The sequence below is a fragment of the Perspicuibacillus lycopersici genome (assembly GCF_025660475.1).
Taxonomy (GTDB): Bacteria; Bacillota; Bacilli; order Bacillales; family Caldibacillaceae; genus Perspicuibacillus; species Perspicuibacillus lycopersici.
The window spans coordinates 461374-519044 of the sequence record NZ_JAOUSF010000002.1; the positions used below are offsets into that span (position 1 = coordinate 461374).

At 37.3% G+C, this 57671-nt stretch carries 54 protein-coding genes, 2 riboswitches and 1 other annotated feature (1 of these 57 running past the window's edge); of the genes, 5 read left to right on the forward strand and 49 right to left on the reverse strand.

Going from position 1 to position 57671, the window contains the following annotated elements:
• Positions 1 to 23 precede the first annotated feature (23 nt).
• The 11 genes from OEV98_RS06335 to OEV98_RS06385 form a co-directional block, all read right to left on the reverse strand.
• Entirely contained in the window at positions 24 to 2369 is a 2346-nt protein-coding gene (locus tag OEV98_RS06335; RefSeq protein WP_263072380.1) for a glycoside hydrolase family 65 protein, read from the reverse strand.
• 162 nt (positions 2370 to 2531) lie between these two features.
• Positions 2532 to 3548, reverse strand: coding sequence for a LacI family DNA-binding transcriptional regulator (locus OEV98_RS06340; RefSeq protein ID WP_263072381.1), 1017 nt, complete (start codon positions 3546 to 3548; stop codon positions 2532 to 2534).
• A gap of 84 nt (positions 3549 to 3632) precedes the next feature.
• Positions 3633 to 5510, reverse strand: a complete 1878-nt coding sequence (locus OEV98_RS06345) for an alpha-galactosidase (RefSeq protein WP_263072382.1) — start codon at positions 5508 to 5510, stop codon at positions 3633 to 3635.
• A gap of 49 nt (positions 5511 to 5559) precedes the next feature.
• The gene (locus tag OEV98_RS06350; protein WP_263072383.1) at positions 5560 to 6213 is read right to left on the reverse strand and encodes a YesL family protein; all 654 of its coding nucleotides are present in this window, start codon (positions 6211 to 6213) and stop codon (positions 5560 to 5562) included.
• A gap of 8 nt (positions 6214 to 6221) precedes the next feature.
• Entirely contained in the window at positions 6222 to 8423 is a 2202-nt protein-coding gene (locus OEV98_RS06355; protein ID WP_263072384.1) for an alpha-L-rhamnosidase-related protein, read from the reverse strand.
• Between the two features lie 11 nt (positions 8424 to 8434).
• The gene (locus OEV98_RS06360) at positions 8435 to 9277 is read right to left on the reverse strand and encodes a carbohydrate ABC transporter permease (protein ID WP_263072385.1); all 843 of its coding nucleotides are present in this window, start codon (positions 9275 to 9277) and stop codon (positions 8435 to 8437) included.
• Between the two features lie 6 nt (positions 9278 to 9283).
• The gene (locus tag OEV98_RS06365) at positions 9284 to 10186 is read right to left on the reverse strand and encodes a carbohydrate ABC transporter permease (protein ID WP_263072386.1); all 903 of its coding nucleotides are present in this window, start codon (positions 10184 to 10186) and stop codon (positions 9284 to 9286) included.
• Between the two features lie 83 nt (positions 10187 to 10269).
• On the reverse strand, positions 10270 to 11568 hold the full coding sequence (locus tag OEV98_RS06370; protein ID WP_263072387.1) for an ABC transporter substrate-binding protein: 1299 nt from the start codon (positions 11566 to 11568) through the stop codon (positions 10270 to 10272).
• A 721-nt stretch (positions 11569 to 12289) separates the two neighbouring features.
• Positions 12290 to 12871, reverse strand: a complete 582-nt coding sequence (locus OEV98_RS06375) for a DUF4352 domain-containing protein (protein WP_263072388.1) — start codon at positions 12869 to 12871, stop codon at positions 12290 to 12292.
• Positions 12872 to 12961: 90 nt separating this feature from the next.
• Positions 12962 to 13387: a helix-turn-helix domain-containing protein gene (locus OEV98_RS06380; RefSeq protein WP_263072389.1), complete on the reverse strand. Its 426-nt coding sequence runs from the start codon at positions 13385 to 13387 to the stop codon at positions 12962 to 12964.
• Between the two features lie 681 nt (positions 13388 to 14068).
• The gene (locus tag OEV98_RS06385; protein ID WP_263072390.1) at positions 14069 to 14623 is read right to left on the reverse strand and encodes a hypothetical protein; all 555 of its coding nucleotides are present in this window, start codon (positions 14621 to 14623) and stop codon (positions 14069 to 14071) included.
• A 293-nt stretch (positions 14624 to 14916) separates the two neighbouring features.
• Positions 14917 to 15001, forward strand: a riboswitch (cyclic di-GMP riboswitch).
• 67 nt (positions 15002 to 15068) lie between these two features.
• On the opposite strand from OEV98_RS06385, the gene OEV98_RS06390 reads away from it, so the two are divergent.
• Entirely contained in the window at positions 15069 to 15425 is a 357-nt protein-coding gene (locus OEV98_RS06390) for a response regulator (RefSeq protein WP_263072391.1), read from the forward strand.
• Between the two features lie 401 nt (positions 15426 to 15826).
• Here the strand turns inward: OEV98_RS06390 and OEV98_RS06395 are convergent, their stop codons facing one another.
• The 23 genes from OEV98_RS06395 to OEV98_RS06505 all read right to left on the reverse strand — a co-directional run bounded on the left by OEV98_RS06395 (position 15827) and on the right by OEV98_RS06505 (position 39037).
• Positions 15827 to 16051, reverse strand: coding sequence for a hypothetical protein (locus OEV98_RS06395; protein ID WP_263072392.1), 225 nt, complete (start codon positions 16049 to 16051; stop codon positions 15827 to 15829).
• A 193-nt stretch (positions 16052 to 16244) separates the two neighbouring features.
• A complete protein-coding gene (locus OEV98_RS06400; RefSeq protein ID WP_263072393.1) occupies positions 16245 to 16715 on the reverse strand; it encodes a YkyB family protein in 471 nt (156 codons plus the stop codon).
• A 554-nt stretch (positions 16716 to 17269) separates the two neighbouring features.
• Positions 17270 to 18436: a nucleotide sugar dehydrogenase gene (locus tag OEV98_RS06405; protein WP_263072394.1), complete on the reverse strand. Its 1167-nt coding sequence runs from the start codon at positions 18434 to 18436 to the stop codon at positions 17270 to 17272.
• Positions 18437 to 18536: 100 nt separating this feature from the next.
• Positions 18537 to 19556 carry a dTDP-glucose 4,6-dehydratase gene (gene rfbB, locus OEV98_RS06410; protein ID WP_263072395.1) on the reverse strand — a complete coding sequence of 340 codons (1020 nt, stop codon included), beginning with the start codon at positions 19554 to 19556 and terminating at the stop codon, positions 18537 to 18539.
• Positions 19557 to 20411 carry a dTDP-4-dehydrorhamnose reductase gene (gene rfbD / locus OEV98_RS06415; RefSeq protein ID WP_263072396.1) on the reverse strand — a complete coding sequence of 285 codons (855 nt, stop codon included), beginning with the start codon at positions 20409 to 20411 and terminating at the stop codon, positions 19557 to 19559.
• A 4-nt stretch (positions 20412 to 20415) separates the two neighbouring features.
• Complete coding sequence (rfbC, locus tag OEV98_RS06420) at positions 20416 to 20976, reverse strand: dTDP-4-dehydrorhamnose 3,5-epimerase (RefSeq protein WP_263072397.1); 561 nt, start codon at positions 20974 to 20976, stop codon at positions 20416 to 20418.
• A gap of 19 nt (positions 20977 to 20995) precedes the next feature.
• Positions 20996 to 21874, reverse strand: a complete 879-nt coding sequence (gene rfbA, locus OEV98_RS06425) for a glucose-1-phosphate thymidylyltransferase RfbA (RefSeq protein ID WP_263072398.1) — start codon at positions 21872 to 21874, stop codon at positions 20996 to 20998.
• Positions 21875 to 22317: 443 nt separating this feature from the next.
• Positions 22318 to 23784, reverse strand: a complete 1467-nt coding sequence (locus OEV98_RS06430; protein WP_263072399.1) for a flippase — start codon at positions 23782 to 23784, stop codon at positions 22318 to 22320.
• A gap of 24 nt (positions 23785 to 23808) precedes the next feature.
• Positions 23809 to 25017, reverse strand: coding sequence for an O-antigen ligase family protein (locus OEV98_RS06435; RefSeq protein WP_263072400.1), 1209 nt, complete (start codon positions 25015 to 25017; stop codon positions 23809 to 23811).
• 52 nt (positions 25018 to 25069) lie between these two features.
• A complete protein-coding gene (locus OEV98_RS06440; RefSeq protein ID WP_263072401.1) occupies positions 25070 to 26032 on the reverse strand; it encodes a glycosyltransferase family 92 protein in 963 nt (320 codons plus the stop codon).
• A 2-nt stretch (positions 26033 to 26034) separates the two neighbouring features.
• Complete coding sequence (locus OEV98_RS06445; protein ID WP_263072402.1) at positions 26035 to 26970, reverse strand: hypothetical protein; 936 nt, start codon at positions 26968 to 26970, stop codon at positions 26035 to 26037.
• Between the two features lie 51 nt (positions 26971 to 27021).
• Positions 27022 to 27594 (reverse strand): acyltransferase, encoded by a 573-nt coding sequence (locus OEV98_RS17775; protein ID WP_317633791.1) that lies wholly within the window; start codon positions 27592 to 27594, stop codon positions 27022 to 27024.
• Between the two features lie 18 nt (positions 27595 to 27612).
• Positions 27613 to 28737, reverse strand: coding sequence for a glycosyltransferase WbsX family protein (locus tag OEV98_RS06455; protein ID WP_263072403.1), 1125 nt, complete (start codon positions 28735 to 28737; stop codon positions 27613 to 27615).
• Between the two features lie 60 nt (positions 28738 to 28797).
• Positions 28798 to 29886 carry a glycosyltransferase family 4 protein gene (locus OEV98_RS06460; protein WP_263072404.1) on the reverse strand — a complete coding sequence of 363 codons (1089 nt, stop codon included), beginning with the start codon at positions 29884 to 29886 and terminating at the stop codon, positions 28798 to 28800.
• Positions 29887 to 29901: 15 nt separating this feature from the next.
• Complete coding sequence (locus OEV98_RS06465) at positions 29902 to 30405, reverse strand: glycosyltransferase (protein ID WP_263072405.1); 504 nt, start codon at positions 30403 to 30405, stop codon at positions 29902 to 29904.
• Positions 30406 to 30416: 11 nt separating this feature from the next.
• Entirely contained in the window at positions 30417 to 30866 is a 450-nt protein-coding gene (pssD, locus tag OEV98_RS06470) for a PssD/Cps14F family polysaccharide biosynthesis glycosyltransferase (protein WP_263072406.1), read from the reverse strand.
• Between the two features lie 372 nt (positions 30867 to 31238).
• On the reverse strand, positions 31239 to 32561 hold the full coding sequence (locus OEV98_RS06475; RefSeq protein WP_263072407.1) for a sugar phosphate nucleotidyltransferase: 1323 nt from the start codon (positions 32559 to 32561) through the stop codon (positions 31239 to 31241).
• Positions 32562 to 33485: 924 nt separating this feature from the next.
• A complete protein-coding gene (locus tag OEV98_RS06480; protein ID WP_263072408.1) occupies positions 33486 to 34424 on the reverse strand; it encodes an NAD-dependent epimerase/dehydratase family protein in 939 nt (312 codons plus the stop codon).
• Positions 34425 to 34564: 140 nt separating this feature from the next.
• Positions 34565 to 35257 carry a sugar transferase gene (locus OEV98_RS06485; RefSeq protein WP_263072409.1) on the reverse strand — a complete coding sequence of 231 codons (693 nt, stop codon included), beginning with the start codon at positions 35255 to 35257 and terminating at the stop codon, positions 34565 to 34567.
• A 65-nt stretch (positions 35258 to 35322) separates the two neighbouring features.
• A complete protein-coding gene (gene galU, locus OEV98_RS06490) occupies positions 35323 to 36213 on the reverse strand; it encodes a UTP--glucose-1-phosphate uridylyltransferase GalU (protein WP_263072410.1) in 891 nt (296 codons plus the stop codon).
• A 483-nt stretch (positions 36214 to 36696) separates the two neighbouring features.
• The gene (locus tag OEV98_RS06495) at positions 36697 to 37461 is read right to left on the reverse strand and encodes a tyrosine-protein phosphatase (RefSeq protein ID WP_263072411.1); all 765 of its coding nucleotides are present in this window, start codon (positions 37459 to 37461) and stop codon (positions 36697 to 36699) included.
• Between the two features lie 143 nt (positions 37462 to 37604).
• Positions 37605 to 38303: a CpsD/CapB family tyrosine-protein kinase gene (locus OEV98_RS06500; protein ID WP_263072412.1), complete on the reverse strand. Its 699-nt coding sequence runs from the start codon at positions 38301 to 38303 to the stop codon at positions 37605 to 37607.
• A gap of 5 nt (positions 38304 to 38308) precedes the next feature.
• On the reverse strand, positions 38309 to 39037 hold the full coding sequence (locus tag OEV98_RS06505) for a YveK family protein (RefSeq protein ID WP_263072413.1): 729 nt from the start codon (positions 39035 to 39037) through the stop codon (positions 38309 to 38311).
• A gap of 564 nt (positions 39038 to 39601) precedes the next feature.
• On the opposite strand from OEV98_RS06505, the gene OEV98_RS06510 reads away from it, so the two are divergent.
• Entirely contained in the window at positions 39602 to 40414 is an 813-nt protein-coding gene (locus tag OEV98_RS06510) for an SGNH/GDSL hydrolase family protein (protein ID WP_263072414.1), read from the forward strand.
• A gap of 303 nt (positions 40415 to 40717) precedes the next feature.
• Here the strand turns inward: OEV98_RS06510 and wecB are convergent, their stop codons facing one another.
• Positions 40718 to 41866 carry a non-hydrolyzing UDP-N-acetylglucosamine 2-epimerase gene (gene wecB / locus OEV98_RS06515; protein WP_263072415.1) on the reverse strand — a complete coding sequence of 383 codons (1149 nt, stop codon included), beginning with the start codon at positions 41864 to 41866 and terminating at the stop codon, positions 40718 to 40720.
• Positions 41867 to 42014: 148 nt separating this feature from the next.
• Positions 42015 to 43274, reverse strand: a complete 1260-nt coding sequence (locus OEV98_RS06520; protein ID WP_263072416.1) for a glycosyltransferase family 2 protein — start codon at positions 43272 to 43274, stop codon at positions 42015 to 42017.
• A 595-nt stretch (positions 43275 to 43869) separates the two neighbouring features.
• Here OEV98_RS06520 and OEV98_RS06525 point away from each other — a divergent pair.
• The 3 genes from OEV98_RS06525 to OEV98_RS06535 all read left to right on the forward strand — a co-directional run bounded on the left by OEV98_RS06525 (position 43870) and on the right by OEV98_RS06535 (position 48182).
• The gene (locus tag OEV98_RS06525) at positions 43870 to 44958 is read left to right on the forward strand and encodes an LCP family protein (RefSeq protein WP_263072417.1); all 1089 of its coding nucleotides are present in this window, start codon (positions 43870 to 43872) and stop codon (positions 44956 to 44958) included.
• A gap of 939 nt (positions 44959 to 45897) precedes the next feature.
• Positions 45898 to 46632 carry a WecB/TagA/CpsF family glycosyltransferase gene (locus tag OEV98_RS06530; protein ID WP_263072418.1) on the forward strand — a complete coding sequence of 245 codons (735 nt, stop codon included), beginning with the start codon at positions 45898 to 45900 and terminating at the stop codon, positions 46630 to 46632.
• A complete protein-coding gene (locus tag OEV98_RS06535) occupies positions 46629 to 48182 on the forward strand; it encodes a putative polysaccharide biosynthesis protein (RefSeq protein WP_263072419.1) in 1554 nt (517 codons plus the stop codon). Before OEV98_RS06530 ends, OEV98_RS06535 begins: the two co-directional genes overlap by 4 nt.
• Positions 48183 to 48228: 46 nt before the next feature.
• On the opposite strand, the gene OEV98_RS06540 is transcribed toward OEV98_RS06535, so the two are convergent.
• The 13 genes from OEV98_RS06540 to OEV98_RS06600 all read right to left on the reverse strand — a co-directional run.
• Positions 48229 to 48651 carry a GNAT family N-acetyltransferase gene (locus OEV98_RS06540; protein WP_263072420.1) on the reverse strand — a complete coding sequence of 141 codons (423 nt, stop codon included), beginning with the start codon at positions 48649 to 48651 and terminating at the stop codon, positions 48229 to 48231.
• A 76-nt stretch (positions 48652 to 48727) separates the two neighbouring features.
• A complete protein-coding gene (locus OEV98_RS06545) occupies positions 48728 to 48862 on the reverse strand; it encodes a hypothetical protein (RefSeq protein WP_263072421.1) in 135 nt (44 codons plus the stop codon).
• Between the two features lie 504 nt (positions 48863 to 49366).
• Entirely contained in the window at positions 49367 to 50068 is a 702-nt protein-coding gene (locus OEV98_RS06550; protein ID WP_263072422.1) for an AIM24 family protein, read from the reverse strand.
• A 111-nt stretch (positions 50069 to 50179) separates the two neighbouring features.
• On the reverse strand, positions 50180 to 50725 hold the full coding sequence (locus OEV98_RS06555) for a nucleotidyltransferase domain-containing protein (protein WP_263072423.1): 546 nt from the start codon (positions 50723 to 50725) through the stop codon (positions 50180 to 50182).
• Between the two features lie 91 nt (positions 50726 to 50816).
• Entirely contained in the window at positions 50817 to 50945 is a 129-nt protein-coding gene (locus tag OEV98_RS06560) for a hypothetical protein (protein ID WP_263072424.1), read from the reverse strand.
• Positions 50932 to 51201, reverse strand: a complete 270-nt coding sequence (locus tag OEV98_RS06565; protein WP_263072425.1) for a hypothetical protein — start codon at positions 51199 to 51201, stop codon at positions 50932 to 50934. Before OEV98_RS06565 ends, OEV98_RS06560 begins: the two co-directional genes overlap by 14 nt.
• A 138-nt stretch (positions 51202 to 51339) precedes the next feature.
• Positions 51340 to 53145: a rhomboid family protein gene (locus tag OEV98_RS06570; RefSeq protein WP_263072426.1), complete on the reverse strand. Its 1806-nt coding sequence runs from the start codon at positions 53143 to 53145 to the stop codon at positions 51340 to 51342.
• A gap of 137 nt (positions 53146 to 53282) precedes the next feature.
• Positions 53283 to 53798, reverse strand: a complete 516-nt coding sequence (locus OEV98_RS06575; protein ID WP_263072427.1) for a GrpB family protein — start codon at positions 53796 to 53798, stop codon at positions 53283 to 53285.
• 68 nt (positions 53799 to 53866) lie between these two features.
• Positions 53867 to 54181, reverse strand: coding sequence for a DMT family transporter (locus OEV98_RS06580; RefSeq protein ID WP_263072428.1), 315 nt, complete (start codon positions 54179 to 54181; stop codon positions 53867 to 53869).
• Positions 54181 to 54522 carry a DMT family transporter gene (locus OEV98_RS06585; protein ID WP_317633792.1) on the reverse strand — a complete coding sequence of 114 codons (342 nt, stop codon included), beginning with the start codon at positions 54520 to 54522 and terminating at the stop codon, positions 54181 to 54183. Before OEV98_RS06585 ends, OEV98_RS06580 begins: the two co-directional genes overlap by 1 nt.
• A 51-nt stretch (positions 54523 to 54573) precedes the next feature.
• Positions 54574 to 54670: riboswitch (guanidine-I (ykkC/yxkD leader) on the reverse strand.
• 63 nt (positions 54671 to 54733) lie between these two features.
• Positions 54734 to 55984: an MFS transporter gene (locus OEV98_RS06590; protein WP_263072429.1), complete on the reverse strand. Its 1251-nt coding sequence runs from the start codon at positions 55982 to 55984 to the stop codon at positions 54734 to 54736.
• 55 nt (positions 55985 to 56039) lie between these two features.
• Positions 56040 to 56276: a binding site (T-box leader), on the reverse strand.
• Positions 56277 to 56307: 31 nt separating this feature from the next.
• Positions 56308 to 56796 (reverse strand): ribosomal eL19 family protein, encoded by a 489-nt coding sequence (locus OEV98_RS06595; RefSeq protein ID WP_263072430.1) that lies wholly within the window; start codon positions 56794 to 56796, stop codon positions 56308 to 56310.
• Positions 56797 to 56873: 77 nt separating this feature from the next.
• Positions 56874 to 57671 carry the 3' portion of a serine hydrolase domain-containing protein gene (locus tag OEV98_RS06600; RefSeq protein WP_263072431.1) on the reverse strand. 228 nt of this gene lie beyond the right edge of the window, so only the last 798 of its 1026 coding nucleotides appear in the window; the start codon falls outside the window, past its right edge; the stop codon is at positions 56874 to 56876.

Here is a 57671-nt window from a genome sequence, read left to right on the forward strand (position 1 = left end):
TTCAAATAACGGGTGCCTCTCTATTAAACTAGTGAAAATGTCGTTTCTAGTTTCGGCTCAATAACCACTTCATTTTCTGTGACAAAAAGTGATACTGCCTTATTTGATTCATTACGTATTTTTACATCCTTTTGCGTAGCAACGATAGAAAGCTCACTACCCTTCCAGAATATTTTGAAGGAAAGTTTTTCCCAGCTTTCTGGTATATTTGGACGAATGCGGAGACTACCATCCACCATTCGGACGCCACCAAAACCAAAGACGATTGATTGCCAAATACCACCGAGCGATGCTGCATGGATACCTGCATCACTAGACTTTAAAGCTGGCCCTAAATCAATTCGGATCGCTTCTTCAAACATTTGATAAGCTATTTCCTTTTCTCCAAGATCAGCTGCGAGAATGCAATGAGTGGATCTGCTCAAGGATGAGTCATGCAATGTTTTCGGCTCGTAATAATCCCAATTCGCACGCTTAATATCATTCGAATATAAGTCTTCTAATAAATAAAGGAGAATTAAAACATCAGCCTGTTTAGTAATTTGCATGTCATTCACTTGTTCGAGATTGTATTTCAGAAATAGTGTTCCTACCTCTTCCGCATTTTTATATTCTGTTAAATCAATAATTTCCTTTTGTAAATACGTATCATCTTGCGGAATAATCCCCTGCTCATTTGGCTGTGGCAAATATAGCTTGGCGGATTTTTCTTCCCATAGTTTTCGGTAGTGTGCAAGATTCCACTTCTCTTCTAACGGTTGCAATACCGCTGGGTTATTTTTTACTAAACGATCATAGTATTCAATTGCCTTTTGGATATTCCAATTTGCCATATGATTAGTGAAAGCGTTGTTATTGACATGCTCCTTGTATTCATCTGGCCCTACTACATCATTGATTTCATATCGTTGCTTCTGTTCATTCCATTCCAAGCGGGATTGCCAGAAGATTGCCGTGCTAAAAATAAGCTCATAACCGTAACGATTCATAAAATCGTCGTCACCAGTATATTGATAATACTGCCAAGTCGCGTAAGCAATATCTGCGCTTATGTGCTGTTCAATAAAACCGGACCAAATAATCGTTGATTCTCCTGTAACAATATCAGCTGCTCCATAAACGGGGGTTACTTCACCTTCATCTAGCCATGCAGATTCCCAAGGGAACATTGCCCCGTCATAGTTATTTTCCTTCGCCTTCTTTATCGCACCATCTAATGTTAACCAGCGGTACTCTAAAAGCTTGCGAGCAACCTCTGGTTGGCTAAGTATAAAAAATGGCACAATAAATATTTCATTATCCCAGAATGCATGGCCTTTATAGCCCTCTCCTGATAAGCCTTTTGCACCAATACTCATTCGATTATCATGTGCAGGTGTCATCCCAATCAAATGGTAAATTGCAAACCGGATCGCTAGCTGATGGAAGTCATTCCCTTCAATGACAATCGGAAATTTTTCCCATACTTCTACTTCCCAAGCATTTTTATGTTCAGTAAATAATGTTTGATAATCCCCCGCTTGTTCAAATGCCTCTAGCGTTTCTTCTTTCCAAGCTTCTCCATTCTCGATGTCCCTGCTTGTATAAACTCCGGAGATTTTTTCAAGTGTGATCGATTCATTTTTCAAAACTTCGATATGCTTATACTCCATGAAAATTCGACGTCTTTCCATGAAAATTATGTTCTCAGGTTGAATCACTTCGTTATGCTGCAAAAATTGGTGTCTGCAGTAATGGACGAATTCAATATGGGAGGTAGTTGTTTCTTGTTCCATTTTCAATGTATGTTGATGATAGAGTCTCTTTTCTCCCTCTTTAAAATGCTGTGTACCACTATTGGTAACCTGCCCATTAATACCGGAGCGAATGTTAATTACTGCGCTATTTGTTAATGGTGTAATCGTAATTCTTTGTGCCAGCAAATGTTTATTAGCTAAAGAGACAAAACGTCGAAATTCCAGCTGATAGCGATTACCATCCGGAGATTCCCATTCTACTAATCTTATTAATTCCGCATTTTTTAAATGGAGTGTTTTCTCATAGGATAGTATTTTCCCGTCCGTTAATTGAAATCGTTTACCATTTAAGAAAATATCCACCTCTAGCATATCTGCAGCATTAGGTAATTCACTTACTTCCTGATCACCTGGGAATTTATTAAACGTACCGGAAACAAATAGCCCACGTTTTTCATTTGGATATTTTTCTTCGGATGCTGCACGTTGACCCATATAACCATTTCCTAACGTGAAAATAGCCTCTGTCTTTCCTAAATATTCAGGTAAAAAGGTTGTTTCTGTAATTAGCCAATTTTTCTCTTCCTTCTTGCCGATTTCATAATTTAAAATAGAAGCCGATTGTTTTACCATGACATATCCTTTCTTCTATACATATTTTCACCAAATGTAAAGCGCTTTCTTTTAATCTTAGATTATACGAAACGTTTCGGATTGTCAACAGTAAAAAGGTCACTATATTTAGTAACAATAGTGACCCGTAACGTTTTGATTATATACATTCGATTAATCGTTTTACCCACCTGGTTGTGCGGTCGATTCCCGTAAAATTAGTTCATTTTGAATAATAATATGCCTTTGCGTGGAGCTATTTTGAATGATTTCCAACAATAGCTCGGTGCCTCTTTTTCCAAGCTCAAATGGTTTTTGCCCAATTGTACTTAATGTTGGACTTGTATATTGTGTTAACAAAATATTATCAAAACCAATGATGGATAAATCCTTTGGTACATCGAGCTTTAGTTCTTTCGCCGCCTTTAATACACCAAGCGCCATAATGTCACTGGCACAGAAAAATGCGGTTACCTCAGGGTTACTAAGTAAAAAATCCAATGATGCGCGATAAGCCTTTTCTTCTTCATAATCACCGTAGCACACTAAATTCTCATCCACTTCTAGTCCCGCTTCCGAAAGACCTTCCTTGTACGATTGGTATCTAATTTCACTAACATATGCATGCTTATGGCCATTCATATACGCAATGTTTCTATGCCCTAATCGCGCCAAGTATTTAATGGCTTTCTTTACACTATCATGTTGATTACTTGTTACATAACCGGTCGTTTCATTTTCAATGGGAATATCCACTAAAACCGTTGGAACCGATCCTTTAATCGCTTCCTGTAAATAAGGGTCCTCCTTCTTCAAGCCTTGGATAATAATCCCCTCTAAATTCCGTTCACTAACAATTTGGCGAAAGGTTTTATTTTTTTGCTTAGAGGAGGAAGTACTTAATAGAATCATTTCATAGCCTGCCTCTGTCACGAACTCGCTGATTCCACAAAGCACTTCAAAGGTAAAGTTATCTTTTGCACTTTCCCTTTTTAAATCGGACACAAGAAATCCAATGGTTTTCGATCGCTTTGTGACAAGACTTTGTGCATTGATATTCGGAGTGTATTCCAGTTTTTCAGCTGCAGCAAGAATAATATCACGGGTTTCCTTATTCACATCATCGTATCCGTTAAGTGCCCGCGATACCGTTGTGACGGAATAGCCGGTAATTCGTGCCAAATCTTTTAATGTTACCAAGGTGTTTCATCCTCTCACTATTAACCACATTCATTATCTTTAGCATACATTGTGAATCCAATAATTAACAAATCGTATGCATTATTAACATTCTGATATATATAATAAACTTGATGCACTCGTTAAAAAAGATACATCTAGCTGTTCTAGCTCATATCCAGCTCGAATGAAGGTGACATTATTGTCGATATCTTTCACTCGATAGGTTTTCTGATCATTTATACCGGATAGCCTTATGCTTGGAAATTCCTTTGTTGGATCGAAGCGAAATAAGAAAATAAGCATGTCATTTCCGGAAATAAATTGATATGCTTCATTTCCATTTCCTGCCCGATTGCCTTGTGCAGTTAACCGATACATATCCGATTGGATGATTAACGGAAAAATAGTTTCTTTATACTCTGTTAGCCCTTTTCGTACGATGCTCTTTACTTGTTGATTCCAATCCTTTATTGGATGGGAGAATCCGTACCGGTGCATCCCCGCAATTCTTAGAAACGCAAGAATATCCGCTTCCGAGCATTCATTATAGTTTTTCCAAGGGAATGGCGGCTGAATATTTTCTTCTGTTACCGTCTGTGACCAAGTAAAATGCAAACAGCGTACAGGTGGGATAATTAAGCTCGCTGCCCAGAAAACTTGTAATTGGTGTGAGGCATAGTCCGGATCACTTAGAAAATTGATATGGGTGTTTCTCATCATTCCCCAATCCGTTCGTAAGCCACCAGAGGAACAATTCTCAATAACTAAATGAGGAAACCTTCCCCTTAGTTTTGTTAAAACCTCGTATAAGCCCTGATAATGTTCGTACAGCCCGTCACCGCTGGAATGATCATGGTCTAGCCGATTACAGCCTTCCCCAGGATCTAAATTAAAGTCCAGTTTCAGCCAATCACATTCCAAATCCGCTAGCAGATCCGTCAATGTTTTCAGCGCCCATTCTCGAACAGGCTTGTGCCCAAAGCACACATAGCCTAAATCCTCCCCATCTCTATCTGCTGCAAAGTGTGGATGCGACTGCCGAAGTTCCGCTTTTTTCCCTAATGCCTCAATTTCACACCATATGCCGAAGTGGAGCCCTAATTTTTTTGCCTCTTCACTTAATTTCTTTAATCCAGAGGGGAATCGTGCACGATTGACTATCGACCAATCTCCTCGAACTTCTGTCCAATCTTCCCCTTCACCAAACCAACCAGCATCAAGGACAACGGTTTCTATCCCTAGTGTAGCTGCTTCCCTCATATTTTCTAATACGATATTCTCGTCTATAAATTTATCCTCATATGTCCACCAATGATTCCAGCTTACTAAAGACCTTTTCAACAGTGGGGTATTGGGAAACACACATGCTTCTCCATATGCCACCATATGCTGCGAGGCAATATTTAAATCGGCACCGCTAGCATGCACCACATGAATACTCTCCCAGCTGTTTTTTGGTGGGACATAGGTAGAAAATGATTGCTCAAGCCCTACCTGAAGCCGTAATTTTTCATTTTCGGGTTCAAAGGCAATTCTCCAGTTGCCGCTCCATGCGATATTTAGTAGATTGGTTTGATTGTTTGCTTCCCAATAAATAAAAGGATGATACGCGGCGGATGAGCGTCCTTTGTTATTTTCTATTTCCCAGCTATCCTTCACCAAAACATGTTCTGGCTGATATTCCGCTCCCCAGGAACTTTTAAAATAATGGACCTCTAGACAGGAGGTATCTAGTAAACGATCGAAAGGGTGAACCGCTTCTATTTTCAAATCCTCTGAGGTGTCATTATGAAGTACAAACCAATATTCTGCTTGCTGCTCACCTTGTGACCGTTGGAAAAAATGAATGGTAGCTGAGACTTGATCCAATACATATATCGTTTCTGTTTCGATAACATTCGTTTCTTTATGTTCGGTTTGTTTTACAATTGTCTGCTCGCTTGCGTGATACTTTATACCATTAACGATTATGCTAAACATAGGAACTCTCCTTTAAAAGTCATCGCTTTTGTTTCAAAACTAATGCTAGTTACCATTGCTCCGAAGGTTTATCAGAAGAAACACTCTCCCTATTCCCCCATTTTTTCTGTAGCTTAAGGATTTTTCTTTTAAATAATTGTGTATTGAACATACACCAAAAAACCGATAAACTACCGACAAAAAACAACATAATCCCTGGAACAAGTAATATTGCTAAGTAAATAACGAGTAGACCAACGAAAACCAATACATAAATATGCGGCTGCGAAAGACTAAAAATAAATAGCTTTACTGTTTCCTTCCAATTCATCCGTTCGTCGATAATAAGCGGATGAATAAGAAAGCTCCCAATTGAAAGAAAGAAGAACATAAAGTACCACGCATATTTTAATACGACAGAAAAGGTAACGTCCATGTTGCCCCAAAACATGATGTTACTGAATGCGACAACCATAAGAAAAAGTGCAACATAGCCATACTTTTCCGCGATCCAGAAATTTTGCCGATAGGAACTCCAAAATGTTTTCCAGATGGAGGTAGTTGATTTCTCTAGCCATACTTTACTAACCTTACTTGCTGCATGGATCGAAGGGAAAATCCCGAAAACTACTGCTCCCACAATGATCCCTAAAACCATTAATAGATTTAAATAGACAAAGAGCATTACCCAGTAACACGCATTCATCAATTTTGAGGCAACCATTTTATCACCTACCTGTTTATTTCATTTACTTCTCTTTGCAAAAGCTCTACACCATCTGCACCTGCAAATATCCAGCCTTGTTCATTTGATGTCACTTCGACTTGGTAGCCGTTCACTACACGAGTAACTTTTACATCAACTAAGTTGTTGCCAATTTTTATTTGTTTTGCCTCCATTTGATCCCATGCATCCGGTAATTGTGGGGCAAATACTACCTTTTTCTGTCCTGCATTTGGCTTCATACCGATAAAACCTGTAATAAATGGGGCAATCATCCCATAGGAGGTCCATGCCTGCACGAAGCATCCATAATCAGGAGACATCTCCGAAATGGAACCTGGCAGGTACATATTAAAGGTTTTCTTGATTTTTTGAATTAAAGCTAATGCCGAATCCGTCTGGTTGTATTGTAAATTGGCGTTAATTTGTACGCCAGTGGATATCGTCATCATTCTTCTTCCAGACGTTCCACCTATTCCGGAAAGATACATGCCGTAGTCACCAATGAATTCATCGGAGTTCATCCTACGTAGGGCAATTTCCGCTTGCTCCTCACTAGCTAAACCGGTTTCTACTGGTGTATTAATTACCCAGTTTTTAAAGCACCATGTTTGTTCTGCTTTATCTTGGTGAAGTCCCGTCCTCTCCAAGTCCTCTTTCACCATTTGGTAGTAGGAAATGGTTTCGTAATCATTCCCGAGACTAGCCTGTGTAATAAAATCGTCTAACTTGGAATAAATATCATTTCCAGATATTCGGATATCTCCAAATAACCCTTCCTCTTCTAGCCACATTTCCGTTTGGATTTTTTGGGCTAATTGTTTGGCAAGCTCTTCATAATGATTGGCCGTTTCCACATCAGTAAACATCCTGCCCATTTCCGCAGCATATGTCAGAGCCTTCCATGTATAGACAGCCGTATCAATAAGCTCTGCATTTAAACCTAAAATTTCAATGATTCCATATCCCTCTGGATATAAATCATGGTCTTGATCCATATCCTCTAAAATCCATCGTAAGCCTGCTTTTACTTCAGGATAATGGTTACGAAGCCATTGTGTATTACCAGACCATAGATACGTTTCAAATAACGCAATAATGAAGTGTGCCGTTTCCTGGGTATTCCCTGGATTTCCGACAATCCCAAACGTATTTGCTTCGTGAATGATTCTACCATTTTTATTATGTTCCTTCGATAATCTACCAACAAGGTCTAATGTATTCTCCGATAGCTGATGAAAGCCAGCTGGAAGGCATCCCATCAAGGCATATGCACTATCGGTACCAAACCACCACGAATATTCAGGAATCCCTGCTGCCAATCCTTTCCCAACAGTTGGTACATCAATGGTGAGCCAATCGATATGACATTTCACCCATGCATATACCTTTTCCAATTCTTTATCTGGAATATTAATATCCGCCATATTGAGAATTTCTTGGTAGCGTTGTCTTTTCTGTTGAAAAAGATGTTCTCCATCGATAAGTGCCGTTAACACGGATTGTATTTCTGCTTCCGACTCCATGGAGCCAGCAATTCTTACCGTAAATGCTTTTTTTGCCCCCGGAGGAAGTGTCATCGTAAATTCCCAAGCCATTCCACAGCCAGATCCATGAATGCCATCATATGCAGTTAAATCCTTTTCAATCGTGATTTTGGCGTTTTCCACGTCAACGCAAATGCCTGCAAACCATTGATGCTGACTATCTTTGACAATGACCGTACCCTCTTTCATAAACGCATGATCTTCCCCCGGAAGTATCCCTTTTGTTTCCGAATACCATACCGGTCGTAAATCACTCCGTGCAAGCCAATTAGCTGTAAATTCCAATTCCTCAGCTGTCGTGTTTTCTAATTCATATTTTACTAGAAAACCAGGAATATCATCAGGGGCAAAATGTGTTCTTTTTACAGAAATCGTATCCATTTGATAAATATTTTCATTGTAAAAAGGATAGTTGATAAACTCTGTCGCATTTTTTAACCATTGAGTTTCTGCTGCAGCCTTTTCTTTTAATCCGAACCAAAATCCATCGAGTATTTTTATCGGATGCATCCATAGTCCGCCCATTTCATCTTCCACATGATGGCCAAAGGCAGGAAAGCTACCATTTTGCGACCCAATTAAATGCATGCGATTTCCCGGTGTGACAAAATGTCGTTCATCAGGGGAGACAATCCGTTCCTTTAAATCTTGGATATTTACCATATCGTAATCACCTATCCTTTTATTCCCGAAGATAAATTAATACCTTGGATAAAGTATTTTTGCCCAAAGAAGAAAATGAGGAGTGATGGCAGCATGGATATTACAGACGCTGACATAAGATAATTCCACTGTACTTGGTTATTTTCTCCTTTAAAGAAGTTAATTCCTAATGCTAATGTAAAATCATCGGGATCACTTAAATAAATTAATGGCCCCATAAAATCGTTCCAAGCCCCATTAAATTGGAAGATAGCAACGGTAGTTAATGCCGGTAGCGTCATTGGTAAAATAATTCGGCCTAATATCCCCATCGTTCCTAATCCATCCATTTTCGCTGCATCCTCCAATTCGGTTGGAATGGTCATGAAAAATTGCCTTAATAAAAATATAAAAGTAGCATTACCGAAGAAAGATGGAACGATTAACGGATAAAATGTATTAATCCAGTCTAATTCCCGAAAAATTACAAATTGCGGAATCATCGTAACTGTACTAGGTAGCATCATCGTGGATAATAAAATGATAAATAATGTCTTATTCCCTCTCACATTGAATCTCGCAAATCCGTATGCAACAACGGTACAGGAAAGCAGTGTCCCAATAATCGTAAAGACGGTAATAAAGATCGTATTCATCGTCCATTCACCAAATGGCAATGTAGTAAAGGCTTCGACGAAATTACTCCATTTCGGATCCTCTGGCCACCAAACCATATCAAATTGCATAACCTCTGCATTTGATTTTAATGCGGTAGATAACATCCAAAATAGCGGTACGAGCGTAATAATGGTTCCTATTATTAATACTATCCAAACAAATGTCTTCCATAGTATTTTAGTAGTTTTATAGTTCATGGATGATTACTTCCTTTCACTTTCATAGTAAACCCACGAAGAAGAGGACTTAAAGATAATTAATGTAAGAATAATAATGATAATAAATAGAATCCACGCCATTGCAGATGCATAGCCCATCTCAAAATTATCAAAGGCATTTACCCATAAATAGTAGTTATAAAATAACGTACTATTATTTGGTCCGCCATCGGTCATAATATATGCCTGATTAAATGTTTGTAATGCGCCAATGACACCCATTATCAAATTGTAAAAGAGTGTTGGGGACAATGCAGGTAATGTAACAAATCGGAATAATTGCCATTTATTTGCCCCGTCCAATGTAGCAGATTCATATAGATCTTTCGAAACTCCTGCTAAACCAGCTAACCAAATGACGACCGTTCCACCAATATTCCACAAGCTCATCACAACAAGCGAGGTCATCGCCCAGTCCTCATCAAATATCCATCCCGGACCTTTAATTCCAACCATCTTTAACACTTGGTTGATTAAGCCAATTTCCGGATTAAAAATATACGACCATAACACCATTACCGCAACACCAGATACGATAACAGGGATGTAATAAATCGTCCGAAATACTTTAACTCCCCAATTGATTTGATTCAGTAGCATTGCCACTGCTAAAGATAAAATTAATTGCAGTGGTACCGAGAAGATGGAATAAACAAAGGTTACTTTAAGAGATTGATAGAATAAAGAATCGCCAAACATCTTCGTGTAATTATCAAACCCAATCCATTTAGGGTCTGTTAATAAATCCCACTTCGTAAAGCTCATGAATAGCGAAATAATCATTGGACCAAGTACAAATGCCAGAAACCCAATGATCCATGGGGATATAAGCAGATAAAAAGTGATTGTTTTTCGTTTACTCTCTGTGAGATATATTTTTTTCTTCATACAGCTTTCCCTTCCTATCCTTAAAAGCCGATTTGTATTTAAATATCAAGAGGGGTATACCTACCCCTCCTAACCTACCGTTATTATTCTTCCATTTCACTTTCCATTGCTTCTTGACCTTTCGCTGCAGCATCATCTAGTAATCCAGGAATATCTAGACTAGCATTCTTTTCATTTCCAACGATTTGAGTCAAGACATTTACAAATTCCGTACCAGCTGTTTTGTTGAAGGCAGGATTTAATCGTTCAGGGAACATATTAATTAAATCCACACTTTTTACAAATGTACCTCTATGTGGGTCATCTGCTTGACCTGCTGCCTCTGCTGCAGGTACATATGCAGAAAGCGCATGTTCAGCTAATATTTCTTGACCGACTGTAGATAAATATTTCAAATAATCCCATGCAGCTTCTGTTTGCTCTGATTTAGAATAAATTCCATAACCAGAATAATAAATGGTTGATTTCTGTGCAGCAGGACCTCCAGGAACTTCAACAACACCAAAGTCCATTCCAGCATTCACATAATCAGCAGTTGGCCAAATTCCAGTTGGGTTCATGGCTACTTTTTCCGAAAGGAAGAGATCCGCACCTTGGAATGCCTCAGATTGTGTTGGAGTAGGTGAAATTCCGGAACGTAGCATTTCGTTAAAGAATTCAAGCGCATCCTTTGTACCGTCACTGTTCATAAAACCTTCCACTGTTTGACCATCTGGGCTGATGACATCGCCACCGAATCCATACAGCATTGGTAGCACATCACGAGTACTTGCACCTGGTAAATTGGTTCCCCATTGCACCGTTTCCCCATCTTCTTCAACCGTTAATTTTTGTGCAATTTCAAAAAAATCATCCCATGTCCAATCACTAGTAGGATACTCGATACCAGCAGCATCAAATAATTTTTTATTATAGTAAACGGCATATGTCGAATAGTCCTTCGGAAGGGTAAAATATTTACCGTCAATATTTCCAACATCTAATACTGGCTTATAAAAATCATCAATGTTTAAACCATTATCTCCTTCAATAAATGGCGTTAAATCTTCCAATGCGCCTCTTGATTGGAACATACTGATATCGCCATCACCAATTTGAAATATATCAGGAGCATCTCCACCAGCAATTTGTGTTAAAATTTTTGTTCCATAATTATCTGGAACACTTTCCACTTTAATTTCTACATTTGGATGGTCATCCATGTAGTTCTGTGCAATTTCTTGTTGCATTTTATGCCCGTCTCCACCTTCCCAGGTAGCAACACGGATAACAACCTTATCTCCATCGCCTTTACCAGAACTACCTTCATTATTACTACATCCTGCAAGTGTTAGAAGCAATAACAGACTTAATGCAACGATCCATTTCATCGTTCTTTTCATATTTTTATCCCCCTCAGTAGTTTTTTGAAAACGGCCTTCACAATTAAAGCGTTACCTTTTTTGTGAGAACACCTCCATCGAATAGATTAAGAGAATTTGGAGACACTGCATTTCAATAAATTGCTTTCAAAACGTTTTGGTGATAATGACGTAACAAATCTCTTATAGGCAAAATCAAAGGTGTTCTCCATCAATAAAACTAGAGAATTTACTATAAATCCATGATAATTTTATAGTTTTCATGCAGATAATAAAAAAGAAAGCGCCTCCATTTACAGTCAGTATAATCCAAAACGTTTCGGTAGTCAATTATTTTTTCGAAGCGTTTTCATTTTATTTTATTGTATATGCCCTGCTGATTGTGAGGAAGCAATAGGCATTTGGATGTACGATAAAGTGGATGGCAGATGTGATGAAGTGTAGTATCCATTTTGATCAATTTCCAATGATAACACGCTGGAATTAGCAAAGATATCTATGGGAGAAAGCTTGAATTGATCTTGTAAGCGTAACGAATATTCCTATAAATTATCTCATTAGGTGTTGATTAATATAGTATGTATACTTATTTAAGATTCCTGTACTGGACCTTATAAACATTCCTTTACATCCCATTCATTTACATTTGAGACTTTATTTTTCCATATAAAAACACCCCGCAGGTTAGATTTTCATCGCTAACCTGCGGGGTGCGGTACCTATTGGCTCTTTCTTGATTGTACTATTGTGGAACAACTTCGAAAGTTGCCGTTTCGTCTTCCCATGTAAAAGTAGGTTTATAGACTAGTTCGTATTTAGTGTCTTCTGGAACATCATAATATATTGTACCCATTATTTTCTTACCAGCACTAATATTTTCATTCATGAAACCATCATCATGTCCGAAGTAAGATTCATGTTGTACGCCATCAGTAGTAGAGATGGAAAGTTCTTCTGAACCGAAGTATAGAGAATCATCACTGTTATTTAGAACTTCAAATTCAATAGCTAAAACTTTTCCTTTTTCTGCTTCTATGTATTCAGCTGGTTCAACAAATTTGGCGCTCTTCAATGTTATTTGAGTATCCCCAAGTTCCACAACATCCCCAACTTTAAAAATGGATGGAGTCGTTTCTTCCTCTTTTTGAGCTGCTTCATCGCTAGTTTTACTAGAATCATCTGCAGCAGAATTTGCTGTATCTACTTTCTTAGGGCCAGCTTCTTCTTCTCCACCGCTAGTTGCAATCGCAATTACAACTATGATAATTACAACCCAGAACCACCATTTCTTAAAAAATGGTTTTTTTGCTTTTACTTCACTCATAAATTCATTTCCCTTTCTATATTTTCATAGATTATTTTTATATATATGTAATACAGGTCCAATGGCCTATAATTACCTTACATAATGTCGTTAATAGTTATATCCTTTAGTAGATTTCCTTTTGGCTATTTGTTTAGCAATTCGGATCGATGTTTCTAATGATGACTTTAATAATTCTATGTCCTCGTCTTTTTCAGACCACTGGCCGTCATAATGGGCACGTCTATCTTTACAATCTAAACTTTTTAATATACTTTCTAATTCTATAGCTATATCTCGTTCATCTTGTACATTTAGTTTCGGTAAATCATGGATTCCATTATCTCGACCGTGTAAATAGTCAGTAGAACAAATTAAAGCTACTGCTAATCGCGCGACATCATCATGGCTTGGTTCTGTATAACCACGTTCCCAGTTAGACACAACCTGAGTAGAAACATTTACTCGTTCAGCTAGTTCCGCCTGTATAAGTCTAAGTTCTTTTCTTCTTTTTCTAATTCTATCCCCAATACTCATTTCCAGTACTCTCCAAAAAACACCTTATTACCAAATAATAGAATAGCATAATTAACAAAATTAGATATAAAACTAACGGAATTTGAGAATTATATGTAAATAGCAATAACACTAACGAAAATCGTTAGTGCTACAAACACTATTAGCACAGATTAGTACTTCCCAAAGGCGATGTCAGCTATTTTCCAACCACTTGGATAATTATTGTTTTTTACTCAGACACTATAATCTTCTTCGGTTTTAAATTATACCAATATAATATAATACGTATAGAAATTTTTCCAACTAAATGATTTACTAACAGGAGTAGCTTATTGCGAAGTTTTCTGATGGCCGTTGCAGTTAAACGGAATTTATGGAGACGTGGTATCCATGATTTCCACCTTTTCTTGAAGGAAGCGGGTAATATCTTCTTTATCATAGGAATATTGGAGAAAGTGAATAGGACAATCATAATGGCTATGTTCCCTGAGTAAAATCCAAATGGATCGATTTTCATTACTTGCCACTCACTTTCTTCCAACATATGGTTGCTGCTCCATTCGTATGTATTTTTATGTCGTTTAAACTCTCCGATCAATACAGACGTTACATTATGGATGCATCCATTCTTTTTCTGTAGTTTTATCCTGCGTAATACCAATAAAAAATTCCCATCTATAAATCCTTGAATCTCTAGTTTTAATACCGATTAATCGTCGAGTCATTTGTTCGATCGTTAAAGTCTTTCATTTCTCTTCTTAGCTCATCTCGCATATCATCTATCTCATCAAGTACTTCCTGATGCTTGATTTCATCGTGTAAGCGTAAGGCGCATTCCTTCAAGTTATCTGCAAGATGATGATTTAAATAATATGTAAACTTATTGAGAATTTCTGTATTACAATATGTATCGGGAAGATTTGTTGTTTTCTCGAAGGTTTGTAACACTTCCTTCAATTCGCTAAGGAGTTGCCTTTGTTTTGTAAAGAAGAAAATTTTCCCTACTAATTTAAGATATCCAGCATACACCAAGTTCAAAATCGGAACCGCAAATAACACTCTAAATACGATTGCATAAATAAAACCAACCAACATTCGATTCTCACTACTAATAAGTGCCAATAGAATAAACAAAATAATAAACGAAATGAATTCCGGCTTATTGGCAGATCCATACTTCCGATCCAGTTTCTCATATTGTTGAGCAAGCGGCATCCCTTGAGCAATCGCCTCTTGTAATTGTGCTTTATCCATCATTTCCTCCTAAAATAGGTATAATTTTACAACATTTTAATCATACCAAAGTCGGTATATCTATAGAACTAAAATTTTCCCTGTTATTAACATATTTTCGGTGAAAATAGGAATATATCGGAAATCTAATAAAAAGAGAGTGTTTCACTTCCTCTATATAAAAAAATCCCTAGAAAAGGGACCTCTCAGGAACTTGTTACGTATGGGTAAACGATAGTCTTATCGATGTACATCACTTTTTTACAAGGAAAATTTTATAACTCGATTTACCGACAATATTCGACATGATAGAATAAGTGAATAGGCAAATTTTACGAAAGTAGAAGACGCAAAGCCACGGGCCTAAAACATTCGTGTCATGGTAGCCGGGTTGCCAGAATAATTTCTGTAATTATTTATTATTGCCTTTCCTATTTGCCTAAATATAGAGACAAGGTACTTGAATATGAAAAAAATATTATTAGCCGATGATTCGCACTTCATGAGATCTTGGTTAAAAAGAATTCTGAACGAGAATAATAAAAACCTTATCTTTTTTGAAGCCGAAAATGGATGTAGTGCTGTGCAAATGTATAAACAGCATGCACCTAATGTAGTACTATTGGATATTACGATGCCGGTTATAAATGGTTTGGAAGCACTAACAGAAATTATTCGTTTTGATCAAAAAGCAAAGATTGTCATGTGCTCTTCTCTTGGACAAGAAGCGTTAATTTTGGATTCCATAAAAATGGGGGCTAAAGATTTTGTTATTAAGCCTAATTTTCATAATTTAGTATCAATCGTTAATAAATACCTCTAGCGGGATTGGGGAAGTTTTCATTTTTCAAAATGGGAATTATACTTAATCAGTCTTAAAAACTATAGGCGGTTTATGATAAGTTTCTTCCTTTAATAACTATCAAGCATTCCAGACATGTAGACAGATAATCCTGTGAATAGGAGAAATAAACAAACGAGCAATTAACTACTTCCAGTGCTTATTTAAATATATTATGGATTGAGATATGAACTTCCATAATTGGATTTGTCGAATTTTATTGTTCCTTATTTTTCCAAATGCTGTCTTTACAAGGATGAAAGAAGTTTCAAACAAACGTTTGTTTGAAAAATTCTGTTGAAAAATGCGAGGAATGGTTTGAGTGGTAATATCTAGGCTGTTCGATTAGCTCGCTACCCAATTTATTGTCTGCTATCGAAAGGTTAGTTCAGCTGGCGATACAAATCTTGAATGGCAAGGTCAATCGCCTCTTGCTTATCTTTACTCTCGCCTTGACCAGCAAGCTCTACTTCGTCTTCCTGTTCAAATCTCGTAAATGCGACAAAGGATTGATCCTCCATTGTAAAAACTTCCACACAGATGGATACGTTTTTCTCATTAACAAAAGTAAAAGTCTCTAATTCCGATGGTTTTGGATTCATATACATTATCAATTACCTCCTGAATATATAATCATTAAAGTTAATTAATTCTCTCTTGGAAAAATAAGGAACTTTGCTTGTGAGGAGAAATTTATGTTTTGTAATTTAATGAAAAACACGAATTAAAGTAGTAGAGAAATACATATATGGTTTTGGAAAAATCAGATGACAACCAATGGTAGACTAGGTTTCCATTTGATTAGTATCGATGTGCAAGCCATTCTGTCGAATGGTATTTACTATTATTCAAATATTGAACTCGTGTGCTGTTAACATAGTCGGAAACCGTAGCTGTGTTTATTACTATGTTGCTTTCTTTCATATCAAGATAATGGAATAGTACGCTTTTAGCATTTTGTAAGCTTATATAGCATTTAGGATTCCGATAGTTTTCATCTCTATCCCCTAACAAAGGAAGGTTCTTATAATCTTCTGGGGTGGCGGGGATATGGAAATAATAATCTTCTATTTTAACTAGTACATGTTTTTTGTTTGGAAATCTTGGATTCATGGAATTATGTAATCCAATCTTTGTAGCTAAACCTTCATTCAATAGTTTCTTAATCACCCTATATTTTAATGTATAAAGATTGTTCGGATCAGTTGCAGCTTTTGCATTCGAGTTGATCTTATAAATAGCACATGCAAGTTCTCTAATTTTTGAGTCCATTAACGAAACTACACACTCCTTACGATTAAAAAGTATAGAATAGTCATTTACTCATTACATTCACTTGGCGGATGCTTGTATTCTCAAGTGCTAAATGTACTTTTAAACAATCCTTTGTTATTAAAAAAAGGTCGAACAGAATAAATAAGGCAAAAGGAAATGGAATTTGCTTTCTTACGAGAAATAAGGAACCATTGATTTTCGGAATATCATTGTTTAGGGAAAGGTAAATACGGGACGAAATCATCGCAATTCAAAGAGATTGCAACGGGGGTAAGCGATGAAACAAGGCAATCTATCTTGTATCACATGTTGTATTTTACCATAATTATAATATTTTTACAATTGTTTTATATGGAATTTTTTATTATTTATAGAAAAATTAGTTATATTTAATTAGCCATGCGAGAATGAACTATTCATTACATACTCTCTACTTAGCTAAAAAAATAGATTGCAGATAAGGTTGTTCAATGCTACCTTATTTTGTAGCCGCTTATCCACAATCTATTATAAGATTCTACTATTCTTGACAGAACATGAACTTTTTTTACTTAATCTCTACTAAAAATATCTCTAGTATATACTTTGTCTTCTACTTCTTTTAATTCTTCAGACAATCTATTCGCAACAATAACATCCGAAACTTTCTTAAATTCTTCAAAATCATTAATTACACGAGAATTAAAGAAGGTTTCCTCTGAAAGTGCTGGTTCATAGACTACTACTTCAATTCCTTTTGCTTTAATACGTTTCATCACGCCTTGAATAGAAGACTGTCTGAAGTTATCCGAATCCATTTTCATAGTTAATCTAAAGATACCTACTACTTTTGGTTGACGTTTTATGATCATATCTGCCACATGGTCTTTTCTAGTACGGTTAGCATCAACAATTGCTGCCATGATGTTATTAGGTACGTCTTCATAGTTTGCTAGTAATTGTTTAGTATCTTTAGGTAGACAATAACCACCATAGCCAAAGGAAGGATTGTTATAATGTGTTCCGATTCTAGGATCGAGTCCAACACCGTCGATAATTTGTTTCGTATCTAGTCCTCTTATTTCAGCATACGTATCTAATTCATTAAAGTAGGCAACACGCAGTGCTAAATAAGTATTGGCAAATAGTTTAATAGCTTCCGCTTCCGTTGGATTAGTAAATAATACAGGAATATCCTCTTTAATCGCTCCTTGAACTAAAAGGTCGGCAAATACTTTCGCTCTCTCGGACTGTTCCCCAACTACGATTCTAGAAGGATATAAATTATCATACAATGCTTTACCTTCTCGTAAAAACTCTGGGGAAAAGATAATATTGTCTGTTTCAAATTTCTCTTTAATCTTCTCCGTATAACCAACTGGTACTGTTGATTTAATAACCATTACTGCATCTGGATTGATAGATAGTACATTCGCAATAACTGCTTCTACTGTTCTCGTATTAAAGTAGTTTTTCTCTGGATCATAGTTAGTAGGAGTGGAGATTATTACATATTCTGCGTCTTTGTATGCTAGAAAATTATCTGTTGTTGCTGTTAAATTTAAATCCTTTGAGGAAAGATATTCCTCAATTTCATTGTCAATGATAGGGGATCTTTTGTTATTGATCATATCTACTTTGTCTTTTATTATATCAAGCGCAATAACATCGTTGTGTTGGGCTAATAAAATCGCATTTGATAGTCCTACATAACCTGTTCCTGCAATTGTAATTTTCATTTTTGTTCATCCTTCTTTCAAAGAAAGCATTTAATAGTTTGCTGTTAAAAATGAATTGTAAATATCCCACTAATGAACTAATTATATTCATTACAGAAACTTAAACATTATATTGTTTTTGAAAATAATTCTGATACTCTCCTGTAATAATTTGCTCCCACCATTCTTTATTATCTTGATACCATTGAATAGTTTGGGCAATACCTGTTTCAAATGTGTAAGTTGGTTTCCATCCTAATTGTTCTAATTTAGTTGGATCAATAGCATAACGTTTATCATGTCCCAAACGATCTTGGACAAATTCAATTAGATCCTCAGATTTACCAAGGGTACTTATTATTGTTTTTACTACTGCTAAGTTTGTCCTTTCATTATGTCCACCAACATTATATACCTCACCATTTGTACCTTTATGCAAGACTAAGTCAATAGCAGCACAGTGGTCAAAAACATGTAACCAATCACGAATATTCCTACCATCACCATAAACCGGAACCTTCTGATTGTTTAATACCCGAGATATGGTTAATGGAATTAACTTTTCAGGAAAATGGTATGGACCATAGTTATTTGAGCAGCGTGTTATGTTAATAGGTAAACCATATGTTTCATGATATGCACGTACTAATAAGTCAGATGATGCCTTACTGGCACTATACGGACTATTGGGTTGTAGTGGAGTTTCTTCAGTAAAAAATGTTTTAGGATCGAAATCCAATTCTCCATATACCTCATCCGTCGAAACATGGACAAACTTGGTTACATTTACTAGTTTCGCTGCTTCTAATAATACTTGAGTTCCTAATACATTCGTACGAACAAATATCTCTGGTTCTGTAATAGAACGATCCACATGGCTCTCTGCCGCAAAATGTACTACATAATCAAACTTTTCTTTTTCAAAAAGAGAAAGGATTGTTTCACGGTCTGCAATGTCAGCTTTAACAAAATAATAATTATCCTTTTTTTCAATATTACGATGTTTTGTTAGGTCTCCTGCATAGGTTAATAAATCTAAATTGTAAATATCATAACCAGGATATTTATTAACCATATACTGTACGAAGTTTCCTCCGATAAATCCTGCACCACCAGTTACTAATACTTTCTTCTTTGCCACTTATTTCACCTCTTGTTTTAAATCCTTCAAGTATCTACCAACAGCATCCTGCCAAGTTGGTAATGGAGTAAAGCCACAATCCTGGAGCTTTTGCTTGTCCATTTTTGAATTTTTTGGACGTAACGCACGAGTTGGGTATTCTTCTGTATGGATGGTATTTACTTTAGCATTAACTCTTGCCTGTCTAAAAATTTCCTTGGCAAATTCTGCCCAACTACAGTATCCATCATTTGTTGCATGATATATACCATATTTTTCACTTTGAATCATTTCTATTAATAGTTTAGCTAAATCTAAAGTATAAGTTGGTGAACCTATCTGATCACCAACCACACTTAATTCGTTACGAGACTCTGCTAACCTAAGCATGGTCTTAACAAAATTATTACCATTGATTCCAAATACCCAAGATATTCGAACAATAAACCAATTATCTAATAGTTTTTGTACTATTTGTTCACCTTCATATTTTGTCAAGCCATAATACCCAACCGGATCGGGTTGATCTGTTTCTCTAAATGGTGATTCTCCTTTACCATTAAAGACATAATCTGTGCTGATATACATAAATTTGGCTTTTATTACTTTCGCAGCCTTAGCTAGATTATTCGTGCCTTCAACATTTACATTCCAGCAAGTACTCATATCATCCTCTGCACTATCAACAGCGGTATATGCCGCGCAGTGTATAATTGCATCTGGCTTCATTTCTTTAACCTTTTGAAAGACTTCTTCTTTGTTTGTAATATCTAAATCTTTTGAACCAACCCCCACCATTTTAAGACCAGTTTCAAAACCTATCTTTACTACATCAAAGCCAAGTTGGCCAGTAAAGCCAGTTACCAATATTTTCATCCCATTACTCCCCAAATCTAAAATTGTTTTCAGCATCCTCAAGCAAGGGAGAATTCTCATCTTTGGCTGATAATACAGGAGGTCGATTTATTGGCCACTTAATGCTTATAGTAGGATCATTCCATTTAATTCCTCTATCGCATTCTGGAAAGTATAACTCGTCTACTTTATATTGTACTTCTACATTTTCTGTTAATGTCATAAAACCATGTGCAAACCCCTTTGGAATTAACAATTGCTTTTTATTTTCAGCAGATAATTCAATCCCAAACCATTTTCCGTAGGTAGGACTCCCTTTTCGAATATCAACTGCTACATCATAGATAGCTCCTCTTATGCAACGTACAAGTTTTGTCTGTGCCTTTGGATTTAATTGGTAATGTAATCCTCTTAATGTGCCTTTCTCTGCAGAAAATGATTGGTTGTCTTGAACAAATACTAAATTGATTCCGGCTTCCAAAAAATCCGCTTCATTATAGGTTTCCATAAACCACCCTCTGTGGTCACCAAAAACAGCGGGTTCTACAACCATAACACCTTCTAAATTAGTCTTAGTAAATTTCACCTTTCTCCACTTCTTTCAACTAATATTTAATTTGGCCATTTGCAACTTTCATTAAATATTGCCCATATCCAGTTTTGCTTAATTTTTCCGCAGATTCCCATAGCTGTTCCTTCGAAATCCATCCATTAATAAAAGCTATTTCTTCTGGAGCGCAAATCTTAATGCCTTGATGTTCTTCAACCGTCTTAACAAAGTTTGTAGCTTCCACTAAACTTTGATGTGTACCTGTATCCAACCAAGTATAGCCTCGTCCTAATAGTTCCACATCTATTTCTCCAAGTTTTAAATAAGCCTCGTTAATAGAGGTTATTTCCAATTCACCTCGGACAGATGGTTCTACCATCTTTGCAATATCAACTACCCTATTATCGTAAAAATATAAACCAGTAATTGCATAATTGGATTTCGGCACTTCCGGCTTTTCCTCAACACTAATAACTTTACCTGTATTATCAAACTCTACAACACCGAAACGATGAGGATCTTGTACGTGATATCCGAAAACAGTAGCACCTCTTTTTTTGTTTGAAGCTCTTTGAAGTTTTTTCCTCATTCCACTACCGTAATAAATATTATCACCCAAGATCATAGCAACAGACTCATTACCTATAAATTCTTGGGCAATTAAAAAAGCCTGTGCTAGTCCATCTGGACTTGGCTGAATTTTATACTCTAAATTGATACCAAATTGTTTACCATCTCCTAATAAAGAACGGAAGCGCGGGGTGTCTTCAGGTGTAGAAATTATCAATATATCTTGTATTCCTGCTAACATTAAAGTAGATAATGGATAGTAAATCATAGGTTTATCGTATACCGGTAAGAGTTGTTTACTTGTTACCATTGTTAGTGGATACAATCTTGTACCACTACCACCTGCTAGTATAATTCCCTTCATATTATCTATCTCCTTAAATTAATTTACAAACCTTAAAACCTATAAAAATAAATGATTATAATTACTATTTGTAATATAATAAAACAATTATTATTATTTCACCAAACTGCATATAAGTATAGAAGGGATTAATTTTGGAAAGAAAAACATCATTACTGTCTAAACAAAACTTCGATTTTCAAATAAATAATCGGTTATATATCAAAATTAGGAGAAGATACACTTATTAATCCGATTACTAATCAGTCCTTTCCATATGCATGCCTTTTGCACTTCATTAAAAATATTCTTTAACTTTCCTGAGAGAAGGTTTCTTTAGTTATATGACCTCATTTCCTCTTTAATTAATTTCATCGCAAATAAGATGGAGGTCAGTTGGACGTTAACTGAATATGCATAAATTACTGTCTACTATCTAAAGATACAACCAATCAAAACTGTTCTTATCTTTTTCTTGCTTTTAGAAGTATTTTATTAATTACGTTATATATATTGAACATCCCTGGATTAATACGGTTATATAGGAAAATAAGCAGACATAGTACTATCAAATATACTCCGCCAGCCAAGAATATTTTAATCATGAGAGATGCAACAGTGTGTAACTCAGGTATTCTAAATTCTCTAAATGTGACAAACATCAAAACTCCAGCTATAATAAATGGACTTGCCTCGTATACATATTTTTTTATATCCAGTTTCTTTGAAACAGCCATGATTTGTACTACACAAACACTTATTTCTGCTATTAATGTCCCAATTGCTGCTCCTATAGATTGGAACTGCGGTATTAAAAGGTAATTAGCTATCAAATTTGTTCCTGCACCAACAAATACTGAAATGATATACACTCTGTCCATCCTTTGTGGAATAAGGTACTGTGTACGTATAACATTGGCAAATGACATAAAAATGCAACTAGGTAACAACACATAAAACAAACTAATGCATTTTTCAAAACCATCTCCATAGAATAACGGAACAAATTGATTAGCGATTGTCATTATTCCAAATCCAATGGAAGTTGATAAAAACATCACAAATATGATTGATTTATTAATCAAACCATTTGCCTCATCGTTCCTTGTTCCGTTAGAATATAAATTAGCCATTCTTGGAAGCATAACTGTTCCTAAGGAATTTACCAAAGCAACCGGAATCTTGATAATCTTTTCGCTGCTTTCATAAAATCCAACCTCTTTACTTCCCACCATACTGCCTAGCATTATTTTATCCATGGTATTATATAAACTAACAGCAACTACTGGTATAAACAAAATAAGATTTGGCTTTATGTGTTGACTAATATCTTTCCATTTCGGAATTACTATATCAATACGCGATTTAATACCTAGCCACAGAAATAACTGACTTAAAGAAGCTCCCAAACTTAAAATTAACGTATACTTCCATGTGTCGTTATCTGCATTAACAAAAATGAAAATACAAATTGTTGTAACTATTTTTATGATAAAATCTCTAATTACTGTAAGCCTGAACTCTTCCAATCCGGCAAAAAACCAAGTAATATCAATACCTGCTGAAATTACGTATAATACAAGTATATAAGCAAGTGTTTTATTTGTTGCAAACCCTTGTACATAGATAACATATAATCCTGTAAAGAGTATTAACATCAATATTTGCATGACGAATATGCTGAAAAAGGTTTGAGATAATTTGGCTCTATCATCCCTCAGTGACGCAACTATTCTGTTTCCATAGTTGTTCAGTCCAAGTTTAATAAATAGCATAAAGTAATATGCAATAGAAAAAGCATAACTATATTCCCCTATTCCATCTGCACCGAGTACCCTTGAAACATAGGGTGTTGTAATAACAGGAATAACAATTGCAGCTATTTGATATATGGAATTATAAATAAAATTCAATTTTATATTTTGACTCATTTTTCACCGTCTCCAAATCACCTATTAACGAAACTTTAAGGGATTAAAATAGGTTTCTCCAAGCAGTTGGCACTCACGTGATATCCTTGATGCAACAGAAAATAAAATAATTATTTGCGGATAATTCAAAATTTCTGTGCTTGAAATTATATTAAATGCAACCATTGCAATTACCATAAGTGCTACTATTCCGTGTTTATTATATTTTCTCAGGCATTTAATCAAATAAACCTGTGCTCCTACAAAAAGAATTAGCGATATTACACCGCCATTTAATACTAGTTGCAAATAGAAATTATGACTATGGGTTGCACTATACATACCTAACAATCCAGCTAATTCCCCTTGTTCTATAACACCGTATCCTACTAACCAGTTTTTGGATATTAAATTTATAGCATTTTCCCAAATTATTACCCTATTAGAAAAAGTTAAATCCTTACCCAATACTCCTACTATCAACCAGTTGAACATTTGCAAGTATTTAGTAAAAAATACAATCATAAGCATGCCCGCCAATGAAAAACCTAACATAATCTTAGGGTTAATAACTTTACGTAAAAACGGCAGAAAGTAAAGAATCAAAATAATTGCAACACCAATCAATGCTGTTGAAGATCCTTTAATGACCAAGTTTATAATGCAACCTATTATAAGTGCTAATGATCTTCTCCAATTTTTTGTAACATTCCCATATAAGATAGCTATCCATGTCGCAGGAAATAACCATAATAAAAAGTTAGTATTATATCCTAAAAACCATTCACTAGATAAACCATAAGCTATAGATTTAAAACCGTACATTCTATCTGGAAATACTATAAGTGTTAACACGTTTATATATATACATAGTTCTACGTGAAGCATCAATACTTTTGAGACTACTTTCATATTTTCGCCAAATATGTACACTACATATAATGTACATATAATTAATAGCATACTGTGCAGACTATCCAATATCTCTGCACCATTGATCATAGTTGCGATAAAAATCCAGAGCTCTGAAAAAATTAATAATTTCATCGCTCTGTGCATTTTTAATTTTCTCTTTATCATTGCTAAAATCGCATATACATATAGAAAAAATTCTGAAGCATCATATAACCTAGCGAGAAATACTCCAAAGTACCCAACACTAATGCTGCTTGGCTGAAAACATGGCATAAGTAGGAAAAAGAGAAGTATATAATTAACTGAAATTATCTTGCTACCAATTTTTACTCTTGTCATGCCATATCCCATTCCTTTTTCGATGTTCGATACTCATAATTTAACTTGTTCCTTACTCATGATGATTTATCTTTCCCTTCAGCTTTATAAGATATTTATAAGCATGATAGTCCACACGTTGGCATTTCATATCGTGATACCAGAAATAGTCTAAAGTATGGAATCCCTCTGCATGAACTCCTCCACCGCGCTTTGACTTCTTTTCCACATATTCATTATAAGACTTAACCACATAATGATTTATTTGTATGGGCATGTCTTCATTAGGAACAGGATGGATTCCATACAAACACTCCTTGTTAAAGCAATTCACCGGAGGTAGCATCGTTCTCCTATGTTTTCCCCACATGAGATGCATATACTGGTTCTTCTTATAGTTCTGATCATATTCGTATGAAGTATTAAAGAAATATTTTCCTATATTTGCATATTTTTTCCAACCAATTATGAAATCTTCTGTGATGAGTCCATTAACATCCCTATTAATGATTCCAGAGGAGCCCATATATTTCCAATAAACAATCACAACCGGACGGTTCTTTTCAAAAGGCATTAAAAATTCTCTAACTGTATCCATTTTATTTGGGATAATATACTCATCCAGATCAATGAAAGCAATCCACTGTGTTTCTGAGCCAAACCGTTCTACGCAATCTTTATATGCCTCCATTTGACCTTGTGGGATGGGCCAATCTATTAAGGTTACTTCACCATTATTTATATAGGGAGTAAGTATTTCCTCGTATTCATCCTCAGAAAAATTGTTATATAAATAGAAGTGGTCAATTCCCACTATTTTATGAAATTCAATCCACTCTTTTAAGTATTTTCCTTCATCCCTGAAAATAGCACAAATTGAAACATAGAACTTCTTCTCTTTTTTGTTCCTCGGGTGGATAAAATTGAGTAGCAACTTATAGTACGGCGTCATTACCAGTGACGCTGTTTTTTTAATTAAATACCTAAACTCATTTATAGGTCTGTCAAAGATTAGATACCTATTTTCCTTAATCATTTTTATCTGTTTCCTCCTTTGAAGAACCTTGCGAGTTTCTTTAAAGCTCTACTGGTATACAAAACTACTATCCTTTTTTGCACTCTTGCGACTGAGTAATATACTTCCATCAACTCTTTACTATTTGATAATTCATATGAACACGGTTTTTTCAGAACAATATAAGAAAAGTAAAGTTCTGCAATAAAACTCAATATACAGTCCTTCACGTGCCTATATGTGTCCAATGAAATATAATTTTGTCTATATAAGTCAAGTATTACAGAAGGATACTCCACAGCAAATGCAAAAAAAAGGTTATACTTTCCTTTCTTTGTATTATCTGTTTTAATTTCATTAAATAGGTTTTTATTATCAACTATATATTCATCTCGATTTTTTTTATCAAACAATATGGTAAGATGTGGAAAAAGTTTATTATACGGGATATCCTGTTCCAACGATAAGAAATCTTCTTTCCATACACCTAAACCTGCAGACCATGATGAGTAATATCCCATTGCTTTCACAAATTCATTAAAGTTCTGTAGAGGCAGATAATTTTTTTTCAATGATCCGTTTGCAAAAAAAGTAATTGGTTTTCTATCAGAATGATTCTGGACAAATCTTATCAAATATTCAAGTGAACCTTCTACTAAAACTGCTCTATGATTTACAAACTTTATAAAGTAGCCATTTGCCAGTTTGAAAGATTCAATTTGATTTTGAAACTGAATAGCATCAGTTTTCTTGTAAATAAGATTACTATAGTTTCTAGAGAATTCTCTTATCTTGCTTTCAAAATCAAAATTATTCCCATTGTCCGTAATAACAACTTCAAACAAAGATTCTTCTATTTTCTGTTCATAAATGCTATTTAAAACCGGTATTACCCATTCCAATACTCCATTTGTGGGAATACACAACGACAACAATGGGCGTCCTATACTTTCTGCCATAAAACACTTCCCCTATCGACTCTCTAATACTGCTATCCTATATTAGTAATTTTAATACATACCTATAGTTTGAATTACCCTCGCTGGTGTCCCGACTGCAACACTAAAAGGAGGGATATCCTTAGTAACTACCGAGTTTGCACCAATTACGCTATTCTTTCCAATTGTAACACCTGCCATAACCGCAACACCCTCACCAATCCAAACATTTTCTTCAATTATTACTGGCCCCTTAGAATATAGTTTTCTTTTGCTCGGAGGTATTTGTAGGGTTTCTATACAGGTATCTCCGTGTCCATGGTCAGTAATAAAAACCTTACTAGCAATTAAAACACCTTTCCCAATTACAACCTTATTAATGCACGCAATATGCACATCATAATTAATGGACACGTCATCCCCTATCATTATTTCAGGAGTGAATTTATCATTTCCTAATGAATCTATTGCCTCTAATTGCAATCTTGGTTTAGTTCTTATATTATCTCCTGCTGTTATATAAGATTCACCCGATAATACAAAAGGAGATTCAAAAATAACTCGAGTACCACATTTTCTGAATTTCAACTTCCTTGGATAAAATACAATTCTGTTTTTTATTGCTTTCAGATACTTAAAAAGCATGTTATTTCACCCGCATTTTTATTCATTCTTATTTATTGCATTTTTTAAGGCTTCTAAAAAATCGTGCTTATATTCTTGGTCAGGCTCTAAATATGCACCCTCACCCCATTCATTCCAGGCAGTAATAAATACAAACTCTTTTTGTTGTTCTTTTGAAATAGCAAGCAGCTCGCTTAAATACTTTTCAAATTTCTGAGGAGTTTCACCTGTTATAACCTTACCATTGGAGCCACGTCTCGGTGAGTCGTCATAACTGACAAACCCACCATACATTATATTTTTCCCGACATTCTTTCTTGCATGAGATAATATGGACGCCCAAACTTGATCGTAATCGAATATTGTCAAATCGTTTTTCATGTTAAACTGATCTATAATTTTATTAGCGATTCTATTAAAAATGTTTTTATTTTGCCATGCTGAAAACATTGGCTCATACGTAAACAGAGCATCAAAGCAGTCCATTGAATCATATGGATTCAACCTACTAACGAGATACATCCCAGAATAGCCAGACTCTTTTGCAAGTTCATTCCAGTATGCACACATTTTTTTAAGAGTGTCCTTTTGAGTATAATTCCAGATAATAAAAAGTGGCTTATTGTCAATCTTTATATATCTCTCATCTGCAAAAAATTGGTTCAGATAATCAAAATGAATTTTCCAGTCTGCCTCATCTCCATATTCGAGCTTCGCAAGAATTCCATCATCTGTTTTTATCTCATCGATATTCGCATCAACTTTTGGCGACCAGGCGTTAGTATTATGTTTGTACTTACTCCAAGTACGTACCCAAGAATTATTATCCCATGCAAGGAAAAATGGCATATCTATCTCCTTATGCTTAAGTAGCAGTTCAGCTGGTTTGGTAAGAACTCTCTGCTGGCTGGAAAACCAATAATGATAAATTCCAAATCCGTAGACACCATATTCTTTTGCTAAACTCGCTTGCCATTGAATTTCCTCTACATTCGATAGGTCATAGTAATGCTCATTAAGAGGAACTCTAGGCTGCCTATGCCCTTCATACAGTACTGTAGAAGTCTTTACACTATGCCAATCCGTAAACCCCTTTCCCCACCATTTATTATTTTCTTCAGTCTCATGATACTGAGGCAGATACATAGTAATTACTTTTGTCATGCAATTTCCTCCAATACAAATTAATCGTTTAACCGGTCTTTTTATATACTGCTATGGACATTAATCACCTAGAATAACTTTCAATGTTTCCTTTGCCACAGAATCTTTATTGAATTTTCTTGCTCTTTCCATTCCTGTATTAATCATTTCGATACGCAATTCTGGAGTTTGAACTATTTTTAATATTTTTTGGGCGAGATCTGCTGGTTCATATGGATCAAAAGTGATAACTGCATCTCCACCAACTTCAGGCATTGATGATGTGTTGGAACACAAAACTGGTGTGCCTTTTGACATAGCTTCCAATATGGGTAAACCGAAACCTTCAAATAAAGAGGGAAATATGAATGCATATGCTTTAGCATACAAGTTCATTAACTCTTCATCAGATACATATCCAAAAAATTTTACTTTCGATTCAATATCTTTATCCTTTATTTCTTGTATTATGTTTCCATAGTCATTACCTTTTTTACCAACAACATATATCATAAACTTGTCCCTAATAAAAGTAGGCAATTGACTGAAAGCTTTTAATAGCCCCATCAAATTCTTAGCTCTTTCTGTTTCACTTACAAACAAAAAATAATTTTCCGGTTGACATATATCACGGGTTTCGGGTGTATCGACTGAATTGTAAATAACCGCGACTCTATTTTCTGAAATATTAAACCTATTACATATATCATCTTTAGAGTACTGTGACACAGTAATTATTTTATCGGAGACCTTAGCTTGATGTTTTACTATCAATCTCCTAATAAACGCTTGCTTCTTAGAATATTTCTCTGGAATAACATATTCTGCTAAATCATGAATCGTTGATACCAGCTTACATGGCTTAATTATGATTGCTTGTGTATCTATCAGAAAGAGTACGTCTGGGTTATATTTTTTACATTTTAGCGGAAAAATTATAGACAAGTAAAAATTTCTAGTTAACTGACTATTTTTAATGTCAAGCTCAATAAAATGAATGTTGTGTTGTTTTATCTTTAAAAAATCATATTCTTTCATCCATTTGCCATAAAATACATAATATTGATTTTCTTTATCTATTTCAGCAATTGCTGGCAGTAAATTGTTAAAATATCTGCCCACACCCCTCGGCAATTCATAAGATAATACCGCATTTATTACTATATTCATGGTATATATTTCCTCTCATTTTATTCCTATTAAATTTTTTACAATTTTTTCAAATACCATATTAAACTTCGCGTTATTACTCTTTAGTCCACTTGGCATATTAGCAACAATTTCATCATAATGTAAAAGCGTATCACCTAGTTTTTCTATTTCTTCCACTACTATAATAGTTCCCATCCGCTCAGCGACAGCCTTGCTAAAATCCACCTGATGATTATTGACGTGCTCTTTAAACTCATATTTTCTAGGAACAACTATCGGTTTCTTACCAACTTGTAGCGGCATAATGAAGCTAGAGGGACCACCGTGTGTTATAACTACCCTTGCGTCAGCAATATTTTTCTCCATCTCACTATACGGAAATAATTTACTCCACTTACAGTGCTTCGGCTCATAAGTAGAAAAGCCAGTCTGGATGATTACATCTTCCTCAATGGTTTCATTTTCTTTCAGCTTATCTATATACTTAACTAGCCTGTTGAATTGCTGCTCATGAGTACCCACAGTAACGAATATCATCTTTTATCACCTCAGAATATGCTCCCAAGGTTTACCGCCTTAGGATACACTTTTTTCATCTCTTCCCATTCAACGATAAATTTATCAGTAATAGGATAAACCATTTTCCCAGTTATAGTTGGCTTGTCAATTCTGTCGAAGACCTCTATATAAATTGTTTTTGCCCCCAAAAATTTGCCAAGATAGAAAAAAGGGACTGCCACTGCTGCACCAGATGAAATGATAATGTCTGGCTTTTCTTTACGCAAAATCCCCCATGCTAACTTTGTGTTAATGAACAAAGCCTTAAGAGAACGGTTGGTAGGATAATAGCACGGATACATTTTTTCATCTTTGAGCAAACTTTTTGCATCTTCTTTATCAAAGGTAACCCAAAATCGTTCTTTATTCTGCCAAAACGGTTTCAGCATATACAGATGAGTTAAATGACCTCCGGAAGATCCTACCATACATACTTTCATGTTATCATTTCTCCTTTTCTGATAAACTTTTCTTTTCAAATTATGATTTCCTTTATAAGTGTTTTATGCGTTATATTGACAAAATTTCTTTCAAATATTATTTTATATATTTATTCCCGCCTATTATAGCATTCACTGAAATCATAGTGGATATCAGTAGGAGTGCCTATAACTAATTCAAACATGATTATAAATTTATTTTAGTTGGTTGATTTATGAACGAGTAATCTCTATCTTCAAATAGAAATACCAAAATCCTAGGATCTCAATTTCATATTATGTTCTGTATATTTTTTTCCGATAGTATCGAGAGCCCACCAGAGATAATCTTTTACCAAACGTCATAAACAGGCATTAAATTGCCAGTTCTATTTATCCCCAACTTTCTAGTTGATAAACCGTCTTGTCCTTCTGGCTGATTTCTTTACCGACCTGAACTTCGATAATACTCATATCAGTTTCAGCAAAAATGGTATGCTTACAACCAGCAGCAATATAAATTACATCGCCGGTATTTACGACCTGTTCCATTCCATCCACAACAGCCCTGCCTGCCCCATATACGATTGTCCAAACTTCATTACGATGTTCATGTGCGTGATAAGTCATCTGATTTCCTGCATCAAGTTTAATTCTCACTGTCATTGAACTCGGTTGAACATCGATTACCGTATATGTGCCCCAAGATTTCTCAGCATAGCGAACTTCACTATTGATCTTTTCAACATATGGCTTCATATAACCACTACGTTCTTTATTTGACACTAAAATCCCATCTCCGCTGGCAGCAATAATAATGTCTTTACAACCCATGCAAAGGATAGGGATTTCAAGCTCATTAACCACCTGTGTATTCTCACAGGTTTCATCCAAAGTGACATCGCCTTTAGTCATATCAGCCATAACTTCGGCCATCATATTCCACGTGCCAATATCTTTCCATTCACCTGTATAACGCTTAACTTGAATTTTCCGCTCTTTCTCAACAACAGCATAATCAAAACTGATTTTGGATAGCGTGTCATATTTGGAGAGTAGATCACGATAATCCTTAAACTCTATCATGCTGTGTGCCTTTTCAAGTAGATATTGTAGCTTAAATGCAAATACACCTGCATTCCAAAGAGCCCCCCGTTTAAGATAAGCTTTAGCAGTATCTCTATCAGGTTTTTCTTTAAACTCTTTTACTGTACTGACAGTAGCGGTCTCTTGCGGGATTATATAGCCATACTTCTCAGATGGGTAGGTTGGCTCAATACCCATAAGAGTAAGATTTGAGTCTCCTTTTTCTACTAATTGCTCCAGATTTCTAACTGCTTCGTAATAAGTTTTGTCAACATAAGTATCCACTGGACAAACTACCACACACTCGTCCATAGCAACATTTAATTCATCCGCGAGGTATGCTGCTGTAAGGGCAATAGCCGGAAACGTATCTCTACGGCAAGGCTCCACACAAATGGAAACCTTATCCCCTAGCTGATTTTTAATAGAACTTACCTGTGATTTACTTGTTGCGACAGTAATATTAGCATTAGGATCAACGGTAGTAATCTGTCTATAGACTCTCTGAACCATAGACTCTTGATTACCTGCTTCATCTTTGAAGAGGCGAATGAACTGTTTAGAACGAACGTCGTTAGAGAGCGGCCAGAGGCGTTTACCAGACCCCCCGGAAAGTAATATGATATTCATTTGTTAGTCCTCCAATCTAAGACAAGTCTATATTTTATTAGCGCTCCTATAATTCTTTCATCTTATATAATTTTTTATTATTGCATTTAATACTTTAGTAAATCTTAAGCTTTTACACATACCAAAACCTTTTGCATTAATCGGGCTATTGCGGTCAATGTTCTGGTTACCTTTAGCAAGTAGCCTCAATTTTATAGTTCGAACATAACCGTAAAAAACTTTTAAACCTCTGTACAATGCCAAGTTCCAACGCAGGACGGTCTCTGATTTCGGATTATCCAAAGTAGAAAGTTACATCCATAATAACCAATTCAACTACTGCACCATATTGGCGAGTAGTCCCGACTTAGCTCTTTCTGAAATTTTTTTCTCTACAGCGGAACCGTGTGTGATGTCTACACAAGAACAAGAAGATTTCCTTTGCTGCGACATCCTAAATCTTAGTGATACTGTTTCTTTTATAGCTTCCAAAAAACAATAATTTATGTCATTACCAGTAAAAATAATCATTCGATACTTAGCTACAGTTGACATATACTTAAAATAGTCCTCATTAGAATTGTGGGAAGCTATTACAACCACGAATCCAAAACATTCCAATACTTTTCATTAAAACTCAACCGAGGCATGGAACGAGCATAACATGAAGGAGATAAGTATTCTGAAACTTATCAGATTATTCGAGACTCATCCCAAAATATAAACTATTATTTCTTGTATTGTATCCAATTAATATACTGTGAACTCACCGGCACTGAACTCTAGTTCACGATAATATCAATACTCAATCTCTTTTGTGTAGCCGTACCAAAAGGAGTCCATCTGAACTTTGAAATTATATACACCAATCCATAATGTGCATAAAAAATCACCTTGTTTGATATTTATCATTTAGAAACAATCGGCATACTTACCTCGTAGTTTTTAAATCATCTGTTGGTTAATCATAAATTCTGCAGTTTTTTTGATTCCTTCTTCAAGCGATATAGGATTTAATTTCCCATATTCCCTCTCGTATCGACTAATATCGAGGTAGTTAACAGGAACATCAACTTTTCTACCTGGTAAGTGTTGAACCTTCAAATCAATATCAAGTGCCTTACTGATGCTTCCAAGAACATCTTTGATGCTAGTACCGTATCCACACCCCAAATTAAATGTCCTATGTTTGGTTTCACCATCTACAATTGTCTGTATAGCCCGTACAGCATCATCGATATAGATAAAATCTCTTATTACAGAACCATCACCATAAACAATAATTTTCTCGTTCCGTAATGCTTTATATGTGAATGTTGTCACCGCACCCAGAATCCCATTTGGTCTTTGATATGGGCCATAGGGATTGGCCAAACGAATTACTCTGTAGTCCAATCCATACATATATTTGTATAAGTATAGTAACTTTTCAATTGATATCTTTTGAATTCCATATGAACTAATAGGGTTTGTTGGATAATCTTCTTTTAGTGGACAATTTACTTCTTTTCCATAAACAGTTCCTCCTGAAGATATAAATACAACTTTTCCTACGTTACATCTTACACAGGCATCTAACATTTTTGCTGTAACTATCACATTTGCAACTAATTCTTTAGGAATATGGTGATTAGAAGTTGTTGGGACAGTCGTACTAATAAGATGATAAATAACATCCTGTTTTTTAAATAAATCATCAAAATTCGTATCTAACTCAAAGGCAGTCTCTTTAATGGATACATTTTTGAAATTTAATAACTCTGGAATTAGTAACTTTGCTTTATCTCTTACAACTAGAGTTAAATAATTGTTTTCATCTTGTGCTAGAGTTAGTGCTAAATTAGTACCAATAAAACCTGCGGCACCATATATAAGAATATTCATAGTTATACCACCATTTTTTAATCTTTTCATCAAAATAAAATCAATACCATCTTTTTTATATAGAAATAATCTAAGTCACCAAAATAACTTTCACATATTCATAACGTTTTATCCAATAACTCTTTTTACATTCACGGGTCTTAATAGGCATTTTTAGAACCAAATAGTACTAAAACTGTTTTAAAAATCAATTTTATGTCAACTATTATTGACCTTTCGTTTATATATTTTATGTCCAATTCAACCCATTCGCCAAAACTTAAACTACTTCTTCCACTAACCTGCCAATAGCAAGTCAAGCCTGGCGTAACGGTTAATCGTTGTTTTTCATAGATAGAGTAATGTGCAACTTCATCAGGTAGTGCTGGCCTAGGACCAACTAAACTCATTTGACCTTTTAATACATTCAATAGTTGAGGCAATTCATCAATACTAGTTTTTCGAATGAATCTTCCTATTTTTGTAACCCGCGGATCGTTTTTCATTTTAAAAACTGGGCCAGTTGCCTCGTTTTTCTCTATCAATTTTGCCTTTAATTCTTCTGCATTCGATACCATCGATCGAAACTTATACATATAAAATTCTTTTCCATCTTTTCCGATACGAATTTGTTTAAAGAAGATTGGACCTTGTTTATCCTCTATTTTTATGAGTAATGCAACAATAAGAAATAACGGAGATAAAAATACTATTCCAATAACCGCAAATACAAAGTCTAGTATTCTTTTACTTACTAAATAAAGTTTACTCTCATTTGTATTAACCTGCTGGTACGGTAGCTCTTGCACCTTCTGTACGGATGCTGCATTTTCATTAGAAGTCGAAATCGCCAACCTTGTTCACCAACCTTCTAATTAATTTAAAAATAATAATTTAATAAGAAATTCACCTAACAGAATTATAGTATTTCTTCTTTCTTCAAATCACTTACGATAGATTCCATCATTTCTAACAACGGATCTCTTAACTCACCATTTTTTAATGCGAACTCGATAGTAGTTTTCACAAACCCTAACGTTTCCCCAACATCATAACGACTACCTTCAAAATCATAAGCAAACACTCGTTGGATTTCATTTAAATGTTGAATCGCATCCGTTAATTGGATTTCCCCACCAGCACCGATTTCTTGTTTTTCTAAGAAACGGAAAATTTCCGGAGTGAAAATATAACGTCCCATAATTGCTAGATTAGATGGAGCTGTACCCTTTGCTGGTTTTTCCACAAAGTTTTTCACTTGATATCTACGTCCAACTTGTGAAAGTGGGTCAACAATACCATAACGATGCGTTTCATTATCTGGAACTGTTTGCACACCGATAACAGAGGACAATGTTTCCTCATATTGATTAATTAATTGTTTCAAACAAGGTGTCTCACTTTGTACAATATCATCGCCTAATAAGACTGCAAATGGTTCATCGCCAATAAAGTTACGTGCACACCATACCGCATGTCCCAATCCCTTCGGTTCTTTCTGACGAATATAGTGGATATTCGCAAGATTAGATGCATATTGTACCTTTTCTAGTAAATCAAATTTCCCTTTTTCCGCTAAATTGGCTTCTAATTCCGGTGCATTATCGAAGTGATCTTCAATTGCCCGTTTTCCTTTACCAGTTACGATAATAATGTCTTCAATCCCAGAGGCTACTGCTTCTTCGACAATGTATTGAATTGTCGGCTTGTCCACAATTGGTAACATTTCTTTCGGCATTGCTTTTGTTGCAGGTAAAAATCTCGTTCCAAGACCTGCAGCTGGAATAATCGCTTTTTTAACAGTTTTCAATCAAATTCACTCCTACTTTTATTTCAAGAAATTGTAATGTATTAATGTGTATCATTAGAACTAAATGAAAACACTTTCACTAGTCTAATAGACCCAAATGTGAGTCAAAAAAATATCTAATGAGAAAACATAATTGCCTTTATGTTCTTTCATTAGATATTTTATTTTCTTGCAGAACCTGTTCTGTTAAATTGTATAGTAATATTCAAATCGGAAAATCCTTTCGTCAAATAATAATATTCAGAATATAATTCTCAGGCATCTAACCCGTCCTCACACCACACTTTCGACAACAACGTGTCTAAGGTCAATAATTTTGACCCACAGCATAGCCGAGTGCCTCCTTTGATACTGGTCAGGAGACATCACCAGTATTTCGTTTCACGTAAATCTCCAAAATGGAAAAATAATCCATTTATTATTATAGCTTGGAAATAGTGAAAGGTAAATATTTTCTGGTAAATATATAGGGATTACGTCCTGTTAAAATATACCTAGTAATCTCTTTTTCTTAATTTTTTCTGGATGTTCGCGATAAATCATCTTGCCCTCGATAATCAATTCGGCGTTTTCCTTCAACATATAGACCATTTCCGTACCGAAGTGATCTCCTATTATTTCATAGGAATCTGCTAATTTAAAGCGTCGAGTGGTAATATTATGGGCATCACTTGCAATCACATGAGCAAGATTGGCTTCAAATAATTGCAGCGAAAACTTCTGGATTTTCTTTCCAAAGTCTCCCGTTAGACTAGATGCTGTAACTTGCGAGATGGCACCTTTGTCGATTAGCTGGAACAACTTGTCCGGTTGCTCGACAATTTGGCTGTTTCTTTCTGGATGAACGATGATTGGAGTGATACCTTTCATTTGAATATCATAGAAAAGTCGCTCCGCATATGATGGGACATGATTGGCAGGAAATTCAATTAAACAATAGTTTTTCTCATTTACCGTGGCAATTTGGTTATTCTCATACTCTATTACCCATTCCCCAAATAAGCGCACCTCCTGGCCAGTCAGCACCTCAAGTGGAATACCCTCTGCTTGTAGTACTTCATTTAACTCCTGTACCTTTTCAACAACTATTGATTTTTCGTTATAGTATTTTGATGTTTGATGATGTGGAGATGCAACAATTTTCGTGATTCCGTCATTGACAGCAGCCTTCGCCATTTCGATACTTTGTTCTATCGTTTGTGCCCCGTCATCAACCCCCGGGAGAATATGACTATGAATATCAATCATAATGGTTGCCCTCCTACGTTTTATGTATGATCCAATAGAAATTTTACTAGTCTATGTTGGCAGTATCGAAAGCTGAATTTTTTAAAACGATACTGCCAACTATACAACATGCAAATGAAACAATAATGAAAGAATACAATACGTTATCTTTTCCCGTAATAATAGTAATTCAAGTTTTTATCTTCTGGCTTGTTGTTTAAAATGGCCCCTAATAATTTGGACTTTGCATTTGTGAGTATTTCTTTTGCTTTAACAGCAGCTTCCCGATCGGTTGTGCCACTAGAAATTACTAATAACGAACCATCGGTTTGGTTTGCCATCACATGTGCATCTGATACTGCTAATATTGGTGGTGCATCAAATAGGATTAAATCAAAATGCTTATATGCTTCTGCGATGAAATGATCCATAGAAGTTGATCCTAATAGCTCCGCTGGATTTGGCGGGATTGGTCCACTTGTTAAAATAAACAATTCTGGGATATCTGTTTCACGAATCGCATCAACAAGCTCTACTTGCTTCGTTAATACATTTGTCAACCCTAATGTATTCGGTAATTGGTAAACAAAATGTACTTGTGGTCTTCGTAAATCAGCATCAACTAACAATACTTTTTTCCCTTGTTGGGCAAAAACAACTGCTAGATTACTAATCGTCGTTGTTTTCCCTTCCCCTGGTGCAGTCGAAGTAACGGTAATCGATCGTAAATCAGCATCAACGGAGGAATATTGGATATTCGTACGAATATTTCTGTATTGTTCCGTTATCGGGGATTTTGGTGCTAATTTTGAAATTAATCTGTTTTTAGTACGTGTATGTTTATTCGTTTTTGTTTTCGCCATTGCCTTTATTTCTCCCCTCTAGCTTTTCGACCACTACTTGTTGCCGCTACTTCTAGCTCACTTAAATCAAACCGAGTAATAACGCCTAATACCGGAATACCCAATTCTTTTTCAATATCTTGCTCATTTTTCATTGTGTTATCTAAGTATTCTAATAAGAACGCTAAACCTACACCTGCCATTAACCCGACTACTAATGCAATCGCAATATTAAGCATTGGCTTCGGATTCACTGGTGAAATAGTATCTAACACTACTGCTGGTTCGATCATTTTCACGTTATCGATATTCATAATATTTGGTACTTCCCGTTCAAATACAGTCGCTACTTTATTTGCGATAGCTGCCGCTGTATCTGGATCTGTGTCCTCTACGGTTACAGTTAAAATCTGATTATCTGTTCCACCTTGAACCGTGATCATTTCCCTTAAATCAGTAGCAGTATAACTACCATCCAATTCGTCTGCAACGGTGTCGAGAATGATCGATTTTGTAATCAGTTCTTTATACGTATTAATAAGGGCGATATTCGTTTGTACTTCATTCGTATTGAAATTTTCTTCTACTTGAGATCGGTTAACTAGAAGTTGCGAAGATACTTGATACGTTGGGGTGATGAAGAAATAGCTAACAATTGCACTAACAGCAGCTGCTGTGAAAGTAATCATAAGGATTAAGCTCAGTCTTTTCCTTAATGTTGCAAATAAATCTTTTAAACTAATTGTCTCTTCCATGGGGGCCTCCCTAATTGTCGTATATAATGTATTCTGCTTTTCTATTATGTGGTTTGCATTCTTTGCTAGATTACGTATTAATTATTTTGCTAGTGAAAAAATTCGCAACAAAAAATATATTTTGTTGAAAATTTTCCTCTGCTTGTCGAACAATTTGAATTATAACATAGGATTGCTTCTGTTGAAGGTGTAAATCTTACCAATTTGAATGAATAAGTGCGAAATACCGTCCCATTCCTACGTTACATTATTGGAATGAATAAATAATGAAATAAATTACTTCAACTCCATTACTCTATCATAGGAAAGTATTTACATTCAAGGTATTTTTACATAATTTGGAATATGTTGAAGAAATAAGGATTTTTTCCTAGATGAATCTATCATTTATTTGTCATCTTTTGTAAAATAAATAGGAAATATTATTACAATATCTATCATTATATCCCATTTTTTTCAATTTTCAATATTAGTTTTCTTAAAATTTTGTTAATATAGTTATAAAGTAATATATTATTTATATGTTTTTACTAATTCGAAAGAACGATACATAGGAGGTTCGTCATGTTTCAACGTATTTTAGCATTTTTCTCCTTTGTTCTCTTAATCGCCGTCATCATCATTGGTGTGCTCCATTGGAACAACAAATTAGATGTGACCGCTAAAGAGACTGGTGAAACTGCGCAAACAACAAATGTAGCAGCTGGAAAGGAGGACACAGCCGCTGATCGTCGCATAAATCGAGTCGAGCTAGGAAATTTCGTAGAGGATCTTCCCGAAAATATCGCCAACCTTTTCAAGGATGCTTGGGATCAGGAAGAACAAGTAGATATTGCGATTGTCGGTTCACCGTCGCTAGGCTCGGAAAAAGCTGGCTGGGGCGGATTAGTGAAGGACAAGCTAGAGGCATTATATGGTCCGGATTTCGTTCAAGTAACGATACATACATTTGATGGCACATCGACACAATTTCTTGAAGATGGCTTAGCAGACATTGCCGCCGAACAACCATCGATTGTTTTACTTGAATCGTTTTCATTAGAAGATAATTCTGGCTTAGTTGGTATCGAAACTTCTGAAGAAAACATCCAAACGATAATCGATACCTTCGTTTCCGAAAATCCATCTGTTGGCGTTATTCTTTTGCCACCAAACCCAATTCATGGAGCAAAAAATTATCCAGTGGAAGTTGCACAAATGAAAGAATTTGCTGCGGCAGAAGGCATTCCTTATTTGGATCACTGGACAAGCTGGCCAGACCCCGATACAGATGAAATTGTAGAATATTTAGGTGAGGATAGCTTGCCGAATGAGAAAGGTCATGCACTTTGGGCAGAGGCTGTCGTAAATTATTTCACGAGTGGTAGTGAAGAATAATCGTTTTTGTCAATCGAGGTCGGTTGTGCCTCGATTTTTTTCGATATTTTTCCATATGAAGAGGCTGGGACATAGCAATTGATGTTTAAATGTAAGAGATAGCAGAGGAAATATACGTAGACTCCTGCGGGAAAAGCATGAGCCGAAGACCCCGCACGAAGCGTAGCGGAGGAGGCGGCTTGGCCATGCCCGCGGAAAACGAAGTATATTTCCGGAGCGAATTTACCTACTTAACTTTGTTTGGATTCTCTTACATAAAAATACTTTTGTCCCAGCCTCTATTTTCTGTTATGTACTTATATTTTATCCCTCAAACGTATCCGGTGCCTGCTCTCTTTTTCCAAAATGATAAAGAATTGCCTGCACGATACGGCGGGTGGCTTGGCCATCTCCGTACGGATTCGAAGCATGGGACATTTTTTCATATTCTGCTTGATTTGTTAACAGCTCTTTTGCCATCGTATAGATCGTTTCTTCGTCCGTTCCTGCGAGCTTCAATGTGCCGGCTTCAATTCCTTCTGGACGTTCTGTAGTATCACGAAGCACGAGCACCGGAACACCTAAGGATGGTGCTTCCTCTTGGATGCCGCCAGAATCCGTTAAGATTAGATGTGCTCTTGATAGGAAGTTATGAAAATCGATAAGTTCTAATGGCTCGATTAAATGAATGCGCGGGTCATTCGCTAATACCTCTGCAGCCACTTCCCGTACCGCTGGATTTAAATGTACTGGATAGACGACTTGGACATCCTCATGCTCGGTAACGATTCGTTTAATCGCGCGGAACATATGTTTCATTGGTTCGCCAAGGTTTTCGCGGCGATGGGCGGTTACCATAATTAATTTGTCGTCCCCTAATGTTTCTAATACTGGATGATGGTATTCCTCACGTACGGTTGTCGTTAGCGCATCAATTGCTGTATTCCCAGTGACAAAAATAGTTTCGGGATTTTTATTTTCTGCTAATAGATTTTGCTTTGATTTTTCCGTTGGTGCAAAGTGCAGGTCGGCAAGCACACCAGTTAATTGGCGGTTCATTTCCTCTGGGAATGGAGAATATTTATTCCATGTCCGCAAACCAGCTTCGACATGCCCGACAGCAATTTGATTGTAATACGCCGCAAGACTTGCCACAAATGTTGTCGAAGTATCCCCGTGGACAAGAATAAGGTCCGGCTTCACCTCTTGCATCACCTTTTCTAACCCGTCTAACACACGAATCGCAATACCCGATAAAGTTTGGCGATCCTTCATGACATTTAAGTCATAGTCTGGTGTGATGTGGAACACGTCTAATACTTGGTCAAGCATTTCTCGATGCTGTGCCGTCACGGTGACGATTGTTTCGATTTCTTCTTCGTATTTTTTTAGCTCTAGTACAAGTGGCGCCATTTTTACTGCTTCCGGTCTTGTACCGAATATTGTCATTACTTTAATTTTCTCTGCAGTCATGTTTACACCTCGATTTGGTCCATTGATCAGTCTGCAATGTCATAGTTGTTTGTTACCTTGATAATACACAAAATTTGGGAAAGAAAGAAGGGCTAATTGTTTATTCGATCGAAAAAGCCCTTTTGATTCGTACCTTTATGTTGACTGTTTATGCACCAGCACTTCGTTTTTTCGTTACATTCATTTCATCAATTGCGATATTTCTCGAATGATCCGTACGTTTCCATGTTTTGTTGCCTTTTGTAATTAGCGCCCAGAAAAATAGTGGGATATACGTTACGTTAAAGACGGTTAAGGATAGGAATGCACCGATTTTGCCAACCTTTTGCTTTGCATCGGTCATAATCGAATAGCCAATATAGGAAAACTGGAAAAGCAGCATCGCAAGCCATAGCCACCATGGGAAAACTGGGTTAAACCAGCCGTCTACTGAAACAGTTGTCATAAAGAGAATGCCTGCGGTTAGTGTATTTAGGACAATTTTCCCTGGGTTGATTAAGTACATAAAGCCATCGAATGCAAGAATATCCAACTTCTTGATGGTGCGCCATAGTAGTCGATGTGCGTATTTAAAGCACACATCCCAATGGCCACGTGCCCACCGAAGTCGTTGTACACAAGAAGCCCAAAAGCTTTCTGGTTTTTCATCATAAACGACCGAATAATGACTCCATTTTGCCGGTACCCCGCGAAGTAAGCATTGCATCGTAAATTCAAGGTCTTCGGTTAAGGAACGTGCGGTCCAGCCTACTTCCTCCATTAGTTTTGTTTCGACACAAAATCCAGTGCCCCCGATTGCATTGCCAAGTCCAAGGCGCGATTTCGCTAATTGCCAGGAACGGTTCATGTAGTAATAGGTGGTTGCATAGGACAGTGTCACCCAGTTATCATTCGGATTTTTTGAATCTAAATAACATTGGATAAGACGGTCACCACGTTGCAGGTGGTTATTCATTTCTTTTAAATAGTTTAAGGAAACGAGATTGTCTGCGTCAAAGAATGCCACTCCGTCATATTTTTTCGTTAAATTATCTCCAATTTCATCAATTGCGTACTTAATGCCATACGGCTTTCCTTTTAACTCACCTGGTAGTGATGTATGTTCAATAACTTGTGCGCCAAGCTTTCGACTAATTTCCGCGGTGCGGTCGGTACAGTTATCTGCGATGACAACAACGTCATATAGATGCTTCGGATAGTCTAGGTTTTGTAGATTTTCGACTAAGTTTCCAATAACCTTTTCTTCATTATGTGCTGGAACTAAAAGGAGGAATCGCTTTTTCGGTTTTTGCATTGGCAATGGCTTTGCTCGTCCAAAGCCAAATAAGCTAATAAGTAGCCAGTATGCCCAGAAAAACAATAGTAACCATTGAATTCCGATAATCATTCCATTAACCCATTCTCCCATAAAATACCTCCAGAGTTTATTGGTTGGTAATACACAGCGTGGTGGTGTTTGGATGTTTTCGCCGAATACTGTCGCTTGCGTTGGCGTCAAATTTCTTCCGTTTTCTCGAATTTTGTTAGTTGCTGTAGCCGTCCATTTTTTTCATTTCTGCGAGCTTTGTTGAATCCAATCGATTGATGGAATTTGTCTACATATGTCGAAAATTGCGATTGATAATCTGCTGTGTTTTTACGCAATCTAAGTGTATTATTCTTTTTTGAAGCTGGTGGGTGAAGTTTGTAAAGATGGGTTAAGGTTGTGTAAAGATTTCGTAGGGTCGGTATTGTGGGGCTGTTTGGAATTAGAGATTGGGGAGCATTGTTCGCATGCTGTAACCTTTTTTTCGTGAATTACGTCGTATATTACGAAATTTTTATTTTAAAGTAGTATCAGGTAAATTTTTCTTCAAAAAGCTTAAAAATTTTCTTTAAATTCCATTTGTTGACTATATTTTATCTTTCGTCATGTAATGTTTTTTGGTATGATTTTCTATAGGTATACTGTTCTAAGCAATAGGACCCATTTTTTAAGTTATTTTTTTATAAGGAGAAAACTAATGGCACATGAGTCACAATCTCGAGAGATTAGAAAAAAACAGAAGAAAAAACGTAGTAAGAAAAGGATTTTCTTTATAACGCTCCCCTTTCTTATCATCATTTTGGCGGTTGTTGGGTATGCGGTTAATTTATATTTAAAAGCGGAGAATGCCGTTTCAAAATCCTATGAAGATACTGGTCGTGAGAAGTCTGAATTACGTGAAGAAGTAGTCGATCCTACAGAAGATAATATCTCCATTCTCATCATCGGTGTAGACACAAGTGAAAAGCGCGCGAATGATGGAAACCCTCGATCAGACACCTTAATTCTCGCAACACTCAATAAACATACAAACAGCGTGAAGCTTTTAAGTATCCCACGCGACTCCTACGTATACATCCCAGAGGTAGGATATGAAACAAGAATTAATGCTGCACATGCTTACGGTGGTCCAAAGGCAACAATCGAAACGGTAGAAAATTTACTTGACGTGCCGGTCGATTATTATGTGAAATTAAACTTTGAAGCGTTTATCGATGTAGTAGACGCGCTCGATGGCGTGACGATTGATGTTCCTTTTGAATTTTATGAACAAAATTCGAAGGATGAACCGAAAGCGATTCATTTACTACCTGGCGTACAGGAATTAGATGGTGAAGAAGCACTAGCATTTGCCCGTACGCGGAAGATTGATAATGACATTGAACGCGGAAAACGTCAACAAGAGGTCATTAAAGCGGTTATTAAAAAAGCCGCATCTGCTGGCTCTCTATTTAAATATGATGACGTGATTGAAGCTGTCGGTGAAAATATGACAACCGATTTAACATTCGCCGAAATGCGCGGATTGATTTCTTACGGATTAAAAGGAACTTTATCTATTGAATCCATGACCTTGGCCGGTTCGGACTCATGGCCAAATGGCGCCTACTATTACCAATTGGATCAACTGGCATTGGATGAAACAAAGGAAATTTTACAAGAGCATCTTGAATTAAATTCAACTGGCAGCAGCAATTTAACCGACTCCGATACTAGCAACACAGACGGAACGACGGACACCACTGGTTACAACGACACAAACGGAACAACCGACTCCGATTCATAATCCAAAATAAATCTCCTTTCCTCGTTTTTCTGCCGGGAAGGAGATTTATTTTTTATGTTAAAGGATAGAATGGAAAGAGAGAGTTTTTGGAGACGATCCGCTTTTATGTTTTATCGGATGGATTGATGCTGTGATTTATAGTAATATACCACGATTTTTGTGGTGGTAAACGCGGGAATTGGTTTTTATTGTGGGCGCGGGGGATTTTTTTTGAGAATGTTGGCGTGGAGGTTTTCGGGAACTTGCTTGGTTTTTTCTTGAAAGTGGGCGGGGTTTTCGGGAACTTACCTGTTTTTTTCTCGTAAATGCGCGCGGTTTTCGGGAACTTACTTGGTTTTTTCTCGAAAGTGCGCGTGGTTTTCGGGAATTTACTTGGTTTTTTCTCGAAAGTGAGCGCGGTTTTCGGGAACTTGGTCACACTTTTCGGGAATATATCTGCTTTTTTCTCGAAAGTGAGCGTGGTTTTCAGGAACTTGGCCACTCTTTTCGGGAATGTACTAGCTTTTTTCTCGAAAGTGAGCGTATTTTTCGGGAACTGGACCTTTTATCTCGGGAACTTACCTGTTTTTTTCTCGTAAATGCGCGCAGTTTTCGGGAATGTACTAGCTTTTTTCTTGAATGTGAACGCGGTTTTCGGGAATCTCGTGCTGATTTTCGGGAACTTTGCTATTTTTTTCGGGAACTTACTTGGTTTTTTCTCGAAAGTGAGCGCACTTTTCGGGAACTGGACCTTTTATTTCGGGAACTTACCTGTTTCTTTCTCGTAAATGCGCACAGTTTTCGGGAATGTACTTACCTTTTTCTCGAAAGTGTGCGCGCTTCCCAGCAACCCATCCCCTGTTCATCCAATTTTAATCTAATTTTAAACGAACAGTAACAGGAATTGTTGGTATAATTTATGTGGACATATACATATTTTTACAAGGAGTTCAGATACAGATGAAATATGTGACAATTATGGGAGTTCCTTTTTTACATACAGATCAGGCGTCTTTCGTGAATTTATTGGTGGACCGAATTGATCAACAGGAGAAGACGTATGTCGTGACGGCGAATCCGGAGATTGTGATGAAGGCGAATGAGGATGCGGCGTTTATGCAGGATATTTTGCAGGCGAATTACATTATTGCCGATGGTATTGGTGTCGTGAAGGCTGCGCAAATTTTAGGTAATCCTTTACCTGGTCGGGTGACGGGCTTTGATACGACGATGGAGCTGTTGAAGATTGCCAATGAGAAGCATTACAAGCTCTATTTACTCGGGGCGAAAAAAGAGACGCTTGAGAAAACGGTAGCGAATATTGCTCGGGATTATCCGGGAGTGGAGATTGTTGGGTCCCATGATGGTTATTTTAACTGGGAGAAGAACCATATTGCCGAGACGATTGCGGAGTTGAAGCCGGATCTTGTGTTAGTTGCGCTTGGGTTTCCGAAGCAGGAGAAATGGATTGTGGAGAACTTATCGAAGTTTGACCATGGTGTGTTTATCGGTATTGGTGGAACATTCGATATTATTGCGGGAACGGCGGTGCGGGCGCCTCTGGCTTGGCAAAAATTAGGGCTGGAGTGGCTGCATCGGTTAATTAAGCAACCGAGTCGTTGGCGGCGAATGCTTGTGTTGCCACAGTTTGCTGGAAAAATAATTGCACAAAAGGTTAAGGGAGCATCCTCATGAGTTCATCCCCTTTCGTGAAAAACACTTTGATTTTAACAATTGCGACATTGCTTTCCAAAATATTGGGAAGCATTTTTCGCATACCGCTGCAAAATATTGCGGGTGACGAAGTGCTCGGGATTTTCAGTCTCGTGTACCCGGTTTATATGGTCGCACTCATTTTATCAGTTGCTGGAATTCCTGTAGCGATTTCCAAGCTTATTGCAGAAGCCCGCGCAACTGGGGACAGCGCCCAGGTGCATATAATTTATCGTACAGCTAGCATTTTGGCGGTGCTGTTTGGAGTGGTCAGCTTTTTGCTCATTTTTGGATTGTCGCCTTGGATTGCGGAGGCACTTGGTGGTGCGGAAACTCGACTAGCGTTAATTGTCGTTGCCGCAACATTACTGATTGCACCGTATATGGCAGTTTATCGCGGGTTTTTCCAAGGATTTGAGGATATGGGACCAACTGGGATTTCACAGGTAATTGAACAATTTGTTCGCGTTGGATTAATTTTGGTTGCAGCGTATTATTTAGTAGCGATTGGCGCGGGTACGGAAGTGGTAGCTGGTGGGATTATGATCGGTTCCGTTGTCGGGGCACTTATATCGCTTATTTTTTTAAAAGTAACATATTACCGCTCCGGATTTCGGGTAGCGTCTAGTGGATATCGTGCTGCTGATTTTTGGAAATGGGGAAAACGAATATTAGTAGTTTCCTTACCAATCGCAGTTGGATCGATTACGATGGCACTGTTGAATTTTGTTGATTCGTTTACGGTGCCGCTTGGATTACGTGAGGCTGGAGTTCGTACTGGTGAGGTCATGTATTTGTACGGAATTTATGGTCGCGGCTTGGCATTAGTGCAAATCGCTACCGTTTTTGCCTCGTCCATTGTTCTGCCATTGATACCGCTCATGACGAAGCGTTTAGCAGAGCAAGATTTCGCTGGCACACGGCGGGTAATTGAGCGGACCTTTCGGATGACCCATCTGATTGGTTGGCCAGCCGCAATTGGGTTATTTTCCCTGACATTGCCGCTGAATCTCGGATTGTTCACAAACTTAGAAGGTAGCGTTGTACTTGCTGTGATTGGATTTAGCTCCGTATTTACTTCCTTAACCTTGCTAGGGACTGGTGTATTGCAAGGAATGGACCTTGCGAAGTTCGGCGCAATGATTATCGTTGGCGGAGTTGTACTGAAGATCGTGCTAAATATTTTATTGATTGCTGCGTTTGGTCTAGAAGGTGCGGCGTTGGCGACATTGCTTGTATATGTCGTGTTATTTGGAGTAAATTGCTGGGCGATATATCGAAAAATAAAATTTACTCTCGCCAGTGTGGAATTGCTGAAGATGGTGATGGCGGCTGTTGTTATGGGGATTGTAATCGGGGTGCCCACATTGTTTATAGATGTTGCAGCATGGTCGCGTGGATTCGCGCTGGTATATGCAGTTGGCGGGATTTTTGTTGGCGGATTGATCTATTTTGGGCTACTTTATTTGTTGCGTGTGGTGCGGCGCGAGGATTTGGGAAGAGTGCCGCTGTTGGGGCGGTTTGTGCGGTAGTAAATCGGATAGCATATCGCCCCTATTTTTCCTCATCATTTCACTTCTACAACTTTAAAGAAAAAACCTGTTGCCAATTGATGTTATCGTACCCAATGCTTTTATAAAATTCATGCGCTTCTTTTCTCTGCCCACCAGAACGTAATCTAATTTCTTGATAGCCATTCTCCTTCGCCCATCTCTCACATTGCTTCATTAATTGTGAACCAATACGTTGTCTACGAACAGTGCTATCCACTACTAAACCACCAATTTCCGCATATTCAAGTTCGATTAAACATTTACCAAAAATATGAACCCAACCAGCGAGTTTGTTATCCTTTATTTCAAAAACAAAAATCGCCTCGTCCTTGCTATTTACAATACGTTCCATACGAGCAGTTATTTCCGCTTCTGAGGACGGGTAACCTAGTTGGAAGCATAATCTAGTAATTTCTTCTGAATCACGGATGTTTGCAAAACGAATCACTTCTTTTTCCCCCTTTTTCCAAAAGAGTTATTGTTGTGTATTTTTTATCGTTTCATATCGTGTCAGGTTTCGGGAACTATTGCTGATATTTCTGGAACTTCTTGATTTTTTCGGGAACTTCCTCCGCTTTTTCGGGAACTCCCTTCCATTTTTTGTGGAACTTCTCCACTTTTTTCGGGAACTTCCTCCCGTTTTTCTGGAACTTCTCCACTTTTTTCCGGAACTCCCTCTCATTTTTCTAGGAACTTCCTCCAGTTTTTCGGGAACTTCTTCCGTTTTTTCGGGAACTTCTCCACTTTTTTCGGGAACTTCTCTACTTTTTTCTGGAACTTTCTCTATTTTTTCTGGAACTTCTCCACTTTTTCCGGGGACTTCTCCACTTTTTTCGGGAACCTCCTCCAGTTTTTTGGGAACTTCTTCATTTTTTTCGGGAACTCCCTCTTATTTTTCTAGGAACTTCTCCACTTTTTTCGGGAACTCCCTCTCATTTTTCTAGAACTTCTCCACTTTTTTCGGGAACTCCCTCTCATTTTTCTAGAACTTCTCCACTTTTTTCGGGAACTCCCTCTCATTTTTCTAGGAACTTCCTCCAGTTTTTCGGGAACTTCTTCCGTTTTTTCGGGAACTTCCTCCCATTATTTTCAGGAACTTTCTCCGAATATCGCGAACCCTACTCATTTTTCTAAACTTCCAAACGCCTATCTTACAGCAATTTTCAACTGTGCTCCCGCTTCCCTCTTATTTCTTCAAAAGGCTGAAGGACAACAAATCCGTCGCCTTCGAATTTCATTTGGATGGATTCTCCGCTTCCTCGGCCGATAAAGGTTTTTAGAGAGATGTCTGTTTGAAGTGTTGGTTGGAGGTTTCCTGACCAAGCGACGGTGGCATTTGGGTCTGTGATGATTGGGAAGCCTGGTATGACTTTTAAGGTTAGTGGTTCGTAATGCGTTGTAATGGCAATCATTCCGGTACCTTCACAGCGGACATTGAATATGCCTCCTGCCAGCATTCCTCCCACACGTTTCATCAATTTAATATCCCACTTTATGCTTGGTTCGAATGCAAGAAGATCATTGCCGTTCACAAAAATTGCTTCATTTTGGAGATGGAGGATGGTAACTTTTTTTCCCTGGTCGGCGAGATACAGCTTCCCCCGTCCTTTTGCCTTCATTAGTGATATGCCCTCACCGGTTAATGCTTTCTTGAATGTTTTTCCGATGCCATGCTCCAGTATCCCTTCACGTTCAAATTTGATTTTTCCGAGATAGGAAATCATTGAGCCTGTTTTCGCCCATACGAAATCATTTAGCTTCAAATTCACTTCAAGTAAGCGTGGGGTTTCTAATTCAAAAAAGCCTTGTCCTCTGTCCTTTTGCTCCGTTTGTCTAACAAATTCAGTAATAGAATATTTACTCATTCCACACACCCCTTCCATGTTTTAAAAAATACTGGATTGATGCTTTCTAAAATAAATATATTCCTTTCTAGCAGCCTTTAGTATTGATATAGGAAGTGAGGTGCAATGAAATTAACGGAGCAAACTTAATACCTTGTTCTTTAATTCTGTTGGCAGTGATTGCTTTAGCGCTTTTTCTAGTATCGATTTGTGCTTTACTCCGTTCTCCCGTAAGTGATTCTCTAAAAGATTCGCCTTTTCCTGCTTGCCTGGCATCAGGCTGTACAGTATCCACCAATCTTCTAATGCACTTAGGGGAATTTCTATTCCGTTTATTGTTCGGTGTTCAACAATAGAAGCTTCGGTAAATGGTAGTTGGAAGATCCCCTCTTGATGCTCGATTGCAAATCCACCCATCACATCCACGCTTGTTGCTTGAATTTGGAACTTCAAAAATTGCTTAGTACGAAATGGCGGGGTATGGATTGCTTCCTTTGTTGTACCTAAGGTGGAGAGAATTTTGTTTATCGTATGTGCGTGATTTTCTTCTATTAAAATATCAATATCGTTTGGAGCTTCTACTAGTTGATGAAATTTTAGCAGAAGGGATCCCCCAAGTGCCCAGGTAATTTGTTTGTTGTTTAAGTTGTTGGCAATGGTTGATAAGGTGTTTAGCATGGGTGCGCTCCTTTTTATTTATTTCTATCAATAACTATACAGGATTTTTGTAGGGTGGTTGATGGGAGTTATGGATTTTTTTGGGGGAAATTCATTGTTTTTCGGGAACTTCCCCATGAATTTCGGGAACCTCCATTGTTTTTTCGGGAACTTCCTCATGGATTTCGGGAACCTCCATTGTTTTTTCGGGAACATCCTCATGAATTTCAGGAATCTGCATAGTTTTTTTCGGGAACTTCATCTAGAATTTCGGGAATCTCTCCCGTTTTTTCTGGAACTTCCTCATGAATTTCAGGAATCTCCTTAATTTTTTCGGGAACTTCCTCATGAATTTCAGAAATCTCCATAGTTTTTTCGGGAACTTCCCCATGAATTTCGGGAATCTCCTTAATTTTTTCGGGAACTTCTCCATGAATTTCGGGAACCTCCATAGTTTTTCGGGAACTTCTCGCCTTTTTTTCTGGAAACTTCCCCATGAATTTCCGGAACCTCCATACTTTTTTCAGGAACTTCCACATATTTTTCTTGCTATCTCCCTCTTTTTCCCGGACTTCCTCCCGCCACCTCCAATCAAACCACAAAAAAGGTGCATCCCACAAGAATGCACCCTTTCATCACTCCCCATACACATTCCCATTTGCATCCACCAGCCTTTTCGTCAGTAAGACAGGTGCTTGGTTGATGAATGTGCGTTGGTCGAAGTAAATACTGTATTTATTGTTATTAACGAATTCGTTTAGTTTTTCTTTGTTGGATTCATAGTTTCCTAGCATTTCTCCGTAAACATCTATATCGTCGCCTTCTTGTAATGGCGTGGTGCCGGAGTATAGTACTAATGCCTCGTCGCCGAGATAGTTTTGTCCGTCTTGTTTAGTGGATAGGGATAGGATCGTTTTACCGTCAATTTCTTGGATGTTGTAAATTTCTCCGTGAAAATGGATGGTTGTTCCGATATAGTTTTCCGGGTTCTTTTGTAATTCTTTATAATCAATCGTTTTTGCACCGGGGTATTCACTATCGGTATTTTCGTTACTAATATTATCTGGACGTTGCTCGGGCTTTGTTTGTGTTTCTTCTTCCTGTTGAGTGGTGCTTTCTTTATTGGCTACCTTTGCTACCGCGTCCTTCAGATGGATATAGAGCTTTTCAGCGTTCGCGCGATTTACTGTGTCCGGCATGTATTTTGGTAGTGCTAATACGAAAAGGATAATCACAGCTACCAATATGGTTTGAAATGCTGCTAATGGCCAGTTCTTTTTCGCTAGTCGTTTTTGTTCCTGTGGTTGGACAAAAAGGGAAAGAACAAAGCCGCTGGCTAATCCCCAGTAATAAGCGTTGGATGGAAAGCTTGGTGAAACAAAAAGAAAGAATAGGAAAGCGATACTGCCAATGAAAATAAGCATTTTTCTTTTGACGCGAATTTCTTTCTTCCGTTTCAACGCTAACCCTGCATATAGACCAATGAAGCCGCAAATACTTCCAGCCGCACCACCCCAAATGCCTGCTACGGACGTAAGCGATACAGCAATTCCACTAATGATTCCAGTGAGGAAGAACAATGTGGTGAATTTTTTTGCCCCATACATTCGTTCTAGTCCTGGCGCTAAAATGCCGATTGCTACTAGGTTAACCAACAGTGTCAAGGTACCACCCATTTGTACGAAAAGATACGTAGCGAAGCGATACCACTCAGCTGGTGCGGTGTTGGCTGCTTGGAATGCGCCAAATTGCAATGCGGTTTCCGGATCATTTGCACCTGCGCCCTTTACGTATGTGATTATTTGCACGAATAGTATCGCCAAAAGGAGAAGGATCACTGCTGGATAGCGCTTCATATAGGTTTTTATGCCTTTTCCTTTCATTGGGGTAGGCATTTTCGCTTTCCGTAATGCTCCCTTTTTCCCCGACTTTCGGGAGGATGACTTGTTTCCATTGTCGGAAGAATCCTTACTTGCTTTATCATGGCTTTTGCGCAATTTAGTGGTTGCCCGTGCGCTTCTCGATAAACCGACCGCTCTAGCATTCGTGCCAGCCGCCTCATCTTCACTGCCAGCCTTAGCGGATTCCGCGTTACGTGATGGGTGCTTGTTGCCAGAATGATCGGTTCCTCTAGGTTGAGCCGTTATCGCATCACTGCTCGATTGTTCGTCGATGCTATTGATAAAGTTATTTTGATTTCGTACGTAATCCTTTACTTCATATTCTATATAACTTTCGATATCTTGTTCTTTTATATCATGAAACTCATTTTTCGCCTTTAATTCCGCTAACACCTTTTCCTTGAAGCTTGTGAAAAGTGGGTGGTGAAGCTTCCCTGTTTGATCATAAGCATTTTTTAGTAATTGGATGGATTTTGGATTGGCTACAATTTGCTTCTGAATTTCTTCTCTTACTTTTTTTCCTCTTCTACTTTGAAGCATGTTAAATCCCCCGCGATACGAGTAATGTTTAAATCATAACAACCATTATAAAACGAATTCCTCTATTCAGGGGTGGTAATTTTTACCTTTTATCGATTTTTAATATTTGTTATCGTCCTGTCAAAATCGAAATGTACTTATTTTCTTTGGTACCAGGCAACCGCCTTTTTTTCAATCGCTAGCACTAACTGTTCCTTCCCTGCGATATACGCTGCAATATCGGTCGGGAATTGGTTTGCTAATGCTTCTTTAAGTTGCCCATATTGCTTGAGTGCATCGGGATGTGTCCGCAAGTAGTCGCGGAAGGCAAGATGACGGTCGATATTTGGATCGCCTTGTGCATAGATGTGAACATGGTGCGTGCGGTTATCGCCGCCTTTTTGGAAATAACGACGTCGCGGAATTCCGTTTTCTCCCTTTGGTTCATAACCGATTGCCATCATTTCGTTATTGAAGTTATCGACATGGTGGAGATTTTTTACGACAACCATACTATCGATAATTGGTTTCGCAGATAAACCTGGAACCGAAGTGCTTCCAATATGGTAAATATCTATAATTTCCGTGCCAAAAATCGCACCTATTTTATCTGCTTCTTGTTGAAATTTGGCTGGCCAATCATTGTTATATTGGGTAACTTCTACTTTTCTCATCTGTTCACATCCTCTAACTATAGATTATTATGCATTATAATTTTTGACCCGTGCGTTAGCTAATTTTATCAAGAAACAAGCTTCAAACCTACCGCTGCACTTAACACCATTGCAATAAAGAAAACCCGCTTCCAATCCTTCGACTCTCCGTAAAAAAGCATCCCTAAAATGGCTCCACCAGAGGCACCAATTCCCGTCCATATCGCATATGCCGTTCCCATTGGGAGTGTTTTTAATGCAAATGATAATAACAGGAAGCTGCCTGCAAAACCTATCACTAATAAAACAAACGACTGCCAATTACGCTCGATGTTTAGCTGATTCATCATCGCTACACCAAACATTTCAAATAGCCCAGCGAAAATTAACGCAATCCATTCCATCAGGAAGCCCCCCTTTCCTTTTCGTCATCCTCTGTCACTAATTTCAACCCAATGACTCCTACTAATAAAAGCAAAATCAAGAGGATTTTACTCACTTTGAACGGTTCTCCAAAAAATATGATTTCGGCAATAACCGTACCTGCCGTCCCTAATCCAACAAATACCGCGTACACCGTTCCAACCGGTAATTTCCGCCCTGCCATAAGTAAGCCATAAAAGCTGACGGCAATGGCTACAAATGTACCAGTCCAAGTCCAAAAATTATCCGCATGCTTTAAGCCAATGACCCAAAGCACTTCAAATATCGCAGAAATAAACACCTTCATCCAATGAATGTTCATAAACCTAACTCCTCCTCATCAAAAAAAGCCTAAGAGAAAACTGTTATCAGTTTCTCCCAGGCTTTTATCCCTCCGTGTCACAGCAATACTGTGCGTTTTCTCTCGGACCAGACCAACGGATTGTTGCGGAACCCTAGAAAACTTTTTTCCTATATAATTATTTTTACTATTACACAATTCGAGCATTATTTCAATGGTGATATTTGGCACTTTATTGTTCCTTCTGGATATTTTCCGTTATATAAAAGGCTTTTCTGGACGGGAGTATACATAAAACCGCTAGCAAGATGGAAAATACGAGCATCACCATCACACCAATAATGACAACTAATTGGATAGAGGAAAACTGTGCGGCAACACCAATGACACTTATTGCGACGATCAGCAATATCGCCTTGATAATCCCGTACACACTTCCCACTCGCCCCATTATTTCCACCGGTATATTATTTTGATAAAATGTTAAATACCCAGAGTTGGCGAAGGCCATGAAAAAGGCGAGAACGATAAAACCAATCGCTGCACCTGTGAACGAGCTCGAGAACGCATAAATAATATATCCGCCAGCGACAAACAGTGTACCAAATCCTATTAAGCTAGAAGTTTTCATATTTTTTACAACCACGGTATTAACAAGCGCTCCAATCAGCACTCCCGCTCCAGCAAGAGTAACTAAAAAGCCATATGCACTGTCAGTAAGTAATAAAACCTCTTTTGCAAATACTGCCTCCAACGAATCGACCGCACTCGCCATAATGACCATCACTATGTTAAAGAGTAAATAAATTCCTGCCACATACTTATTCCGCACGCTAAAGGTGGTGACTACCTTCCAATCCCTTTTTAAAAGGGCAATGGAGGATGTGTCCCTCTCGACAGATAATACGCTATCCTTTTCTAAATCAGGCATTAACAACATAATCATTCCGGAAAAAAATAACGCAATTGCATTGATGTAAATCGCGAAAATGGGCGTATTCACTAAAAATAGTAGTCCTGCCACTGCTGGCCCTAGCAAAAACGCACCAGAAGTGATTAAGCTATGAAAGGAATTAAATCGCTTCCGATGCTCAATCGGAATTAATTTCGTAATATACACCATCGAGGTCGGCGCAAAAATCGAATTTGCCATATTTATAATAAATACAAAAAAATAAATAAAAACAATCGACGACATAAACGGCAGCATCGCAATTACAAGCGCTCGGAATATATCTAAAAACACAAGCAGCTTCCGCTTATTTATGCGATCAATTAAGCTACCCGACCAAAAATTCGTACAAAGCGTTGCAATCGGCCCAATAATGTACAGCCCAGATACCGCTAACGGAGAGTCCGTCATATGGAAAACTAATAAATTCAATGAGAGAAAATAAATCCACTCCCCCAAATTCGAAACACCAATCCCAAGTAGTAATGTTAACGGATATTTCCATAACGCAAGCCTCTTTTTCCACACCATTGTTGTTCCTCCAATCCTTTTTCCCAACAAAAAAACCCCATCTCCAAGAACTAATCTTGGGGACGAGATTTACCGCGGTGCCACCCCTGTTCATTAATATGTCACCATATTAACCTTACTAGGTATATCCATACCTTCACTCCATAACGGGAGCACCCGCCATACCATCCCCACCCGGTTCCGATACGGTACTCAGAGCCTTGCTTCAATAAAACAACCTTACCCCTTCCTACCAACCGGAGCTCTCTACGAAAGATTCTGTTTTATTTACTCTTCTCTTCCTTGTGTTTTGAAAATATTATATTTTTTTATTGTTTTATAGATTAGCATAGATGTGTGGCGGGGACAATGGTTTTTTGGGAAGTGGTGGTGGTTTTCTGGAATCGTGCGCGGGTGGCGGGAACTGGTGTTGGGTTTTCGGGAATATCCCCGCATATTTCGGGAACTCTACCTGTTTTTTCGGGAACTTTTCCACAAATTTCGGGAACTCCACCTGTTTTTTCGGGAATATCCCCGCATATTTCGGGAACTCCATCTGTTTTTTCGGGAACTTCTCCACAAATTTCGGGAACTCTACCTGTTTTTTCGGGAATATCCCCGCATATTTCGGGAACTCTACCTGTTTTTTCGGGAACTTCTCCACAATTTTCGGGAACTCCACCTGTTTTTTCGGGGACTTTTCCACAAATTTCGGGAACTTCACCTAATTTTTCGGGAACTTCTCCACAATTTTCGGGAACTTCACCTGTTTTTTCGGGAATATCCCCGCATATTTCGGGAACTCCACAATTTTTTTCGGGAATATCCCGCATATTTCGGGAACTCCCCCTGTTTTTCGGGAATCTCCATACATTTTCAGGTATCGTTTCCAGAAACCACCGCCCTCTTTCTACCCTAAAAAATCAATTGCTCGATAAATCTCTCCAATAACCCCTTCTAATTGATGTTTTCCAACATCTGTATTCGTCATGATTATTGCGCCGGATTCTAAATATGGATAGGCTATGAGCATGCATTGAAAACCGATGCCCCAGCCGAGTGAGGATATTTCAAGATTTTGTCCGGTTCCGTCTAGAAATATTCCGAGTCCTGTCCATGGTTTCCCCTGTGCAGTAATCATTTCCTTTGCGTTTATTTTGGATAACCCAGTTTTACTTTCTCCTTTTAAGGCGAATATGAGTTCACTTAATAATCTCGCTAGATCATTCGGGGTTGTCCAAAGTCCGCAGGCTGCTGGATATGGATAGGTTGGATATTTTCCTTCTACCACCTTCCCGTCTGAATTATGCCCACAGGAAAACGTTCGATCACTCAACAGTTGATACGTACTATTTTTCATTTTCAGTGGCTCAAATACGAGTTCTTGCATTACTTCTTCAAAATGTTTTCCAGTAACATCTTCTATTAATTGCTCGATGATACAGAAACCCGCATCAGCGTATTGAAATTCACTAGTTGGTTCATATTTTATTTCAATCGCCTCTGGGCAATAGTCGGTTCTTCCTTCTAGCAGTTCCACCATTGTCGGAATTTCTTTCGTTTCAAGCACACCAAATGCACCATCCGGGTCTATGATACCTGCCTGGTGACTTAATAAAGCCCGCAATGTTACTTTTTTGTTTTTCGTAAAATCATTTTCGCGTACTTTCCAGTTAACTAGTCTTTTATTTACATCCTCATCTAAATG

Excerpts from the sequence above, each read along its gene's own strand:
- OEV98_RS06335 (WP_263072380.1), bottom strand. The coding sequence starts at position 2,369 with ATGGTAAAACAATCGGCTTCTATTTTAAATTATGAAATCGGCAAGAAG.
- OEV98_RS06345 (WP_263072382.1), bottom strand. The coding sequence starts at position 5,510 with ATGTTTAGCATAATCGTTAATGGTATAAAGTATCACGCAAGCGAGCAG.
- OEV98_RS06350 (WP_263072383.1), bottom strand. The coding sequence starts at position 6,213 with ATGGTTGCCTCAAAATTGATGAATGCGTGTTACTGGGTAATGCTCTTT.
- OEV98_RS06355 (WP_263072384.1), bottom strand. The coding sequence starts at position 8,423 with ATGGTAAATATCCAAGATTTAAAGGAACGGATTGTCTCCCCTGATGAA.
- OEV98_RS06360 (WP_263072385.1), bottom strand. The coding sequence starts at position 9,277 with ATGAACTATAAAACTACTAAAATACTATGGAAGACATTTGTTTGGATA.
- OEV98_RS06365 (WP_263072386.1), bottom strand. The coding sequence starts at position 10,186 with ATGAAGAAAAAAATATATCTCACAGAGAGTAAACGAAAAACAATCACT.
- OEV98_RS06370 (WP_263072387.1), bottom strand. The coding sequence starts at position 11,568 with ATGAAAAGAACGATGAAATGGATCGTTGCATTAAGTCTGTTATTGCTT.
- OEV98_RS06375 (WP_263072388.1), bottom strand. The coding sequence starts at position 12,871 with ATGAGTGAAGTAAAAGCAAAAAAACCATTTTTTAAGAAATGGTGGTTC.
- OEV98_RS06380 (WP_263072389.1), bottom strand. The coding sequence starts at position 13,387 with ATGAGTATTGGGGATAGAATTAGAAAAAGAAGAAAAGAACTTAGACTT.
- OEV98_RS06385 (WP_263072390.1), bottom strand. The coding sequence starts at position 14,623 with ATGGATAAAGCACAATTACAAGAGGCGATTGCTCAAGGGATGCCGCTT.
- OEV98_RS06390 (WP_263072391.1), top strand. The coding sequence starts at position 15,069 with ATGAAAAAAATATTATTAGCCGATGATTCGCACTTCATGAGATCTTGG.
- OEV98_RS06395 (WP_263072392.1), bottom strand. The coding sequence starts at position 16,051 with ATGTATATGAATCCAAAACCATCGGAATTAGAGACTTTTACTTTTGTT.
- OEV98_RS06400 (WP_263072393.1), bottom strand. The coding sequence starts at position 16,715 with ATGGACTCAAAAATTAGAGAACTTGCATGTGCTATTTATAAGATCAAC.
- OEV98_RS06405 (WP_263072394.1), bottom strand. The coding sequence starts at position 18,436 with ATGAAAATTACAATTGCAGGAACAGGTTATGTAGGACTATCAAATGCG.
- rfbD (WP_263072396.1), bottom strand. The coding sequence starts at position 20,411 with ATGAAAATATTGGTAACTGGCTTTACTGGCCAACTTGGCTTTGATGTA.
- rfbA (WP_263072398.1), bottom strand. The coding sequence starts at position 21,874 with ATGAAGGGAATTATACTAGCAGGTGGTAGTGGTACAAGATTGTATCCA.
- OEV98_RS06430 (WP_263072399.1), bottom strand. The coding sequence starts at position 23,784 with ATGAGTCAAAATATAAAATTGAATTTTATTTATAATTCCATATATCAA.
- OEV98_RS06435 (WP_263072400.1), bottom strand. The coding sequence starts at position 25,017 with ATGACAAGAGTAAAAATTGGTAGCAAGATAATTTCAGTTAATTATATA.
- OEV98_RS06440 (WP_263072401.1), bottom strand. The coding sequence starts at position 26,032 with ATGATTAAGGAAAATAGGTATCTAATCTTTGACAGACCTATAAATGAG.
- OEV98_RS06445 (WP_263072402.1), bottom strand. The coding sequence starts at position 26,970 with ATGGCAGAAAGTATAGGACGCCCATTGTTGTCGTTGTGTATTCCCACA.
- OEV98_RS17775 (WP_317633791.1), bottom strand. The coding sequence starts at position 27,594 with ATGCTTTTTAAGTATCTGAAAGCAATAAAAAACAGAATTGTATTTTAT.
- OEV98_RS06455 (WP_263072403.1), bottom strand. The coding sequence starts at position 28,737 with ATGACAAAAGTAATTACTATGTATCTGCCTCAGTATCATGAGACTGAA.
- OEV98_RS06460 (WP_263072404.1), bottom strand. The coding sequence starts at position 29,886 with ATGAATATAGTAATAAATGCGGTATTATCTTATGAATTGCCGAGGGGT.
- OEV98_RS06465 (WP_263072405.1), bottom strand. The coding sequence starts at position 30,405 with ATGATATTCGTTACTGTGGGTACTCATGAGCAGCAATTCAACAGGCTA.
- pssD (WP_263072406.1), bottom strand. The coding sequence starts at position 30,866 with ATGAAAGTATGTATGGTAGGATCTTCCGGAGGTCATTTAACTCATCTG.
- OEV98_RS06475 (WP_263072407.1), bottom strand. The coding sequence starts at position 32,561 with ATGAATATCATATTACTTTCCGGGGGGTCTGGTAAACGCCTCTGGCCG.
- OEV98_RS06480 (WP_263072408.1), bottom strand. The coding sequence starts at position 34,424 with ATGAATATTCTTATATATGGTGCCGCAGGTTTTATTGGTACTAATTTA.
- OEV98_RS06495 (WP_263072411.1), bottom strand. The coding sequence starts at position 37,461 with ATGATTGATATTCATAGTCATATTCTCCCGGGGGTTGATGACGGGGCA.
- OEV98_RS06500 (WP_263072412.1), bottom strand. The coding sequence starts at position 38,303 with ATGGCGAAAACAAAAACGAATAAACATACACGTACTAAAAACAGATTA.
- OEV98_RS06505 (WP_263072413.1), bottom strand. The coding sequence starts at position 39,037 with ATGGAAGAGACAATTAGTTTAAAAGATTTATTTGCAACATTAAGGAAA.
- OEV98_RS06510 (WP_263072414.1), top strand. The coding sequence starts at position 39,602 with ATGTTTCAACGTATTTTAGCATTTTTCTCCTTTGTTCTCTTAATCGCC.
- wecB (WP_263072415.1), bottom strand. The coding sequence starts at position 41,866 with ATGACTGCAGAGAAAATTAAAGTAATGACAATATTCGGTACAAGACCG.
- OEV98_RS06520 (WP_263072416.1), bottom strand. The coding sequence starts at position 43,274 with ATGGGAGAATGGGTTAATGGAATGATTATCGGAATTCAATGGTTACTA.
- OEV98_RS06525 (WP_263072417.1), top strand. The coding sequence starts at position 43,870 with ATGGCACATGAGTCACAATCTCGAGAGATTAGAAAAAAACAGAAGAAA.
- OEV98_RS06530 (WP_263072418.1), top strand. The coding sequence starts at position 45,898 with ATGAAATATGTGACAATTATGGGAGTTCCTTTTTTACATACAGATCAG.
- OEV98_RS06535 (WP_263072419.1), top strand. The coding sequence starts at position 46,629 with ATGAGTTCATCCCCTTTCGTGAAAAACACTTTGATTTTAACAATTGCG.
- OEV98_RS06550 (WP_263072422.1), bottom strand. The coding sequence starts at position 50,068 with ATGAGTAAATATTCTATTACTGAATTTGTTAGACAAACGGAGCAAAAG.
- OEV98_RS06555 (WP_263072423.1), bottom strand. The coding sequence starts at position 50,725 with ATGCTAAACACCTTATCAACCATTGCCAACAACTTAAACAACAAACAA.
- OEV98_RS06560 (WP_263072424.1), bottom strand. The coding sequence starts at position 50,945 with ATGCAGATTCCTGAAATTCATGAGGATGTTCCCGAAAAAACAATGGAG.
- OEV98_RS06565 (WP_263072425.1), bottom strand. The coding sequence starts at position 51,201 with ATGGGGAAGTTTCCAGAAAAAAAGGCGAGAAGTTCCCGAAAAACTATG.
- OEV98_RS06570 (WP_263072426.1), bottom strand. The coding sequence starts at position 53,145 with ATGCTTCAAAGTAGAAGAGGAAAAAAAGTAAGAGAAGAAATTCAGAAG.
- OEV98_RS06575 (WP_263072427.1), bottom strand. The coding sequence starts at position 53,798 with ATGAGAAAAGTAGAAGTTACCCAATATAACAATGATTGGCCAGCCAAA.
- OEV98_RS06580 (WP_263072428.1), bottom strand. The coding sequence starts at position 54,181 with ATGGAATGGATTGCGTTAATTTTCGCTGGGCTATTTGAAATGTTTGGT.
- OEV98_RS06585 (WP_317633792.1), bottom strand. The coding sequence starts at position 54,522 with ATGAACATTCATTGGATGAAGGTGTTTATTTCTGCGATATTTGAAGTG.
- OEV98_RS06590 (WP_263072429.1), bottom strand. The coding sequence starts at position 55,984 with ATGGTGTGGAAAAAGAGGCTTGCGTTATGGAAATATCCGTTAACATTA.
- OEV98_RS06595 (WP_263072430.1), bottom strand. The coding sequence starts at position 56,796 with ATGCGGGATATTCCCGAAAAAAATTGTGGAGTTCCCGAAATATGCGGG.